The following is a 55,032-nucleotide window of genomic DNA, read 5'->3' on the forward strand; positions in this document are numbered from 1 at the left end:
GAGGTGATCGAGGCCGTCGTACCGGTGGAGCTGTATCTGCGTCTGTACCGGGTCGTCGAGTCGACGCCGGTGCTGCTGGCCGCGCATCTGCGCCGCAACGAGGAGATCGAGGAGACTCTCGCGCGGGTGCTCGCCGAGCGGGAGGGCGTGGACGTGGACGCCGATCCGCGGCCGCGGCTGGCGGTGGCGGTGTTCGGCGGAGTGATGCGGGTGACGGAGCGGCAGTGGGTGGCGCGCGGGGACTTCGGCCTGGAGGAGATGCGCGCGTTGACGGTGTCGTACCTCGAACAGGTGGGCCCGGCACTCACCGAGAACTGGCGGGCACGCTGAGACACGATCAGGTGGTCGCGCGTTTATCGAAACGTGATACCCGTCACTCGGCTCACGCGAGACCCTCTCGTTCTCCTAGTGTGTCCTCCCAGTGACTTCCTTCGACACCTCCCCGCAACTGAACGTCTGGCGCGCACTGCTGGCCCTGTCCGTCGTCTTCGTGATGCTGGCGACCACCGGATGGACCGCTCTGCGCAGCCACGGCGTGACGACCCCCCTGCAGGCCTCGCTCTCCTCGTGGGAGCACGGACGCCTGCACGGCCACCGGCTGCCGGACCCCGACGCGACCCCCGCGCGGCTGTCCCGGTTCTTCGCCTCGCTCACCGCCCAGGAGCGCACCGTCCTCGCCCGCCGCTATCCGCTCGCGGTCGGCAACATGAACGGTGCCCCCGTCGCCCTGCGCTACGAGGCCAACCACCTCGCGCTCGGCCGGCAGCGCAAGGTGGAGCTGAAGCGCATGCACGACCCGCGCCTGACGCCCGCCGGGCAGCAGGAGGCGGGCCGCCGTATGCACCGCTACGAGCAGCTGATGAGCCGCGGCCGGCAGATCCTCGCCTTCGACCCGGAGGCCTCCGGACGCGTCGCCGAGGTGATGGGCGACCTGCAGCGCGCCCAGCGCGTGTCGGTCGTCGTCCCCGGCGTCGACACCGACCTGCTCACCTTCCAGAAGACCTACCGCCCGTATTCGGCGCCGGTCGGCATGGCCAAGTCGCTGTACGCGGCCGAGCAGGCGGCGAGCCCCGGCACGCGTACGGCCGTGATCGCCTGGGCCGACTACACGGCGCCGGCCGGACTCGGCATCGAGTCGGCGACGGGCGTGCGCGCGGCTCAGGGCGCGCTTCGGCTGAACGCCCTGCTGCGGGCCCTGCCCGGCCGGGCGCCGGTGTCGCTGTTCTGCCACAGCTACGGCTCGGTGGTGTGCGGGGTCGCCGCGCACGCGCTGCCGCGCCGGGTGGCCGACATAGCGGTGGCCGGAAGCCCCGGGATGCGGGTGGAGAAGGCCGCGCATCTGCACACCTCCGCCCGGGTGTGGGCGATGCGGGACGCCTCGGACTGGATCCAGGACGTGCCGTACCTGGAGCTCGGCGGTCTGGGACACGGGGCGGACCCGGTGTCGTCCGCGTTCGGGTCGCGGGTGCTGTCGGCACAGCGCGCCAAGGGGCACGCGGGCTATTTCGAGCCCGGCACGGACAGCCTGCTGAACTTCGCGGAGATCGGCGTTGGCGCGTACCGCTCGGTGCAGTGTGCGCACGATGACGGGGCGTGCCGCGCGGGTTTGTCCGGCGCGGCGGCGGCCCAACGCGCGTAGCACCGCAGAAACTGCGGTCTGCGCGGGGTGGCGACGAAGGAACGGTTCGTGCATACGATGAGCCGCATGGGTGACGTACTGGCCGGATTTCATGCCGCCTGGGAGTTCGAGTCCGACTCCGTGCTCATCCGTTACGAGCGGGGCCTGCGAACACCGAAGCTCTTCCAGGCGCTGGGGGAACGGCGGATCCCGCTGGAGGCGGTGTCGGATGTGACGCTGGCCCCGGGCAGACGGGGCGCGGTGGTGCTGCGGGCCGAACTGCGGGCCGGGGCCGACCCGCTGCTGGAGGCGGCGGCCGGGCAGCTGAAGGAAGGGTGCGACCCGTACCGGCTGGTGCTGCCCAGCGAGCGCGAGACCCTCGCCGAGTACTACGCCGACGAGCTGAAGTCCGCGCTGAGCGGCGGTGACGAGCCCGCCGACCGTTTCCTGGTGGCCGCTCCCGAGGCGCCGCGGCAGTTCAAGGCGTACGACGCGAAGGCGTCCTTCGACGGCAGGACCGTGAACTTCCGGTGGTTCTGGACGGGCGCGTCCTCAGCGAAGTGGAAGGCGGGCGACCAGAGCTTTCCGGTCACCGTGCTGAGCGGGGTCGAGTGGCGCTCCCCCGAGGTCTTCGAAGGTCATCTCCGGTTGCTGCGGCGGGACGGGGCCGAGGCGCCCGCGCAGCCCGACCAGGATCCGGCGGCCGTGGTGTTCGGCCTGGGATACGGACCGGTGCACGAGTCGCTGCCGTTCGCTGCGGCCGTCCTGGCGGCGATCCGCAGCTGCGGGCCGCTGCCGTCGGTGCCGGCCCGCCGGGACCCCGCCGACATCGCGGAGCGCATCCGTCACCTGGGCGAGCTGCATCAGGCGGGCCTGGTGACGGACGCGGAGTTCTCCACGAAGAAGGCCGAACTGCTGGCGGAGCTCTGAGCTACTCCCGGCCGGCGGAGGTGAACGTCATGTCCGCGTACCGGTCGCCCGCCACCTTCGCCGCTATCGGCTCCAGCAGGGACAGCTCGTCCTCGGTCAGTGCGATGGTCGCCGCTCGCGCGTTCTCCTCCACGCGGCCCGGCTTGCGGGTGCCCGGGATGGGGATGACGGGGAGGCCGTGCACCGCCGCCTGCTGCTGGACCCAGGCGAGCGCCACCTGCCCGAGCGACACGCCGTGGGCCTCGGCCACCGTGCGGATCGGCTCCAGCAGAGCGGCGTTGGCGGCCGCGTTCTCACCGGTGAACCGGGGCTGCTGACGACGGAAGTCGTCGGCGGTCAACTGCGTGTCGGGGTTGGTGAAGGCCCCGGTGAGGAAGCCGCGGCCGAGCGGGGAGTACGGCACCAGGGCCACGCCCAGGTCACGGGCGGTGGGCACCACCTGTGCCTCGATGTCCCGGCTGAACAGGGACCACTCCGACTGCACGGCGGCGATCGGGTGCACGGCGTGGGCGGTGCGCAGCTCCTGGGCGGTGACCTCGCTGAGTCCCAGGTGCTTCACCTTGCCCTCGCGCACCAGCTCCGCCATGGTGCCGACGCTCTCCTCGATCGGCACGTTCACATCGCGCCGGTGCATGTAGTAGAGGTCGATGACGTCGACGTCCAGACGCTTCAGGCTCGCCTCGACGGCCTGGCGGATGTACGGCGGGTCGTTGCGGATGATCCGCCGGGTGGGGTCGTCCGGCGGGATCGACAGGGCGAACTTGGTCGCGATGACGACCTGCTCACGGTTCGCCTTGAAGAACGGCGAGAGGAACCTCTCGTTCTCGCCCTGGCCGTAGGCGTCCGCCGTGTCGAAGAGCGTGACGCCCAGCTCCAGGGCCCGCTCCAGGGTGGCGCGCGAGTCCTTCGCGTCGGAGGGACCGTAGGCGAAGCTCATGCCCATGCAGCCGAGGCCCTGGACGCCCACCTCGATGCCGCTCCCGCCCAGAGGTGCGGTCGGGATCCTGCCGTCGGTCATCGAACCTTCTCCCCCTCGTAGGCACGGGCGCGCTCCGCGTCCGCGTAGAAGCTGATCTTCCGGTCCAGCACCGCGAGCGTGTCCTGCAGCTCCGCGATCCGGGCCAGTACGTCGCGCCGGGTCGCCTCCAGCAGCTCGAACCGCTCGCCGTAGGTGTGGTCGCCCTCGCGCACGAGTTCCGCGTAGCGGACCATGTCGGCCACCGGCATTCCGGTGAGCCGGAGCTTGCCCACGAGGTCGAGCCAGTCGAGGTCGCGGTTGCTGTACCGGCGCTGGCCGGTGTGGGAACGGTCGACGTGCGGCATCAGGCCGATGCGCTCGTACCAGCGCAGGGTGTGCGCGGTCAGCCCGGTGAAGGCGACGACCTCGCTGATGGTGTAGCTGTCCTGGCCTTGCGGGCGCCGGTGCGGATGGGGCGGGGCGCCGCAACTGTCGGTCCTGGTAGGGGTGGTCTCCATCACCGTCATGGCCTCAACGCTATGGCCTTGGAGTGCACTCCAAGCAAGCGGAATCGGTAAGAAACAGCCCCCCAGCCTGACCCCACGAGAAGTAGGAAGGGGAAGCGGCTTAGGCTCGTCGGCATGTCCTTGCAGAGCCTCGCGCTGATCGAAAACTGGCCGGTTCCCGTCGCCGCGGCGGGTGTGGTGCGGGCCGACGGGACGGTCCTGGGCACCCACGGCCCCGTCGACCGGCGTTTCCCGCTCGCCTCGGTGACCAAGCCGCTCACGGCGTACGCCGCGCTCGTCGCGTACGAGGAGGGCGCGATCGAGTTCGACGAGCCGGCCGGGCCGACCGGCTCGACCGTCCGTCATCTGCTCGCGCACACCTCGGGTCTCGCCTTCGACGAGCACCGGGTGACGGCCCCGCCCGGCGAGCGGCGGCTGTACTCCAACGCCGGTTTCGAGCAGCTGGGCGACCACATCGCCAAGGCCACGGACATCCCGTTCGCCGAGTACCTGCGGCAGGCGGTGCTGGAGCCGCTGGGCATGACGTCCACCTCGCTTGAGGGCTCCCCGGCGAAGGACGGCGTCTCGACGGTGGCCGACCTCCTGCGCTTCGCCGCCGAGATCCAGGCCCCACGCCTCCTCGACCCCCGCACGGTCGCGGAGGCGATGACCGTCCAGTACCCGGGCACCAAGGGCGTCCTGCCGGGCTACGGCCACCAGAACCCCAACGACTGGGGCCTCGGCTTCGAGATCCGCGACTCCAAGTCCCCGCACTGGACGGGCTCCTCGTCCTCCCCGCGCACCTTCGGCCACTTCGGCCAGTCCGGCACGTTCCTGTGGATCGACCCCGACGCGGGGGTCGCGTGCGCCGCTCTGACGGATCGCGCGTTCGGCCCGTGGGCGATCGAGGCGTGGCCCCCCTTCACGGACGCGGTGCTCGCGGAGGTGTGACGCCGGTCCCGGCGGGCCTCCGGGCGAGCACCTCCGAAGTAAGCCGCTCGATCGCGGGTCGCAGCGGGCGGGGCTCGCCGAGGGGACGCCAGTCCTCGACGGACACGGGCACGCCCAGCGAGCGGATCCGGTCCGCGAGCGCCCCGAAGGCCCCGTTGTCGCGCACGGCCGTGACGAAGACGACGGCGTCGCAGCCGGTGGCGGTGAGCCGTTCCAGGAACTCGGTCACGAACGCGGCCGGGTACTCCCTGGGGCAGGTGCGCGCGTACATCGAGAAGACGCCGATGCGCACGTCCCGGTCCGCCGAGACATGGACGACCAGTGGTTCGCCGATCCCCGCCTCGGGATGCGGTTCGACCAGTTCGCCCGGTTGCAGGTCGCCGGCCAGCCCGTCCCTGACGCGCGTGTCGAGCAGCAGCATCTCGATCAGTTCCAGCAGCGGCTCGTCCGAGGCGCCGTAGGCCGACTCGATGATCTCCCGCAGCCGCTGGGCCTCCCCCTCGGGCAGCCGTGCCGCCGTCCGGTTGACCGCCTCGTTGCGGCGCACCGCCAGGTGCAGTTCGAAGTCCCGCAGTTTCGCCCCGACGATCGGCATCCCGCTGACCGCGACCAGCAGGAACAGCGCGCCGGCGGCCAGCATGGCCACGCTCCCGGCCTGGTTGCCGCCCGTGAACACCGCGGCGACCCCGGCGGCGGCCAGCGCTCCGCCCACACCTCCCGCCGCCTGTCGCTGCCCCCTCGTCAGAGGGACCGGCTCGGAGTGGCGGCTCGCATCGGCCTCGACCTGCGGTGCATCCCCCTCGGACATGGCGCCGATGATAGGTCAGGCGCCTTGCGGTGCAAGGGAGTTGGCAGGGATCAGAAGTTCATCTCCCACACCAGCACCTCGGCCGGCGTCAGCCCGACCGCCTCCAGGCCCTCGGCGTCCGTGATACGCGCCGCGTCCCCCGCCGCCAGGTCGTCCCCGCCGAGCCGTACGCCGCCGCGCACCACATGGACGTACACGAACGCGCCGTCCGGTACCGCCGTCCGCTCCCCCGGGCCCAGGCGCCGTACGTGGAGCATCGCGCCCGCCTCCGGGACCGCGTACGGGGTGGAGTCGGCGATGCCGTGGACGATCTCGTACGAGGGGTCGCCGCCGGGGTTCAGGGGGGCCAGCCACATCTGGACGAAGGTCAGGGGGGTGGGGCCGTCGTTGCGCTCCACGTGCCGTACCCCCGCCGCCGCGCTCAGCCGCTGCACGTCCCCGGGGCGGACGGTCGTCTCGTGGCCCTCGGAGTCGCGGTGGGTCAGCTCGCCCTCGACCACCCAGGTGACGATCTCCGTGTGGCTGTGCGGGTGTTCGTCGAACCCGGCGCCGGGGGCCAGCCGCTCCTCGTTGCAGGCGATGACCGCGCCGAAGCGGAGGTTGCCGGGGTCGTAGTGCGGGCCGAAGGAGAAGGCGTGCCAGGACTCGATACCGGCCGCCGCGTCGCCCCCGGGATAGCGCTCCGCAGCGCGCCGTACGTCCATCACGTACCCCAAGGTAGCGGCGCGGAGGGAGCCGTGCGGGGGTCACCCGCAACCCTGCTCGGCACACTCCCGTCCGGATAAGGCAGTCTTGTCCCGTGCCCGAACCCGAAGCCAGCAAGCCCGAAGCCACCCGGTCCGACGTCCATCCGCACGCGGCAACCCTGAAGCGGCTGGAGAAGTCCTCCGGGAGCCTCGCCGCGCAGGCCATCGCGCGGATGGACGAGACGCTGCCGTGGTACCGGGCGATGCCCCCGGAGAACCGTTCCTGGATCGGGCTGGTCGCCCAGGCCGGTATCGCCGCCTTCACCGAGTGGTTCCGGTATCCCGACGCCCCGCAGGCCATCTCCACCGACGTGTTCGGGACGGCGCCGCGCGAGCTGACCCGGGCCATCACGCTGCGGCAGACCGTGGAGATGGTGCGCACGACCATCGAGGTCATGGAGTCCGCCATCGACGAGGTGGCGGCGCCCGGTGACGAGAGCGTGCTGCGCGAGGCCCTGCTCGTCTACGCCCGTGAGATCGCCTTCGCCACCGCCCAGGTCTACGCCCAGGCCGCCGAGGCACGCGGTGCCTGGGACGCCCGGCTGGAGTCGCTCGTCGTCAACGCGGTGCTCAGCGGGGAGGCCGACGAGGGGGCCGTGAGCAGGGCCGCCGCTCTCGGGTGGAACGCGCCCGAACATGTCTGCGTCGTGCTGGGGACCGCCCCCGACGGGGACTCCGAGCTGACCGTGGAGGCCATCCGGCGCGCCGCCCGGCACGCCAAGCTCCAGGTGCTCACCGGGGTGCTCGGCGACCGGCTCGTCGTCATCGCCGGCGGCAGCGACAACCCGCTCGGTGTCGCCAAGTCGCTGATCGGCCCTTATGCGGCCGGACCGGTGGTCGCGGGACCCGTCGTACCGGACCTGCTGGCCGCCACCCGGTCCGCGCAGGCCGCCGCCGCCGGCCTCAAGGCGTGTTCCGCCTGGCAGGACGCGCCGCGCCCGGTACTGGCGGACGATCTGCTTCCGGAGCGCGCGATCGCCGGTGACCCGAGCGCCCGCGAGCAGTTGGTGGAGGAGATCTACAGACCGCTGGAGGAGGCCGGCTCGGCGCTTCTGGAGACGCTCTCCGTCTATCTCGAACAGGCGTCCAGTCTCGAGGGCGCGGCCCGGATGCTCTTCGTTCACCCGAACACCGTGCGCTACCGGCTTCGACGTGTGACTGACGTCACCGGCTGGTCACCCTCTGATGTACGCTCCGCTTTCACCCTCCGCATCGCGCTGATCCTGGGGCGTCTGGCCGATGGGGATCTCCCCGCCTAGTCTTTTGTCGGGGATCCACAAAACCCCCTCGTGTTCTTCGTCCTTGTCCCCACGGGCGGCCCGGGCCGCCCTCAAGAGAGAGTGTGAGAGTGCTCGTACTCGTCGCTCCCGGCCAGGGCGCCCAGACGCCCGGCTTCCTGACTCCCTGGCTCGAACTCCCCGGTGCCGCCGACCGCGTCGCCGCCTGGTCGGACGCCATCGGACTGGACCTCGCCCACTACGGCACACAGGCCGACGCGGACGCGATCCGGGACACGGCTGTGGCCCAGCCGCTCCTCGTCGCCGCCGGAATCCTGTCCGCCGCGGCACTCGGTGACATCTCTCCGAACGCCGTCGCCGGTCACTCCGTCGGTGAGATCACCGCCGCCTCCTTCGCCGGCGTCCTCGACGACACCGCCGCGCTGACCCTCGTCCGCAAGCGGGGTCTGGCCATGGCCGACGCCGCCGCGATCACCGAGACCGGGATGTCGGCGCTGCTCGGCGGCGACCCCGAGGTGACCGTCCCGCACCTGGAGAAGCTGGGTCTGACCCCGGCGAACGTCAACGGCGCCGGCCAGATCGTCGCCGCGGGCACGCTGGAGCAGCTCGCCGCGCTGAACGAGGACAAGCCCGAGGGCGTCCGCAAGGTCGTCCCGCTGAAGGTCGCCGGCGCGTTCCACACGCACCACATGGCCCCGGCGGTCGACGCGCTGGCGAAGGCCGCCGCCGACCTCACCCCGGCCGACCCGAAGGTCACGTACGTCTCCAACAAGGACGGCCGGGCCGTCGCCACCGGTGCCGAGGTGCTCGAGCGGCTGGTCGGCCAGGTCGCCAACCCGGTCCGCTGGGACCTGTGCATGGAGACCTTCCAGGAGCTCGGCGCCACCGCCCTGATCGAGGTCTCCCCGGGCGGCACGCTGGTCGGCCTCGCCAAGCGCGCGCTGCCGGGCGTGAAGACCCTCGCGCTCAAGACCCCCGACGACCTCGACGCGGCCCGCGCGCTCATCGCCGAGCACGCTTCAGCCTGACGCCCTAAGGAGCCGTACGAACATGTCGAAGATCAAGCCCAGCAAGGGCGCCCCGTACGCGCGCATCCTCGGCGTGGGCGGCTACCGTCCCACCCGTGTGGTGCCGAACGAGGTGATCCTCGAGACGATCGACTCCTCCGACGAGTGGATCCGTTCGCGCTCCGGCATCCAGACCCGGCACTGGGCGAACGACGAGGAGACCGTCGCCGCCATGTCGATCGAGGCGTCGGGGAAGGCGATCGCCGACGCCGGCATCTCCGCCGAGCAGATCGGCGGCGTGATCGTCTCGACGGTCTCGCACTTCAAGCAGACCCCGGCCGTGGCGACCGAGATCGCCGACAAGCTCGGCACCGACAAGGCCGCCGCCTTCGACATCTCGGCGGGCTGCGCGGGCTTCGGTTACGGCCTGACCCTCGCCAAGGGCATGATCGTCGAGGGCAGCGCGGAGTACGTCCTCGTCATCGGCGTGGAGCGGCTGTCCGACCTCACCGACCTGGAGGACCGGGCCACGGCCTTCCTGTTCGGCGACGGCGCGGGCGCGGTCGTGGTGGGCCCGGCCACCGAGCCCGGGATCGGCCCGACCGTCTGGGGCTCCGAGGGCGACAAGTCGGAGACCATCAAGCAGACCGTGCCGTGGACCGAGTACGACAGCACGGGCAAGTTCCCTGCGATCACGCAGGAGGGCCAGGCGGTGTTCCGCTGGGCCGTGTTCGAGATGGCGAAGGTCGCCCAGCAGGCGCTGGACGCGGCCGGAATCACCGCGAACGACCTGGACGTCTTCATTCCCCACCAGGCCAACGAGCGGATCATCGACTCGATGGTGAAGACGCTGAAACTGCCGGAGCACGTCACGGTCGCGCGTGACGTACGCACCACCGGCAACACCTCGGCCGCCTCGATTCCGCTCGCGATGGAGCGGCTTCTGGCGACCGGTGAGGCGAAGAGCGGCGACACCGCGCTCGTCATCGGCTTCGGGGCGGGTCTCGTCTACGCCGCGACTGTCGTTACCCTCCCCTAGGCACTGCGTGCCGGATCACGAACGGTCCGGGTACGCAGAGCACCGCCAAACCCTCTGGATCACAAAGAAGGAGCGCCTGACATGGCCGCCACTCAGGAAGAGATCGTCGCCGGTCTCGCCGACATCGTGAACGAGATCGCCGGCATCCCGGTTGAGGACGTCCAGCTGGACAAGTCCTTCACCGACGACCTGGACGTCGACTCGCTGTCCATGGTCGAGGTCGTCGTCGCCGCCGAAGAGCGCTTCGACGTCAAGATCCCGGACGAGGACGTCAAGAACCTCAAGACCGTCGGCGACGCGACCGACTACATCCTCAAGCACCAGGCCTGAGCCCTGCTCGGGCCGGGCGCTGAACCGGCCCCGCCACCCGGCGGTGGCGCCGCTTAATCCTCGTAATTGGAGAAAGAATTCCCGTGAGCTCGACCAATCGCACCGTGGTCGTCACCGGTATCGGCGCAACCACACCGCTGGGTGGCGACGCAGCCTCTACCTGGGAGGGCCTGATCGCCGGCAAGTCCGGCGTGAAGCCCCTGGAGCAGGAGTGGGCCGCCGACCAGGCGGTCCGCATCGCCGCGCCCGTCGCGGTGGAACCGACCGAGGTCATCCCGCGCCCGCAGGCCCGCCGCCTGGACCGCTCGGCGCAGTTCGCGCTGGTCGCGGCCAAGGAGGCGTGGGCGGACGCCGGTTTCGAGGGCAAGGCCGGTGAGGACCCGAAGGTCGACCCGGACCGCCTCGGCGCCGTCATCGCCTCCGGCATCGGCGGTGTGACGACCCTCCTCGACCAGTACGACGTGCTGAAGGAGAAGGGCGTCCGACGTGTCAGCCCGCACACCGTGCCCATGCTGATGCCCAACGGCCCCTCGGCCAACGTGGGTCTGCTGGTGGGCGCCCGGGCGGGCGTGCACACACCGGTCTCCGCGTGCGCCTCCGGCGCCGAGGCCATCGGCTACGCCATCGAGATGATCCGCACGGGCCGCGCCGACGTCGTCGTCGCCGGTGGCACCGAGGCGGCCATCCACCCGCTGCCCATCGCCGCGTTCGGCAACATGATGGCGATGTCCAAGAACAACGAGAACCCCGAGGGCGCCTCGCGTCCCTACGACGTCGCGCGGGACGGTTTCGTCCTCGGCGAGGGCGCAGGCGTGATCGTCCTGGAGTCCGCCGAGCACGCCGCCGCGCGCGGTGCCCGGGTGTACGCCGAGGCGGTCGGACAGGGCATCTCCGCCGACAGCCACGACATCGTGCAGCCCGAGCCGGAGGGGCGGGGCATCTCGCACGCCCTGCAGAACCTGCTGGAGCGCACCGACCTGGACCCGGCGGAGATCGTGCACGTCAACGCGCACGCCACCTCGACGCCGGCCGGTGACATCGCCGAGCTCAAGGCTCTGCGCAAGGTGTTCGGCGACGACGTGGACCACATGGCGGTCTCCGCGACCAAGTCGATGACCGGTCATCTCCTGGGCGGCGCCGGCGGCGTGGAGACGGTCGCCACCGTCCTCGCGCTGTACCACCGGGTCGCCCCGCCGACCATCAACGTCGAGAACCTCGACCCGGAGGCGGAGGCCAACGCCGACGTCGTCCGCGGCGAGGCCCGCAAGCTGCCCGTGGAGGGCCGTGTCGCCGCGCTGAACGACTCGTTCGGCTTCGGCGGGCACAACGTGGTCCTGGCGTTCCGGACGGTCTGAGAACCGCCCGTACGCCGGCCCCCCGCACAACCGAAGGGCCCTCACCGCCTGGTGAGGGCCCTTCGGCTTCGGTACGGGAGCTCAGACCACCTGGTGGAGCCACCGCACGGGCGCGCCCTCGCCCGCGTACCGGAACGGCTCCAGCTCGTCGTCCCACGGCTTGCCGAGCAGCTTGGCGATCTCGGCCTCCAGGTCGGTCTCGTCGCGCTGAGACCGGGTCAGGGCGGCGCGCAGCCGGTCCTCCGGGATCAGGATGTCGCCGTGGATGCCGGTAACGGCGTGGAAGATGCCCAGCTCGGGGGTGCAGCTGTAGCGCTCGCCCTCGGCGGTGGGGCAGGGCTCGGCCGTGACCTCGAAGCGCAGCAGGTGCCAGCCGCGCAGCGCCGACGCCAGCTTGGAGGCGGTGCCGACCTCGCCCTTCCAGGAGAACTCCGAGCGCCAGGTGCCCGGCGCGGCCGGCTGCCGGATCCAGTCGAGGTTGACGCGTGTGCCGAGCACCCCGGCCACGGCCCATTCGACGTGCGGGCACAGCGCGCGCGGCGCGGAGTGCACGTACAGAACTCCACGTGTCGTCACCGGGACCTCCGGGCAGAGCGGGACATCTTGCGAACTGGCGGACGGTTGTGGCCGGGGCCACGTTTGATGGCGAGGCTACCGTGCGGCGGCGCAAGGAGTGTGACGTACCGTCGGTCCCGATGCGCCGAAACGCCCGCCATTCACCCGGCAGGACGCTTGTACGGGTGCGAACCGTTGCAGGCTGCGGTGTTCGGGAACTCCCGCGCGTTGTCATGAGGGGGAGCTCCCTGTACGTCGACCGAGGGGAACAGCAGCGGATGCGGAAGCCGAGCCACCGTTCACGGGCCGCGCTCGCCGTCACGGCGGCGGCCGTTCTGGGCGTCGCCGGCTGCGACGCCGTCGGTGGCGACACGACCGCACCCACGCACCGCCCGAGGCCGACGCCGTCCTGGGACGTCAGCCCCAGCTCCATCGCGGCTGTCGGCGACTCCATCACCCGTGGTTTCGACGCGTGCACGGTCCTGTCGGACTGCCCCGAGGTGTCCTGGGCGACCGGCACGGACACCAAGGTCGACAGTCTCGCCGTCCGGCTGCTGGGCAGGGCGCAGGCGGCCGAGCGGAGCTGGAACTACGCGGTGACCGGGGCCCGGATGGCGGACCTGCCCGGGCAGATCGCGCAGGCGGTGGTGAAGCGGCCGCAGTTGGTGACGGTGATGGTGGGCGCCAACGACGCCTGCCGCAGCTCGACGTCGGCGATGACCCCGGTGGCCGACTTCCGGGCCGGCTTCCAGGACGCGCTGACTTCGCTGCGCAGGCAACTGCCGAAGACCCAGGTGTACGTGGCGAGCGTGCCGAACCTGAAGCGGCTGTGGTCCGAGGGCCGCACCAACGCGCTGGGCAAGCAGATCTGGAAGCTCGGCATCTGCCCCTCGATGCTGGGTGACGCGGACGCGCTGGACTCGGCGGCGACCCTGCGCCGGGACACCGTGCAGAAGCGCGTGGAGGACTACAACAAGGTGCTGAAGGAGGTGTGCGCCAAGGACCGCCGCTGCCGCTTCGACCGGAACGCGGTGTACGACTACCGGTTCGGCACCGACCAGCTGAGCCACTGGGACTGGTTCCACCCCAGTGTGAACGGACAGGCCCGACTGGCGGAGATCGCCTACCGCACGGTCACCGCGAAAGGACGCCTGACAGGCACGTGACTTAGGGTTCCGATCATGAGCGAACACTTCGGCACACTTCCCGACGGCACCCCGGTCCACCGCTGGACCCTGGAGCGGGCCGGAGTGCGGGTGCGGATCCTGTCGTACGGCGGGATCGTGCAGTCGGTCGAGATCCCGGACCGCACCGGCCACCGGGCGAACGTGGTGCTGGGGTTCGCCGACCTGGACGGCTATCTCGGCTGCCCCGGCCCGTACTTCGGCGCCCTGATCGGCCGGTACGCCAACCGGATCGCGGGCGCCCGCTTCCCGCTGGACGGGGTGACCTACGCCCTGGAGCCGAACAACGCGCCCAACTCCCTGCACGGCGGCGAGCACGGCTTCGACAAACGCGTGTGGGACGCCCTGCCGGTGGAGCACGGGGTGCGGCTCACCCGGGTCAGCCCGCACGGCGAGGAGGGCTTCCCGGGCCGGCTGGAGGTCTCGGCGACGTACACGCTGGAGGCGGACGGCTCGCTGCGGATCGGGTACGAGGCGGTGACGGACGCGCCGACCATCGTGAACCTGACGAACCACTCGTACTGGAACCTGGCCGGCTCCGGTAGCGCGTCCGGCCACGAACTGCGCATCGACGCCTCCCACTACACCCCGGTCGACGCCGACCTGATCCCCACCGGTGAACTCGCGGACGTCACCGGCACACAGTTCGACTTCCGCCGGTCACGCAAGACGGGCTCCGGCTACGACCACAACTTCGTGCTCGTCGGCGGGGTGACGCAGACCCCGCGCGAGGTCGCCGAGCTGCGCGACCCGGCGTCCGGCCGCGTGCTGACCGTGACGACCACCGAACCCGGCCTCCAGCTCTACACCGCCGACCATCTGCCCGAGCCCTTCACCCCGGGTGACGGCGTCGCCCTGGAGACCCAGCACTTCCCCGACTCGCCGAACCGCCCGGACTTCCCGAGCACGGTGCTGCGCCCGGGCGGGGTGTTCCGCTCGGAGACGGCGTACGGCTTCGGGACGCGCTGACCCCACGTGTGAGCCCCGGCCCAGGTGTCAGGTCCCGGGCCGGGGCTGTCTGTGGGGAGACTTGTCCCGGATCAGACGTTAATCGTCGCGGTGAGGCGGCGGTCCGTGATCGAGCGGCTGACCTGGATCTCGTACGAACCCTTCACAAACGACCACGAGCCGCTCGCCTCGTCCCACACCTCGAAGGCGCGGCGGGGCAGCGTGACGACCGCCTCGGCGCTCTCGCCGGGTCCGGCCTCGACGCCCGCGAAGCCTGCCAGATACCGGGCCGGACGCTCGGGGCCGGGCTCGGCCGGGGCCAGGTAGACCTGCACGACCTCCCGTCCCGCGCGCCCGCCGGTGTTCCTGACCCGGACCCGCACCACGCTGTCGCCCTCGACCTGCACCGACTCATAGCTCCACTCGGTGTAGCCGAGGCCGTGGCCGAAGGGGTACGAGGGGGTGCGGCCCTCCTTCTCCCAGGCGCGGTAGCCGATGAACACGTCCTCGGTGTACGGCAGTTCGCCGTTCTCGGGGACCACCCGGGTGACCGGGGCGTCGGCCAGGGAGCCCCAGGTCGTGGGCAGCCGGCCGCCGGGCTCGTGGACACCGGTGAGGACGTCCGCGAGGGCTGCGCCACCCTCCTGACCCGGGAACCAGCTCAGCAGCACGGCGGCGACGTCCTCGCGCCAGGGCAGTTCGACCGGGGAGCCGGAGTTGACGACGACGACGGTGTTGGGGTTGGCGGCGGCGACGGCGCGGACCAGGTCGTCCTGGCGGCCGGGCAGCGCGAGGTCCTTGCGGTCGAAGCCCTCCGACTCGACGCGGTCGGTGGTGGCGACCACCACGACGGCCGTGTCGGCGGCGCGCGCGGCCTCGACGGCCTCGGCGATCAGCTCGTCCGGGTCGCGCTGCGGCTCCTGGTGGGCGAGCGCGAAGGCGACGACCTTGAAGGGGGTCCCCTCGGGGAGCGCGATCACGTGGTGGAGGGAGACCTCGACCGGTTCGCCCGCGGTCAGTTCGACCTCGGCGCGGGGCACGGGCGCGCCGAAGAACGCCTCGAAGGGGTCGCTGTCGTCGGCGGGGCGCTGGACGTCGTCGTAGTACGTGGTGCCGGCGACGGTGAGGGTGAAGGGGCCGGTGCCCTTGATCCCGAAGGTGTGCGTCCCGGAGTCACGGGGGGTGAAGGTGCCGGTCAGCTCCACGGTGTGGAGGTTGTCGTGGGTGACGCCCTCGGGGAGGTCGGTGCCCATCCACTGGATCTGGCCGCTGGGTGTGCCGCGGGTGCCGATGACCTCGCCCGCCGCGTCCCGGCACACCGCGCGCAGTTCGAAGCCCCGGTCGGCGACGGCCAGTTCGGTGTTCGGGTCGGCGCCGACGGCGTCGCTGAGGGCGCCCTCGGGGAGGGCGGCGGTGAGGCCGTCGAGCGGGGAGACGATCCGGTCCGGGAAGACGGTGGCCGAACCGCCGCCCAGGACCCGGGCGTCGCGGGCGGCGGCGCCGATCAGGGCGACGGTGCCGGGCCGGAGCGGGAGGGCGTCGTTCTCGTTGCGGACCAGGACGAAGGAGCGGCGGGCGATCTCGCGGGCCAGCGCCTCGCCGTCCACGGTCGCGGGCGGTTCGGTCACGGCGGGCTCGGCGGACTCCAGGGCGCCGACGCGGGCGGCGAGCCGCAGGACGTTGCGGACGGCCGCGTCGACCGTGGCCTCCTCGACCTCGCCGTCCCGCACCGCCTGGGCGAGCGCGGGGCTGTAGACGGTCTGCGGGCCGGGCATGGCCACGTCCAGGCCGCCCTCGATGGCGGCGGCCGTCGAGCGGGCGGCCATCCAGTCGGAGACGTTGTAGCCGTCGAAGCCCCACTCGCCGCGCAGCACGCCGTTCACCAGACGGGCGTGCTCGGTCATCGTCGTGCCGTTGACCGTGTTGTAGGCGGTCATGACGCCCCAGGGGCGGGCCTCGGCGACGATGATCTCGAAGGGCGCCAGGTACAGCTCGCGCAGCGCCCGCTCGCTCACCAGGTTGTTCACGGTGAAGCGGTCGGTCTCGGCGTCGTTGGCGACGAAGTGCTTGACGGTGGTGCCGACGCCGCCGGACTGGACGCCATTGACATAGCCGGCACCGATGCGTCCCGTCAGGTACGGGTCCTCGCTGTAGGCCTCGAAGTGCCGTCCGCCGAGCGGGGACCGGTGGAGGTTGACGGTCGGCGCGAGCAGCACGTGCACGCCCTTGCGCCGGGCCTCCTGGGCGAGCAGCGTGCCGGCGCGGCGGGCGAGAGCCGGGTCCCAGGTGGCGGCGAGGGCGGTCGGGGAGGGCAGGGCGATGGAGGGGTCGTCGGCGGTCCAGCGCACGCCCCGCACGCCGATGGGGCCGTCGGACATGACGAGGGACTTCAGCCCGATCTCCGGCAGGGCGGGCAGCGACCACACGTCCTGCCCGGACAGCAGCCGGGTCTTCGCGTCCAGGTCCAGCTTGCCCAGCGCCGCCTCGACGGCGGCCTCGCGCGCCTGGTCGGCCGGAGAGGTGTCTGCGGTTCCCGCCATCGGGATCTCCTCATCGAGTCATGTCGTCGTCCTGTGGGCCATCGTGCACCCGGTACCTGTAACGCGGTAGGTTTCGTTATGGTGCCGTAATATTAGCCATATGTCGATGCCGTACGGTGACGCCATGAACGCCAGGGTCAGGAGCGAGGAACGGCGCGCGGAGATCGTGCGGGCGGCGCTGGAGGTGATCGCCGAGCGCGGATACCGGGGCGCGAGCCTGGCCGCGGTGGCGGAGCGGGTGGGGCTCACCCAGCAGGGCCTGTTGCACTACTTCCCGACGAAGGAGGCGCTGCTGGTCGCCGTGCTGAAGGAGCGCGACCAGTGGGACGCCGTACCGGCGACGCAGTGGCGGGTGGACCTGCTGGCCTCGCTGGTCGAGTACAACGCGATGCGGCCCGCCATCATCCAGACCTTCTCGGCGCTGCTGGGCGAGAGCGTGACGGAGGGGCATCCGGCGCGGGCGTACTTCACCGAGCGCTACCGGCAGGTGCGCGAGAGCATGGCGGCGGTCCTGCGCACCGCGTACGGCGACCGCCTCCCGAACGGGCTGACGCCGGAGCGCACGGCCCCGCTCCTGGTCGCGGTGATGGACGGCCTCCAGTACCAGTGGCTCCTGGACCCGGACTCGGTGGACATGCCGGCCGCGTTCCGCGACTTCCTGGCGCTGCTCGGCGAGGAGGCCTGAACTCCTGTGCTACTGCCGCCAGATGACGGCGAGTGCCTTGCTCACCGCGACGACCGCGGCGAAGGCGACCGCCCAGGCCGCCGCCCCGGCGGCGAACAGCGCGGCCACACCCGCCCCGAACCAGACCGCCTCGAAGCCGACACGGACCGCGCCACGCGTCTTGTACGACGCCTTCTGCGAGCCGAACAGGGCCCACAGGACGACGAGCACGGCCGGGCCGCCGAGACCCAGCGCCCAGGTGAGCGGGGCCGCCACATCACGGGTGAAGCCCCAGTACCCGACGGCCGCGAGGGCGCCGAGTTCGATCAGGAACAGCACACCCAGATTCACGGCCTTCACGGTCCTCATGCGCGGCAGTATCACCTGCGGGCGGGCACGGCGGCCACGATTTAGATCTCGGGTGGGCGGCGCAGGTGACAGCTGAGTACGCGTACTCAGGCGCCCCCGCTTCCCCGGGTCGACGATGAGCGCATGAGGTGGAGGAACACAACCGCCGTCCTCGCGCTGCTGCCCCTCGACGCCCTGGCCGTGGGCTACGGCTGGCTGGTGGCGACCTGGACGGACGAGCCGCACGAGCCGCCCCTGGCTCAACTGGGTGTGATCTGCGGGCTGGTGGCGGCCAGCGGCGTCGCGCTATGGGCGGCCCGGTTACGGAGCGCCGCGGTCTTCCAGGTCGTCCCCGTCCTCGTGCTCGCGACGCTGACGCTGTCGCTGTCGTCCTCCTGAGTCCCACCCCATGGCGTAGACCACTTCCGTCACGGGATACTGCGGACGTCCGCACCACGCTCCCCCACGACGGCGACGGAAGGACTGAACTCCCTTGGGTTCCCTACGTGTTCGGATCGGCATTCTCGGACTGGCCGTGATGGCCTCGGTGGCCTCCCCGGTGACGGCGAGTGCCGCCGCGACCGCTCCCTCCCCTACCGTCGAGGAACAGCGCCTCGACAAAGCGGTGCCGCAGGAGATACTCCGGCGTCCGGGTTCGACGACGTGGCACCGGAGTTGGCCCGCGAGCTGGGCTCGGCGCACTCCTACGCCCAGGCGCGGCGGATCGTCGTGCGCGAGGGATCGGCGCTGTGGCGGCGGGCCGTGGACCGGGTGCAGGGGCGCGGACCGGCCGGCGGCGACCTGAGCCGGGACGACGACCGGCCGCTGTACTGGGCCAGGTTGGGGCTGACCCGGGAACTGCGGACCTGGGAGCCGGGATTCGCGCTGAGCGACGCCCAACGGAACACGCTGATCGAGCAGTTGGAGCGGACCTCTCGGGGACAGACCGACGTGCGCTATCCGCACGGCAAGGGGCTCAGGCGGATCCTCGTCACCGGCTTCGACCCGTTCACCCTCGACCGGGACATCCGGATCTCCAACCCCTCCGGCGCCACCGCGCTCGCCCTCGACGGCACGGTGATCCGGACCGCGAAGGGTCCGGCGCGTATCGAGACGGTCGTCTTCCCCGTGCGCTGGCAGGACTTCGCGCAGGGGACGGTGGAGCGGACGCTGCGGCGGTATCTGCCGAAGGTCGACCTGTTCACCACGGTGAGCCAGGGGCGGGTCGGGCGGTTCGACGTGGAGCGGACCAACGGGGCCTGGCGGGGCGGCTTCCCGGACAACGACAACGTCTCGCGGACCGAGACCGTCCCGGTGACCGACCCCGCCTCGCAGCCGCAGTGGACGACGACCACGCTGCCGTACCGTCAGATCGTGGCCGCGGACACGGGACGCTTCCCGGTCTACGACCACACCGAGGTGACCGAGATACCGGCGGGCGGGACGACGGAGGTCGTGCGGCCGGACGGGCCCACCCCGGGCTCCACGGCGCGAGCAGGTGGCGGCGGGAACTACCTCTCCAACGAGATCGCCTACCGGGCCACCCTGCTGCGGGACCGGCTGGGGCTGCACGACACCCTGCCGGGCGGGCATGTGCACACGTCAGTTCTGCAGTTCGGGGCGGGCAACACGGATCCGGCGACCGGGACGGTGACCGACCCGGAGTTCGTGCGCAACCGGCTGGACATCGTGGCGCAGGTGCGGGCGATCCTCACCGTGGCGGCCGACGCGGCCTTCGGGAAGTGAGCGGCTTCAGAGAGTGAGCGGCTTCAGGGCATGACCGACTTCAGGAAATAGCCGGCTCGCCCTCGGAGTCATCCTCCCCGGACTCGCCCTCCCCGCTCTCCTCGCCCAGCAGCTCCCGCGCCATCAGCGTCGCGCCCGCGACCGCGCCCGGCATCAGGAACACCGCCACGAACGGCACCACGAAGGCGACGGCCAGCGGGGTGCCGAAGCCCCAGACGAGGGTTCTGCGGGAGCGCAGGAGGGCGAGGCGGGCGCGGAGTTCGACGCCGCGGCGCTGGAGGGCGACGGCGGTGAGCTCTTCGGTGAGGAAGAAACCGGTGACGAAGAAGCCGATCACCGGGACGACCGTCTGTCCGACGAAGGGGATGAAACCGAGGGCGAACAGCAGGACGCCCCAGAGCGCGGCACGGACGACGATCCGCAGACTGTCGCGCGCCGAGATCCACAACTCGCGCCAGAGCGGCAGACCGGACTCGGGGGCCGTGCCGTCGGGGGACACGTCCCGGTCGACCTTCTCGGAGAGGTTCTCGTAGAAGGGCTGGCCGATCAGGAGGGTGACGGCGGTGAAGGTGACGACGGCCAGCAGCAGGGCGAGGGCGAACAGCACGGCGGTGAGCAGGCCGCGGAAGGCGCCCCGCCAGGGGCTGGACCAGTCGTCGGCGAAGGGCGTCGACCAGCCGACGAAGTCCTGGCCCCACAGGGCGAGGGAGGTGAGGGCGGCCACGTACAGGACGAGGGTTATCAGACCCGGGAGCAGGCCGAAGCCGTACTGTCTCCCGTGCCCGGCCACCCAGCGCTGGCCCTTCAGGAGATAGGTGAAGCCCGCCCCAAGATCGCGCATGGGGAAGACTTTACGGTGTCGGCACCGCCACGACGATCCCCCTCTCGGCCGCGGGCGACACGGCCGCGGACACCCGTGTCGCCACCGCCCGGGCCAGCCGCCCCGCCCGCGTGGCCGCCGCGAGCAGCAGGGGCTGGACCTGTTCCAGGGCCGATACGAACAGGTCCTCGCCGGCGACCAGGACCGGCCCCGCGGCCTTCGTCGTAGCCGCGGCCGCCTCCGTGAGGTCGGCCAGCGGCGGGAGGGTGGCGCGGACGACGCCCGCTCCGGTGGCCGCCGCGCGTTCGGCGAGGGCGACCTGGAGGGGCATCAGGGGGGCCAGGGCGGTGGTCAGGGCGTCGGCGATGCGGCGCAGTTCCGGCGAGGAGTCACGCAGGACGTCGGCCGCGGTGCGGAGGACCGGCGTGACGGCGAGCAGGACGCCCGCGGCCACGCCGGCCGTCGCGGGGATCAGGGGTGACGTCGCCTCGAGAAGGTCGCCGAGGGCGTTCGCGAACTCCTCGACGGCCGGCTCCAGCGCGTCCAGCACGGGCAGCAGGCTGTCGCCGAGAGCCGCCAGCAGGGCCTGCGCCGGTTCGCTGACCGGGTGGACGGCGAGCGGTGCCCCGCTGGTGCCGAGGCGGGTGAGGGTGTCGACGATGCGGTAGAAGGCCTCCTGGGCCTGCGGCGAGGCGCTGGCCTCCGCCAGCTCCGCGGTGGTCTCGCGCAGCACCCGCAGCGCTTCGGCGCCCGAGCCGTCGCGCGGGTCGAAGGTGTTGAGGGCGATCCTGGTGATGTTCCCGGCCGTCTCCAGGAGTTGGCCGGTGATGTCGGTGGTGTTGCGTGCCATGCGCAGCACGTCCTGCCTGCTGGGGAGCGGAGGGATGGTTGCCATGGGCTCTCCTCGCCTCACGGACGTCACCGGTCGGTCGCCCCCTCAGCATGCCCCCTTCGCGTGCCGCGTGCTGGGCCATCCGGGGCATCGGTGACGCGAACTCTCGCCGTGTGCGGTTGAGTCGTACAGGTACATCGCGCCGTATCGATCTCGGGGAGCTCCCACAGAGGCGTGCAGCGGTTCAGGTGAGGAGAGCGGATGACGAAGGAGATCCACGGCACCGTCGCCGATGGCTTCGAGGCGGTGCGTGAGGAGTTCGCAGCGTTCGTCGCGGGGGAACGGGACGACTACGAGGGGCAGTTGTTCGCCTATGTGCACGGCCGCAGGGTGGTCGACCTGTGGGCGGGGGACGGTGTCGAGGCCGACTCCCTCTACGCCGCGTACTCGTCGACCAAGGGAGCCGCGCATCTCGTGGTGGCCCTGCTGGTGCAGGACGGCACGCTGGAACTGGACCGCAAAGTCACCTACTACTGGCCGGAGTTCGCGGCGGAGGGCAAGGGGGCGCTGACGCTGCGCGAGCTGATCTCGCACCGGGCGGGCGTGGTCGGCACGGACACCGGCTTCACGGCCGAGGAGATGGCCGACGACCGGGCGATCGCGGAGCGGCTCGCCGACCAGAAGCCGTTCTGGCGTCCGGGTTCGGCGTTCGGCTACCACGCGCTGGTGATCGGCGCGCTGACCGGCGAGGTGGTGCGGCGGGCCACCGGCCGCACGCTCCAGCAGGTCTACGAGGAGCGGATTCGGGCGCCGTACGGCCTCGACTTCCATCTGGGGCTGCCGGCCGCGCTGGAGTCCCGGTACCGGCCCGTGCAGCCGATGATGCCGACTCCGCTGCAGCAAGCGGCGCTGGACGCGGCCCAGACCGGCCCGCACACGCTGGCCTCGATCGCCTTCAACACGCATGTGCCGAACCCGGGGACGATGGTCGACTACGCCAACTCCCGTACCGTGCGCGCCAAGGGTCCGGCGTCGGCGGGCGGGGTGGCCGCCGCGCGGGGGCTGGCCGGGATGTACGCGGCGACGATCAGCGAACTCGCCGACCGTCCGCCGCTGCTGAAGCCGGACACGATCGCCGAGGTGGGGCAGATCCACTCCATCGGCTACGACCTGGTCTCCCGCACCCACAGGTCCTACGGCCTCGGCTTCCAGGCCACTGCCGACACCTGGCACCCCTTCCTGGGCGCGGGCGCCTTCGGCCACAGCGGCGCCGGCGGCTCCCAGGCCTTCGCCGACCCCCGCACAGGCCTGGCCTACGGCTACACCCGCCGCCGCCTCGCCTTCCCGGGCGGAGCGGCCCCGGAAAACCAACGCCTGGTCAGAGCCGTACACACGGCGGCACTGGCGGTGGCCTAACCCCGCGAAGACCGAAAGGCCGCACCCCACGTCCAAGGGTGCGGCCTTCGTCGGAGGCAACGAGTGGGGACAGAGCGGCGTCACGGTGTTGGCGCCGTCGGCCTGCTCAGAGCTTGACGATCATCTTGCCCGTGTTGTCGCCGCGCAGGACACCGAGGAACGCCTCCAGGTTGTTCTCGATGCCCTCGACCACGGTCTCCCGGTACTTCAGCTCGCCCGAGGCGACCCACGGAGCCACCTCGCGGACGAACTCCGGCTGCAGGTCGTAGTGGTCGCCGACCAGGAAGCCCTCGATGCGGCCGCGGGTCTGGATCAGCCGGGCGAGGTTGCGCGGGCCCGGCGCGGGCTCGGTGTTGTTGTAGACGGAGATCATCCCGCACACGGCGATCCGGCCGCCCTGGTTGAGCTGCCCGATCGCGGCCTCCAGGTGGTCGCCGCCGACGTTGTCGAAGTAGACGTCGATCCCGTCGGGCGCGGCCTCGCGCAGCTGCTCGCTCACCGGGCCGTTCTTGTAGTTGAACGCGGCGTCGAAGCCGTACTCCTCCACGAGCAGCTTGACCTTCTCGTCGGAGCCGGCCGAGCCGATGACCCGCGAGGCGCCCTTCAGCTTGGCGATCTGCCCCACCTGGCTGCCGACCGCGCCGGCCGCTCCGGAGACAAAGACGGAGTCGCCCTCCTTGAAGGACGCGGTGCGCAGCAGACCGGCGTAGGCGGTGAGGCCGGTCATGCCGAGGACGCCGAGGTACGTCGACAGGGGCGCGGCGTCCGCGTCCACCTTGACGGCGTTCTTCGCGTCCACCACCGCGTACTCGCGCCAGCCGAAGAAGTGCAGCACGTGGTCGCCGACGGCGATGCCCTCGGCGTTGGAGGCGACGACCTCGCCGACCGCGCCGCCCTGCATGACCTTGCCCAGCTCGAAGGGGGCGACGTAGGACTTCGCTGCGCTCATCCGGCCACGCATGTACGGGTCGACGGAGAGGTACTCGTTGCGGACGAGGACCTGGCCCACGCCCGGCGTCGGGGCCTCCGTCTCGACCAGGGCGAAGTCCTCGGGCTTCGGCCAGCCGACGGGACGGCTGAGCAGGTGCCATTCGCGGTTGATCATGACAGGGCCTTTCCTCGTGTTGCTGCAGAGGCAAATACTTCAGCATCTGAAACAACCATGCCGCTGAATATTTCAGGTTGTCAAGTAACCGGGTACCCTGGAGCCATGCCCACCACACCGAAGACCCGTCGGCCCGACGCGCTGACCCTGGAGGTCGTCGAGCTCATCGGCGACGTCGTGGCCCGTTTCTACGCGGACTACGAGGACGCGGCGGGCGAGCACGCGCTCACCGGCGCCCAGGCACGACTGCTGAGCCTGCTGTCGCTGGAGCCACTGCCGATGCGGAAGCTCGCGCAGAAGCTGAAGTGCGAGCCGTCCAACGTCACCGGGATCGTGGACCGGCTGGAGTCGCGGGGACTGGTGGAGCGCCGCCCGGACCCGGCGGACCGCCGGGTGAAGCTGGCGGCGGCGACGGACGAGGGGCGCCGGGTCGCCCGGGAACTGCGCGAGGGACTGCGCTTCGCGCGCGAGCCGCTCGCGGGCCTCTCCGACGAGGAGCGGCTGTCTTTGCGGGATTTGCTACAGCGGATGCTGGCGGCCTGAGCCGAGGACGCGCTCCGGGCCGAGCGCCGGCCCGAGCCTCAGCTGCACCACCACAGGAACCGTGTGCAGGTCTGCGACGGGGACGGGTCCGGGCTGGGGGCCGAGGTCGTCGGGGCCGACGAGGTGGGGGTCGCGGCCGGACCGGTCGAGGCGGGGGTGCTCGGACGGGTGGTGACCGTCGCGGACTGGGCACTCTGCGAGGGCTTGTCGGCCTTGGACTTGTCCTTGGGGGACTTCGAGGACGACGGGGAGGCCGAGGGGCCGGCCGTGGATTCGGGAGCGCCCGCGCCCGTCCTGTCGGCCGCCGGCTTCGCGGTGGTGCCCGCCTCCTTCGAGGCGCCGCCGTCCGCCGAGTCGCCCCCGGCCGCGGCCGGCTTCGGGGTGGAGAAGGGCGCGTCCATGCCCAGCTCCGCGAGGCTGAGCCCACCGGCCGCCAGCACGACCGCCGTGACGATCAGCAGCGTCCGCCGGCGCCGGCGCCGATGCGCCGCGGCCTTGCGGTCACGCCGGCTCGCGGCACCCCCGGGACCCGTGGAACCGACGACCGCGTCGCCCTCCTCCGCGTCCCCGCCCCGGCCGCGTCCACGCCCCCGGCTCTGCGCGCGCCGCGCCGCCCGGCCCCCGCTCGGGGTGGCCGCCTCCCGGTGGTCGTCCTCGGTGCCGCCTTCCTCCGTGCCGCCATCCTCGGTGCCGTCGTCCTCGTCACCGTACGGGCCCTCGTCGCCGTAGCCGTCGTACGCGGGTACGCGCGTGTGTTCCGTCTGGGCGCGGAGCTCTTCGAGGGACGCGCCGCAGCCCGGGCAGGCGAGGGCGCCGTTGAGGTGCCGTCGGCACGGGTGGCAGTAGTCCATGACGCGGGAAGACTAAGTTCCTGATGGGTCACGTTCCTAGGCACGGCTGTGAAGGTTGTGTGGTGAACGACCCGTTGCGGCGTGGCGAGTTGAGGCATCCTTCCCGATCGCCCCGAAACCGCCGTCGAAAGCCGCACCGAAAGCAGTGTCGAAACCGTTATGCGTTCGACCCATTGACACTCCCCACACCCCGTCCTTACTGTCACGCCAGCATTTCGAACGTGTGACGAAATATCGAACAGCTGAGGGGCAATCTCCGTGCGCATCACCGGAATCAGCACACACGTGGTCGGGACGCCCTGGCGCAACCTGACCTACGTCCAGGTGCACACCGACGAAGGGATCACGGGAGTCGGCGAGACCCGGATGCTCGGTCACACCGACGCGCTGATCGGCTATCTGCGTGAGGCCGAGGCCAACCACATTCTGGGCTCCGACCCGTTCGCGGTGGAAGACCTCGTGCGCCGGATGAAGTACGGCGACTACGGCCGCGCGGGTGAGATCGTGATGTCCGGCATCGCGGTGATCGAGATGGCCTGCTGGGACATCAAGGGCAAGGCCCTGGGCGTGCCCGTCTGGCAGCTGCTGGGCGGCAAGGTCACCGACAAGGTGAAGGCGTACGCCAACGGCTGGTACACCACGGAGCGGACGCCGGAGGCCTATCACAAGGCCGCCCAGGGGGTCATGGAGCGCGGCTACAAGGCGCTGAAGATCGACCCCTTCGGCACCGGGCACTTCGAGCTCGACCACGAGCAGACCCTGTACGCCGTCTCCCTGATCGAGGCCGTGCGCGACGCGATCGGCCCCGACGCCGAGCTGATGCTGGAGATGCACGGCCGCTTCTCCCCCGCCACCGCCGTGCGCCTCGCGAACGAGCTGGCGCCCTTCAAGCCCGCCTGGCTGGAGGAGCCCTGCCCGCCGGAGAACCTGAAGGCGCTGGAGAAGGTCGCCGCCAAGGTCGACATCCCGGTCGCCACCGGTGAGCGCATCCACGACCGGATCGAGTTCCGCGAGCTGTTCGAGAGCCAGGCCGTCGACATCATCCAGCCGGACGTCGGCCACATCGGCGGCATCTGGGAGACGCGCAAGCTCGCCGCGACCGCCGAGACCCACTACGTGCTCGTCGCCCCGCACAACGTGGGCGGCTCGGTGCTCACCGCCGCCTCCCTGCAGGTTGGCTTCACCTCCCCCAACTTCAAGATCCTTGAGCACTTCAACGACTTCGCGGACGCGGAGATCAAGAAGGTGGTCAAGGGGGCGCCGGAGGTCGTGGACGGCTACTTCCACCTCTCCGACAAGCCCGGCCTCGGGGTCGAGCTGGACGTGGACGCGGCCGCCGAGTTCCCACAGCAGCAGGCGCGGTTCGACCTGTGGGCCGAGGGCTGGGAGCAGCGCAAGCCGAAGGGCACCAAGTGAGCGGCGCCGTCGTCATCGAGGCGCCCGGCGAGCACCGGCTCACCGAGCACACGCCTCGGCCGCCGGAGGCCGGCGAGGCCCTGGTCCGCGTCCACGCGGTCGGCATCTGCGGCAGCGACCGCGAGGTGTACCAGGGCAACCGGCCCGAGGGGTACGTCCGCTACCCGGTCACCCCGGGCCACGAGTGGTCCGGGACGGTCGAGGCGGTCGGGGCCGGGGTGCCTTCGAGTCTTGTCGGCCGCAAGGTCGTCGGCGAGGGCTTCCGCAACTGCCAGGTCTGCGATCGTTGTCATGCGGGCGAGACCACGCTGTGCACGGCCGGGTACGAGGAGACCGGGTTCACCGAGCCGGGCGCCATGGCCGCCACGCTCACCCTGCCGGCCCGGTTGCTGCATGTCCTGGCGGACGACGCCGATCTGACGGCCGCCGCGCTCCTGGAGCCGGCCGCCTGCATCGCGGCGGCCGCGCTCAAGGCGAACGCGCTGCCGGGTGAGCGGGTCGCGGTCGTGGGCACGGGCACGCTCGGGATGTTCGCCGTTCAGTTCCTGAAGGCGGGCTCCCCGGCGGAGCTGCTGGTGGTGGGGACGCGACCCGACCGGGCGGAGCTGTCGAAAGCTTTCGGTGCCACCGACTTCCGTACGAAGGACCAGGAGCTCCCCGACGACGTCGACGTGGTGATCGAGACCGCCGGGTCCGCGTCCGCCGCGCGCACCGCCGCCTCCCTGCTCAGGCGGGGCGGACGCCTGGTCCTGACGGGGATCCCGGCGCCGGGCGCCGAGGGTCTCGACCCGACCGATCTCGTCGTACGGCAGCTGGAGGTGCACACCGTCTTCGGTGCACCGCCGGACGCCTGGGCGCACACGGTACGGGTGTTCGGGGCCGGGCTGCTCGATCCCCTGCCCCTGGTCACGCACGAGCTGCCGCTGGAGGAGTTCCCGCAGGCCATCGAGCTGGTCGGGTCCGGCGATCCGAAGGTGGGCAAGGTGCTGCTCCGCCCCTAGACGTACGCCGGTACGGGGGCGACCTGACGGCCTCCGTACCGGCGTACACCAGCCCCCCATGACTTGAGCCGCGAACCTCGTCCGAAATATCGAACACGAAGGACAGCTTGTGACGACCGACGCTTCCGCCTCGGCGGCCCGCCGACCCGGTGAGCAGGCGCTCACCGCCCTCGGTCTGGGCGCGCCCGCCCTCGACCCCGCCGACGCCTCTCCGCACACCTTCCCCGGCGGCGGCAAGTGGCGCACCGAGATCCCCTCGTGCGAGGGTCCCGAAGCGCTGGCCGTCGTGCTCAAGGAGTCCTCGCGCCTGGACGTGCCGATCCACCGGATCAGCCAGGGCAGCGGGGTGTGGATGCTGACCGACGCCGAGATCACCGAGATGGTCGAGGCGACGGCCGAACGCGACATCGAGCTCTGCCTGTTCACCGGTCCGCGCGGCACCTGGGACATCGGCGGCTCGGTGCGCTCCGACTCGCGGGGCGCCGGACTGCGCGCCCGGGGCCACGACGCCGTCGCCGGATGCGTCGAAGACGCCGTGCGGGCGACGGAGTTGGGCGTCAAGTGCCTGCTCGTGGCCGACGAGGGCGTGCTGTGGACGCTGCACCGGGCGCGCGAGGCGGGGATCATCCCGGCGGACACGACGCTGAAGGTCTCGGCGCTGATCGGCCCCGTCAACCCCGCCTCGTACGCGGTCTACGAGCGGCTCGGCGCCGACTCCCTCAATGTGCCGAGCGACCTGACGCTGGATCACCTCACCGAGATCCGGCGGGTGTCGGCCGCCCCCATGGACATGTACATCGAGGCCCCCGACGACCTCGGCGGCTACATCCGGATGTACGAGGTCGCCGAGCTGATCCGCCGCGGCGCACCGCTGTACCTGAAGTTCGGTCTGTCCAAGAGCCCCGGCATCTACCCGTACGGGCACCACCTGCGGGACCTGACGCTGACCACCGCGCGGGAGCGGGTGCGGCGGGGGCGGCTCGCCCTGGATCTGCTCGCCCGGCACGGAGCCGAGGGCGACATGGCACCCCTCGGCTCCCGGCTGCCCGGAACGCTCAACCGGTTCGAAACCGCCGCATAACGTTCCGGAAACACCTCTTCACAAAAGAGGACGTAGTCCAACAGAATCCCACAAACCCTCGGTCTCCCGCACCGCCTCGGAGCGTCTACGCATCGCCAGGCCGAGCCCCGTCCCCACACACATCAAGGATGATGATCATGCGTACTCGCAGAGCCGCATTCGCCGCCATAGCCGGCGCCGCCTCGCTCGCCCTCACGCTGTCCGCCTGCGGGCAGAGCAGCTCGGGCGGCAGCAAGGAGAAGGCGGCCGACACCAAGGGCGGGACCATCGGCATCGCGATGCCGACCAAGTCCTCCGAGCGCTGGATCGCCGACGGCAACAACGTCGTCAAGGACCTGAAGGCCAAGGGCTACAAGACCAAGCTGGTCTACGGCGAGGACGACCCCGACACCCAGGTCTCGCAGATCGAGAACCTGATCACGCAGGGCGTCAAGGGCCTGATCATCGCGGCCATCGACAACAAGTCCCTGAACAACGTGCTTCAGGAGGCCGCGTCGGCCAACATCCCGGTCATCGCCTACGACCGCCTCATCCTCGGCACCAAGAACGTCGACTACTACGCCTCGTTCGACAACGAGAAGGTCGGCAAGCTCCAGGGCACGTACATCGTGCACAAGCTCGGCCTGGACAGCGGCAAGAAGGGCCCGTTCAACATCGAGCTGTTCGCCGGGTCCAACGACGACAACAACACCAAGTACTTCTTCGGCGGCGCGATGAGCGTGCTGCAGCCGTACATCGACAAGAAGCAGCTGGTGGTCAAGTCCAAGCAGACCGCCCTCAACCAGGTGACCACCCTGCGCTGGGACGGCGCCACCGCCCAGAAGCGCATGGAGGACATCCTGACCTCCACGTACTCCAGCGCCAAGGTCGACGCGGTCCTCTCGCCGTACGACGGCATCTCCATCGGCATCCTCGCCGCCCTGAAGTCGGACGGCTACGGCTCCGCCAGCAAGCCGCTGCCGGTCATCACCGGCCAGGACGCCGAGCTCGCCTCGGTGAAGTCGATCATCGCGGGCCAGCAGACACAGACCGTCTACAAGGACACCCGCAAGCTCGCCGACGTGGCCGCGGCCATGGTGGACGACGTCCTCAACAAGAAGACGCCCCAGACCAACGACACCAAGACCTACGACAACGGCACCAAGGTCGTCCCCGCCATGCTGCTGCAGCCGGTGAGCGTGGACAAGACCAACTACGAGGACGTCCTCGTCAAGGGCGGCTACTACACCGACGCCGAACTCAAGTAACCCCGCCCACCTACTGATTGGAAGGCACGACCATGGCGGGACCCGTCCTGGAAATGCGCTCTATCGTCAAGACCTTTCCCGGCGTCAAGGCGCTGTCGGACGTCACACTGACCGTCCGTCAGGGCGAGGTCCACGCCATCTGCGGGGAGAACGGCGCCGGCAAGTCCACCCTTATGAAGGTGCTCTCCGGCGTCCATCCGCACGGCTCCTACGAGGGCGAGATCCTCTTCGAGGGAGAGGTCTGCGAGTTCAAGGACATCCGGGCCAGTGAGCACCGGGGCATCGTGATCATCCACCAGGAGCTGGCGCTGTCGCCGTACCTATCCCTGGCGGAGAACATCTTCCTCGGCAACGAGCACGCCAAGGGCGGGTTCATCGACTGGCGGGAGACCCTGCGGCACGCCACCGAACTGCTGCGCCGGGTCGGTCTCCAGGACCACCCGGAGACCCGCGTCGCCGACATCGGCGTGGGCAAGCAGCAGCTGGTGGAGATCGCGAAGGCGCTGTCGAAGAAGGTCAAGCTGCTCATCCTGGATGAGCCGACCGCGGCCCTGAACGACGAGGACAGCGACAAACTCCTCAATCTCATCCTGGAGTTGAAGAACCAGGGCATCACCTCGATCATCATCTCCCACAAGCTCAACGAGATCCGCAAGGTGGCCGACTCGGTGACCATCCTGCGCGACGGGCGGTCCATCGAGACGCTCGACGTGAAGGCGAAGGAGACCACCGAGGACCGGATCATCTCCGGCATGGTCGGCCGTGACCTCGACCACCGCTTCCCCGAGCGCACCCCGCACGAGGCGGCGGACCCGAATGCGGCGCCCGCCCTGGAGATCCGCAACTGGACCGTGCACCACCCCATCGACCAGCAGCGCAAGGTGGTCGACGACGTCTCGATCAACGTGCGCCGCGGCGAGATCGTGGGCATCGCGGGCCTGATGGGCGCCGGCCGCACCGAACTGGCGATGAGCGTGTTCGGGCGCACCTACGGCCGGTACGCGGGCGGCACGGTCCTCAAGGACGGCACGGAGATCCGTACCAAGACCGTCTCGGAGGCGGTCGACAACGGCATCGCGTACGTCACCGAGGACCGCAAGCACTACGGCCTCAACCTCATCGACACCATCAACCGCAACATCTCGCTGACCGCGCTCACCAAGGTCGCCAAGCGGGGCGTGGTCGACGAGCACGAGGAGCGGCAGGTCGCCGAGGGCTTCCGCAAGTCCATGAACATCAAGGCGCCGACCGTCTTCGAGCCGGTGGGCAAGCTGTCCGGCGGCAACCAGCAGAAGGTCGTCCTCAGCAAGTGGATCTTCGCGGGTCCGGACGTGCTGATCCTGGACGAGCCCACGCGCGGTATCGACGTGGGCGCCAAGTACGAGATCTACACGGTCATCGACCAGCTGGCCGCCCAGGGCAAGGCGGTCGTCTTCATCTCCTCCGAACTGCCCGAGCTGCTCGGCATGTGCGACCGCATCTACACGATGGCCGCCGGGCGGCTGACGGGTGAGGTTCCGCGGGCCGAGGCCACGCAGGAAGTGCTGATGCGCCACATGACAAAGGACAAAGAGGTATCGCGATGAGCACGGACGTCACCGACAAGGTCTCGTCGGCCCCGCCGCCGGGCAAGGGCGGCTCGGGCGACGGCACGGGCCTGGTACAGCTGGTGCTGGGCGGGCTGCGCCGCAACATGCGCCAGTACGGCATGCTGATCGCGCTGGGCCTGATCGTCGTCCTCTTCCAGGTCTGGACGGGCGGGGACCTGCTGCTGCCGCGCAACGTCTCCAACCTGGTGCTGCAGAACAGCTACATCCTGATCCTGGCGATCGGCATGATGCTGGTCATCATCGCCGGGCACATCGACCTCTCGGTCGGCTCACTGACCGCGTTCGTGGGCGCGTTCGCGGCCGTGCTGACGGTCAGTCACGGGGTGGCGTGGCCGGTCGCGCTGGTGCTGTGCCTGCTGATGGGCGCGGTGGCCGGTGCCGTACAGGGCGTGCTGATCGCCTACTTCGGCATACCGTCCTTCATCGTCACACTCGCCGGCATGCTGCTCTTCCGCGGTCTGACGGAGATCCTGCTCAAGGGCCAGACCCTCGGCCCGTTCCCGAACGGTCTGCAGAAGCTCGGCAACGGCTTCCTGCCGGCGGTCGGCCCGAACACCAACTACCACAACATCACGCTGCTGCTCGGCCTGGTGCTGATCGTGGCCGTGGTGTGGCAGGAGGTCCGTGACCGGCGCCGGCAGGCGGAGTTCTCCCTCGAGGTGGTGCCGAGGAACCTCTTCCTGCTCAAACTGGTCGCCATCGTCGCCGCGATCCTCGCCCTGACCATGCTGCTCGCCAGCTACAACGGCGCCCCGATCATCCTGATCGTGCTCGGTGTGCTGGTGGTCGGCTACGGCTACGTCATGCGCAACGCGGTCTTCGGCCGGCACATCTACGCGATCGGCGGCAACCTGCCGGCCGCGAAGCTGTCCGGCGTCAAGGACAAGAAGGTCACCTTCTACGTCTTCCTGAACATGGGCGTGCTCGCGGCCCTGGCGGGTCTGGTGGTCGCCTCCCGTCTGAACGCGGCCTCGCCGAAGGCGGGCCTGAACTTCGAACTCGAGGCGATCGCCTCGTCGTTCATCGGTGGCGCGTCCATGAGCGGCGGTGTGGGAACCGTCCTCGGCGCGATCATCGGTGGTCTCGTCCTCGGTGTGCTGAACAACGGCATGAACCTCCTCGGCGTCGGCACCGACTGGCAACAGGTCATCAAGGGCCTCGCCCTGCTGGCCGCGGTCGGCTTCGACGTCTGGAACAAGCGCAAGTCCGGTTCATAAGTCAGCTCGGGCCCCGCCCGAAGCGGCGGGGCCCCACCCCTTCAAGGGAGCCGCACAATGGAACTGAACAGACGCACGGTCATCGCAGGAGCCGCGGCGGCGGGACTCGCCGCCACCACCCTCGGAGCGGGTACGGCCGAGGCAGCCCCGGGAGGCAGGAAGAAGCCGGTGAAGGAGCTCTTCGGCAAGCTCGCCGACGGCACGAAGGTCTACCGCTGGTCGCTGGAGAACGGCGGGACGCGGCTGCGGGTCCTCAACTGGGGCGGTGTGGTCCAGGGGCTGGAGATCCCGGACCGGCACGGCCACCACGCCAACGTCTCCCTCGGCTTCGACAACATCGAGGACTACGTCGCGAAGACGCCGTACTTCGGTGCTCTGATCGGCCGGTACGGCAACCGCATCGACAAGGGCAAGTTCACCCTGGACGGCAAGAGCTACCAGCTGTCCGTGAACGACGGCGTCAACCACCTGCACGGCGGCACCCAGGGCTTCGACAAGCACATCTGGGACGTCGAGCCGTTCACCAAGGGCTCCGACGTCGGCCTCCACCTGCACTACACCAGCATCGACGGCGAGATGGGCTACCCGGGCACGCTCCGGGCGAAGGTGACGTACACGCTCACCAAGCACGGCGACTGGCGGATCGACTACGAGGCCACCACCGACAAGGCCACCGTCGTCAACCTGACCAGCCACGTCTACTGGAACCTGGCCGGCGAGGGCAGCGGCACGATCGAGAACCACGAGCTCACGATCGCGGCTTCCCGCTACACGCCCACCGACTCGGGCCTGATCCCGACCGGCGAGCTGGCGAAGGTGGCCGGCACCCCGTTCGACTTCCGCAAGACCAAGACGATCGGCCGCGACATCCGCGCCGGCCACGTCCAGCAGGTGCAGGCCAAGGGCTTCGACCACAACTGGGTCCTGGACAAGGGGATCACGTCCAGGCCCGAGCACGTGGCGACGCTGAGCGACCCGCGCTCCGGCCGCACCCTGAGGATCGCCACCGACCAGCCGGGCCTGCAGTTCTACTCCGGCAACTTCCTCGACGGCACCCTCACCGGCACCGGCGGCCGCACCTACCGCCAGGGCGACGCCCTGTGCCTGGAGACGCAGCACTTCCCGGACTCGCCGAACCACCCGAACTTCCCGTCGACGGTGCTGCGCCCGGGACAGACATACCGGACGTCGACGGTCCACACGTTCGGCGTGTGACGGCGGGCACCGGACCGGGGACGTAGAACAGGAGCGTCCGGTTCCCGAAGTCACACTAGTTTCACATCCGTTGAACGGCGCCACTGGCGACTCCGTATCCATGGGTGGCCCGCGCTCCCCCGCGCGGGCCACCCAAACACGACGGGCCCGGTCGTCCCCACCGGGCCCGCCTCATACGGAGGTTCCATGGCCGACAACGTCACCTCGCTGTTCCGCAGCAACGCGGCACACAGCCCGTCGATGGCGGCGCTGACGCGTGAGGGCGGCGACGGGACCGGCCCGGTGGACTTCTGCATTCCGTGCAATCCGTACTTCCCCACCCCGGCGATGTTCGAGGAGATGGCGGCACGGCTGCGCGAGATCATCACCTATTACCCGAGCAGCGCCGACACGATCACGTCCGAACTGTGCGAGCTGCTGCAACTTCCGCCGCAGTGCGTGGCGATGGGCAACGGATCGACCGAGCTGATCACCTGGCTCGACCATCTGCTGGTCCGTGAGTCCCTCGCCATCCCCGTCCCCACCTTCGGCCGCTGGACCGACCAGCCCATGGAGACCGGTAAGCGGGTCGACATGTTCCCGCTGCAGGAGTCCAACGGCTTCGCCCTGGACCTCGCCCAGTACGCCGAGTTCATCCGCAAGCGCGGCACCCGGGTCGCGGTGATCTGCAACCCGAACAACCCCGACGGCGGCTTTCTGCAGAAGCAGCGGCTAGTGCAGTTCATGGACGCCATGACCGACCTCGACCTGATCGTCGTCGACGAGTCGTTCCTGGAGTTCGCGGACGCGGAGGCCGAGCCGTCGGTCGTCCAGGAGGCCATGCTCAGGCCCAATGTGATCGTCCTGCGCAGCCTCGGCAAGAACTTCGGTCTGCACGGCATACGCTTCGGCTACCTCGTCGCCAACCCCGCGCTTGCCGGGCGGGTCCGCTCCATGCTGCCGAAGTGGAACCTCAACGCCTTCGCCGAGCACCTGGTGTCCATGCTCAAGGAGCACGGCGCGGAGTACGCGCAGAGCCTCCAGCAGATCCGCCGGGACCGTCTGGACATGGCCGGCCAGCTGTCCTCGCTCCCCGGCCTGACCGTCTACCCCTCCCAGGGCAACTTCCTCTTCGTGCGCCTGCCCGTCGGCGCCGAGGGGACCGTGGTCCGGGACCGGATGCTCACCGAGCACCGGATCCTGGTCCGTGAATGCGGCAACAAGATCGGTTCGTCCAGCCGCTTCCTGAGACTCGTGGTGCGCCCCCAGGTGGACGTGCGTCGCCTGGTGTCCGGCCTGGAACAGGTGCTCTACGGGACCAGGAGGGGAGCTGCCGTACCCGAGCTGAGCGCAGGGACCAGCTACAGCTCGGGTACGGCGGCCGTGGACCGCCTGGTCAGCGCGACCAACGGGGCAGGCATGCAGGGACTCGCGGCGATGGCCTCCGGCGGTTCCGGGGGCGGGGGTTCGCTCGGCGGGGGTTCGGTCGGCGGGGCCGGTATGCCGATGCCGGCGGTCGCAGCGGCGGCGCCCGTGCAGGGCGGGAGTGTCGGGGGCGGGATGCCAATGCCGGCGGCGGCGCAGATGCCGGCCGCCGCTCAGATGCCGGCGGTCGCCCAGATGCCTTCCCCCGCTCAGATGCCGGCGGTTGCCCAGATGCCGGCTCCGCAGCCCGCGCCGGTGGCGCCGATGCCGACACCGGTTCCCGCGCAGGCGCCGGCTCCCATGCCCGCTCCGGCGCCCGTGCCCGCTCCCCTGCCGACGCCGGCTCCGGTAGCGGCACCCGCGCCGATGGCCCCGGCCGCCGCGATGCCCACCGGTCCGACGCCGCCGGGGGTTCCCGCCCGCGGAGGCCTCACGGCGGCGCAGGTACGGGGCATGACCGCGCCGCCCGGACTCACGCCGGCACCGGCCACCGGGTGGCCGAACGCGCAAAGCTGGCCCAACGCGGCGGGTGCCTAGCCGTGGCCTAGCGGATGGGGCTCGTCCTCACCGCATGGAGCAGCGACGCGCCCAAGGGCAACTCGTGACATCCCGTGAGGTCGAAGCCCGTCTCCTGAAGCAACCGGCGGTAGTGGGACTCGGTGCGCTCCCTGCCGCCCACGGTGCACAGCATGTGGACGTCCCAGGCCACCGCCGGTGACGGGACGCACTCACGGGGCGGCAACAGGCGCTCCACGACGAGCAGTCGGCTGCCGGGGCGCATCGCCTCCGCGCACCGCCGCAGGATCGTGGCGCACCTGTCGTCGTCCCAGTCGTGCAGAACCCGGGACAGGAGGTAGACGTCACCGCCGTCCGGGACGGCCTCGGTGAAGTCCCCGGCGACGAAGACGCACCGGCCGTCCAGGCCCGCCCCGGACAGCGCCGACCCGGCCCGCCTCCAGGGCCTCCGGCCGTTCCAGCAGGACGCCCTCCAGGTGGTCGTGGGCCCGCAGCACCCGGGCGAGCAGCGCGCCGTTCCCGCCGCCGACGTCGACCACGCGCCGCACCCCGGGGAGGTCCACGAGCGAGGGCACCGGCGTGAACATCTCGGCGCTCGCGGCCATCGCCCGGTGGAAGAGCGCGCTCAGTTCGGGGCGAGGCAGGTCCCATGCGCCCGGCCCCGGGCCTGCACCCCGGCCCCAGGCCGTTCTCCGCCAGCACGCGCACGGAGTGGGCGGCCAGGAACCCGGCCCTGGCCCGCCCCTCCACCGCCTCGCGCCCCCGGCGCTCCAGGATCACGCAGTCGATGCCCCGGTCCAGCAACAGATTCCCCAGGACCAGCCCCGCCGGGCCGGCGCCGACGATCACCACATCGCCCCCCATACGGATGGATCATGATCGGTGACGGCAGTACGCGACGGACCAACCGCTGCTCCAGCCCTGCAAGTTGATGCCCTAAAACGCATAGGCTTCGCGCCATGACCGAATCCGACAGACCCGTTGGCCCTGCTGGCCCCAAAGCACCTCGCACACTGGCCCGTTCGGCGCAGGGAGCGATAGTCGTGGCGGCCGGCGTCGAGGTGGTCCGGGCCCTGACGCTCAGAGCGCACCGCCTGCACCCGGCCGACACCACGTCGGGCAGGGCGGCCCTAGTCTCGATGGTGTCCGCCTACGCCATGACGGTGGCCGCGGTCCTGTTCCTCGTGTGGCTCCACCGCTGCCGCCACAACGCCCGTGTCATCACCCCCGGCGCGGATCTCGGCTCCGACGTGTGGGCCGTGGTCGCGTGGCTCATCCCCTTGGTCAACGCCTGGTTCCCGCGAGGACTGCTTCTCGCGACGCTGCGGGCCAGCGGAGGGGAGACCGCCGGACAGGAGCGTGCCGGCGTCCTCGTGAACGCCTGGTGGGTGGCGTGGGCGGGGCATCTCGTGATCGCCGCGATCGGTCTCTCCGGAACATCACTTGCCGTCCTCGTGACCTCGCAGGCGCTCAACCTCACCGCCGCCGCACTGGTCATCGTCGTCATCCACCGCGTCACGGCCATGCAGACGCACGCCCTCACCACCCCGCGCGTCGACGTCACGCCGGCGGTCTGATCCGCCCAGAGGGCAGGTCGACCTCGGCCCGCACGGTCTTCCCCAAGGGCTCGCGGTCCAGTACCTCCCAGCGGTCAGCGAGCGCGTCGACGAGGACGAGGCCACGGCCGTGCTCGTCGAGGGGGTCGGACGGCCGCACATCACCGGGCTTCGGGGGCCGGGGCTCGCTGCGGGTGTCGCTGACCTCGATACGGACGCTGCCCGTGGGAAGGGACAGCCGCAACTCGAAGTCCCGCCCCGGGACGCGGCCGTGGGTCACCGCGTTGGCGGCCAACTCGGCGACGATCACCGCGACGGCCTCGGAGACGTCACTGCCGTGCGGGACGCCCCAGGCGTGCAGCTGATTCAGGGCGAGGTGCCGGGCGAGTCGGGCGCCGCGCGGGGTGGAGCTGAGGCGCTGCCTGAACATACGTACGGTAATCGGCGATTGGGGAGTGATCGGTGGGGTCATGGGCCCAATCTGGCGCCCCCACAAGGCCCTTCACCAGGGCATGCGCGCGTACGCTGCCGTAGCGTACGCGGCTACGGACTGGACAGTACATGTGACGGGCCGTGACCATGGGCACGGGAGGTGACCGACCGTGGTCGATGGTGGCGGTGAGCCGGAGTCGTCGGACAGCATGCGGACCTTCGGGGCCGTGCATCAGGCATTGCGGGAGCACGCGGGGATCAGCAGGGAGGAGTACGCCGACCTGGTCCGCTTCTCCAAGCACACGGTGGCGTCGGTGGAGTTGGGCCGCCGCATGCCGGACCAGGCGTTCGTGGAACGGGCGGAGCAACTGCTGGGCAACACGGGCGCGTTGCGAAAGGCGCTGCCGACGCTGGCTCGGCAGCCGGGGTTGGCGGCTTGGTTTCGGCGGTGGGCAAGGTTGGAGCAGGTCGCCATCAGCCTGTACACCTACGAATGCCGGATGATCCCGGGGTTGTTGCAGACCGAGGCGTACGGACGGGCCTTGTTCGACGGGCAGTTGCCGCCACTGGACGACGCGCAGATCGAGGAGCGGTGGTCGGCTCGGGCCGAGCGGCAGAGGTTGCTGCGGGAACGACCCAACACCGCGTTCAGCTTCATCCTGGAAGAGCACCTCTTCCTGCGGTGCACGGGCGGGACCGATGTCACGCGCGAACTCATCGATCATGTGCTGGAGATCGGGGAGTTGCGCAACGTCGAGATCCAGATCATGCCGCTGGCGCACTGGACGCACGCGGGGCTGGCCGGTCCCATGCAACTGCTGGAGACTCCTGAGAACCGGTGGTTCGCCTACAACGAAGGCCAGCGCGGGGGGCTGTTCATCAGTGACCCGAAAGAGATCAGCGTGCTCCATAGGCGGTATGCCAGGATGCGTTCGCAGGCTCTTACCCTCGAAGACTCCGTGAGCCTGTTGGAGCGGATGCGAGGAGACCTATGAGCACCGGCGAACTGGCCTGGTTCAAGTCGACGTACAGCAGCAGCGGGGACGGCGACTGCGTAGAGGTCGCCATAACCCCCGCCACCATCCACATCCGCGACTCCAAGAACCGCCGGGCCCCGCACCTCACCCTGTCCCCCCGGACGTGGGTGGACTTCGTGGCGCACGCGCGTGGGGAGTCCCGCGAGTCGTCTCGGGGGCGTTGAGTACCGTTCTGCCGTGTCCATGCCTCCGCCGCCGCAATCGCCGTACCAGACGCCTGTCTCCCCCTGGGGCAGTACGCCCCCTGCCCCGCCGGCGAAGAGCCGGGCCCCCCACGTGGCCGCGATCATCGGCGGGGTTGTCGTCCTGGTCGTTGTGCTTTTGGTGACGCTGGCGCTGATAGGGAAGGAGCTCGAGAGCAGTTATCCCCGAGCACAGTTCTCCCTGACCGTGCCGCGAACCCTGCTCGACGGCCGCTTCGTGCTGGAAAAGGACGACTCCCTGACCGAGGGCCCGGCGCTGCAAAGGATCTGGAGGCACAGCTGGGATGCCGAGGACGTCCACGGTGTCGCCGCCGTCTACCGGCCCGCAAGCGTCGAACGGGGTGATCTCGCGGTGACCGGCATGTACGGCCGGTTCAAGAACGCCGATGAGGTGCGCTCCCGCGTGCTGGCAGACAACGCCTCCAAGAACAGCCGGGTCAAGGTGCTCACGCCTCCGGAAGATGACACCCCCTCTGGCTCCCGCATCACTATCAGCTGCGAGGTGCTGACCCGGACCTGGACCGACGGATCGACACTCACCTACCCCGTCTGCGTCTGGGCGGACGGCAACACCTGGGCCCGGGTGGCAGACATGACTCTCATTGCCTCAAGGAACCTCGACCTGAAGGCCACCGCGCGGAGTACCCTCCAGATCCGCTCGGAGATGATGAAGCCGATCACCTGACCCTCCGGCCGCGCAGGTCCAGCCGCCGTTCATTGAGCGAGGCCACCGCCTGTCCCACCTCTCCATGTCCAGGCTCACCATCAGGGATCCCACACCGCCGGTCGCGCCACAGCCGGCCTCGGACGGCGACGGCGTGTCCGACGGCGGCACCGATCCGGCCTCGCTGGGCGCCCTCTCCAACAGGACGGCGTACGCGACCGGTTGGACGACCACGGCCCGTCCCCTGGTCACCGCGTCGGGCGACTCCGACGGCGACGGTGTGCCGGACCTGTGGGCGACGACCGCCAACTCCTCGGCGGGACTGGAGTTCGTGCCCGGCCGCAGAAGCGGGTTCGTCGGTCCGGTCGCGGTGGTGGGCACGACCGGGTGGCAGGCGATCAGAGCGCTGTCGTGACCGGACGGGGGCGGCCCGCCGTCGTACGGGCCGCCCCCTCACGGGTCAGGACGTCGGGCACGTCTTCCACGCCATGTGGTAGATCGTGCTGATGTCCCCGTCGGTCGAGTCCATCGTCATGAAGCTGACCTTGCCCGGGTTCGCCGTCCCCGCGTTCACTCTCAGCTCGGTGTTGATGTTGAAGTTGCGCTGAACTCCGCAGGGTGCCCAGACCAGTTGGGCCCAGTCGGTGGAGTCGGTGGCCTGCCAGTCGTCGTTGTACGAGCCGCTGAAGGGATGGGTCTTGGGCACCGTGTTGGAGGAGCCCTGGAAGTAGTACGAGGCCTTCTGCGTCGCGGACGCGCCCGGCTGGAGCGAGAGGAAGCCCCGGTAGTCGGCGCTGGCGATCGCGTAGGTGAAGCCCTGCGGTACGTGGACGATCAGGTTGAGCTGGCAGTTCTTGCGGAAGGCCGTGGGGTCGGAGTTGCCGCCGGCCTGGGCGAGGTACTGGCTGTAGGTCACCGTGAAGGCGGTGTTGTCCGGGGAGACGGCGACAGCGGCCGTGCCCTGGGGGCAGCCGGAGCCGTTCACGGTCGCCACGTCGATGACGATCTCGTCCGGGGGCGGGTTGTCGAACACGGGGGACGAGTTGTGCGCGGGCAGTGCGGTGGTGAGGAGAGCGGCTACGGCGCCGCTCAGCAGGAGTCCGCCAGGCATGGTCTCTCCGGTTCTGTGAGTGGGGGGTGGCACGCCCCCGCACCTTTGAAGGAACCATGAGCTTTCTGTGAAGGCCGGAGGCGATCCGCATCGTAGGGACGCGAACATGACATGGACAGGACGAACTCCGGCCATTCACAGCAGGGGATTTCACAGCCTCCGGACAGCCGCCGGGTCGGCAGGACCCTACGGGTTCTCCCAGGCCGCCGGCTCCGCCGCCAGCGCGCGCACCGGTTCCGGCAGGGCGTCCGCCGCGATGTCGGCGATGGTGACGCCCTCCAGGATGCGGCGGACATTGGCGCGCAGGGCGATCCACAGCGGGAGCAGGGGCTGGGCCGAACCGGTGTACTCCAGGCCCGTGGGCCGCTCCCCGCGCACGGAGACGATCGGCCCGTCCACCGCTCGGATCACGTCCGCGACCGTGATCTTCCCGGCCTCCCGCGCCAGCCGGTAACCGCCGCCGCCCCCGCGCCGGCTGTCGACGATGCCGGCGCGCCGCAGATCGCCGAGGATCCCCTCCAGGAACTTGTGCGGGATGTCCTGCGTGGCGGCGATGGCCTCCGCCTTCACCGAACCGCCGTCCTGCCGCACGGCCAGCTCAAGAACCGCCCGTACCGCGTAATCCGCCCGCGCCGAGATCCTCATAGGACCATTCTGCCGGTCCGCCCGTACACAATGATCCCGCACGCGCCCGCCGACGTACGGCACGACGGGAGGCTCCGATGGGGCTCAGCAGACGTACCTTCACCGCGCTCGCCGGCACCACGGCGCTCGGCCTGACCCTCGGCGGCAGCGCCGCCGCGACCTGCGCCTACGCCGCACCGACCACACCCACGGGGCCCGCGCCCGCGCCGCCTGCGGCGGACGGCGAGGAACACACCGTCGGCTTCGACCACTACTCATTGATCGTCGACGGCCGCCGCCTGGTCGTCTGGTCCGGCGAGATGCACCCCTTCCGGCTGCCCAGCCCGTCCCTGTGGCGGGACGTCCTGCAGAAGATGCGCGCCCACGGCTACAACGCGGTCAGCGTCTACGTGTCGTGGAACTACCACTCCCCCGCCCCCGGCCGGTACGACTTCACCGGCGTCCGCGACCTCGACCTGTTCCTGCGCACGGCCGCCGAGACCGGCCTGTACGTCATCCTCCGCCCCGGCCCCTACATCAACGCCGAGATCGACGCCGGCGGCTTCCCCGGCTGGCTGACCGCCACGAAGGGCACGGCGCGCACGGCCGACCCCACCTATCTCTCCCACGTCGACGAATGGCTGACGCACGTCGACGCCATCGCCGCCCGGCACCTCTACACCGACGGCGGCGGCACGATCCTGCTCTACCAGATCGAGAACGAGTACGACGCCCACCCGCAGGACGCGACGGGCCGTGCCTACATGGCCCACCTCTACGAGAAGGTGCGCGCGGACGGCATCGACGTCCCGCTCTTCCACAACGACAAGGGCCGCAACGGATACTGGATCCCCGGCTCCTTCGACACCGGCGGCGAGCGGGGGCGTTGGCTGTACGGCTTCGACGGGTACCCGCCCGCCGACCAAGTACCGCCGGACTGGGGGCACTTCGGGACCGGCGGAGTGAAGGGCGGGGCGACGGCGAGTCCGCGGACGCCCGGGTTCATGCCGGAGTTCGGCGGCGGCTGGTTCGATCCGTGGGGCGGGGTCTGGTTCGACCGGAAGGGGTACGCGGAGTCGCGGCGGCAGCGGGACGCGGCGTACGAGCGGCGCTTCTACCTCACCAACCTCGCCAACGGCATCACCCTGCACAACGTCTACATGACCTTCGGCGGCACCTCCTGGGGCTGGCTGCCCGCGCCGGTCGTCTACACCTCCTACGACTACGGGGCCGCCTTCGACGAGGGCCGGCAACCCACCGCCAAGCTCGTCCCCATGCACCAGCTCGGCCATCTGCTGCACCACGTCCCCGACTTCGCCAAGCTGGACCGCGCGGCGAACGTCACGGCGGCCGGGCTGAAGGCGTACCACCTGGCCAACCCGGACACCGGCGCCGACGTGTACGTCCTGCGCAACGACGGTACGGAGCCGGTCACGTCGACCGTCCCCGGCACGGACGTCCCCGTCACCGTCCCCGCGCGGGACGCGCGGCTGCTCGCCGCCGGGATCCAGCTCGGTCAGCGGAAGATGCGGTACTCCAACGCCCAGCCCATGCTCACCCTCACCGCCGGCCGCCAGGAGATCGCCGTGCTCACCGGGCGGCCGGGCGAGACCACGGTTACCGCGCTGGACTGCCCGCTGCGGCCCACGGTGCGCGTGACGGCCGGGGACGCGACCCACACGTACGCCGACGGTCTGCTCCGGATCGAGGCCCGACTCGACGGGCTGACCCGGGTGTCGGTCTCCGGCGGCGGCACCTCCACCCCGCTCCTGCTGCTCCTCGCCGACGACGACACCTCGCTGCGGCTGTTCCCGTACGACACCCCGTCCGGCCCGGTGCTGGTGTACGGCCCCGCGCTGCTGCGGACGGCAGAGGTGAGCGGGAAGGCGGTACGGCTGACCGGGGACACCGTCCGGGCGGCCGAGCTGGAGGTGTGGGGGCCGCGCGGGATCGGTGAAGTGAGCTGGAACGGGGCGCAGTTGGAGGTGCGGTCGACGTCCTCCGGCAGCCTCCGGGGAACGCGGTCGCTGCCCGGTGCGGGGACGGTATCCCTGCCCGAGCTGACCGGATGGCGGCGCAGGACGGAGAATCCCGAGTCCGCCGCCGGCTTCGACGACTCCGCCTGGCAGGTCGCCCGGAAGACGTCCTCGTACAGCACGACACCCGTCCCGGAGGGACAGCCCGTCCTCTTCGCCGACGACTACGGCTTCCACTACGGCGACGTCTGGTACCGCGGGCACTTCACGGACGCCCGGGGCGCGCGGTCCGTGTCGCTCGCCTACGGCGCCGGCACCCAGGGGCTGCTGATGGCCTGGCTGGACGGGCGGGCGCTGGGCACGCACCGGATGCCGGTGCCGGACAACACCAGTGTCCGGCAAGGGAGTTGGACGGCCACTGCGGAGTTCGCCGTACCGGAGGGGCTGCGCACGGGCGGCTCGCATGTGCTGTCCGTCCTCGTCCGGCGGATGCAGCACGACCAGGACGGCAAGGCGCAGGACACGCACAAGGCGGCCCGCGGACTGACCTCGGTGACCTTCGAGGGGGCCGCCCCCGCGGTGAGTTGGCGGCTGCAGGGTGAGGGGCCGGTCGATCCGGTGCGCGGGCCGCAGAACAACGGCGGGCTGCACGGGGAGCGGCACGGGTGGCATCTGCCGGGGTTCGGCGACGGCGGCTGGGAGGCGGTGACCTTGCCGCGGGCCGATCGCCGGCAGGGGGTGACCTGGTACCGGACGGGTTTCAGGCTCGCGGTCGCCCCCGGGACGGACGCCTCGATCGGGCTGGTCCTGGACGACGACCCGGCCCGCGCCTACCGCGTCCAGATCTTCCTCAACGGCTGGAACATGGGCCAGTACATCAACGACGTGGGTCCGCAGCACACCTTCGTCCTGCCGAACGGGATTCTGCGCACACGTGGTTCCAACACCCTCGCGCTGGCCGTACTGTCCGACGGGACCACGCTGTCCGGCCCGTCCGAGGTACGGCTGACGCTGCTGGGAGCGGCGGCGGGCGGGGTGCCGGTGGCGCAGGTGTGACAGGAATGCCCGGCAGGGCATGACCCGAGAAGGGGGAACATCGTGCGAAGACGGCGTTTCATCAGCGGTTTAGTGGGAGCCGGGGCCGGACTCGGGCTGGCCCCGGCGAGTGCGCGCGCGGCGACCCGGGACAGCGGGGGCTCGACCGGCGCGGGCATGACGGGCGGTACGCGTTCGGCGACCGCCGGGGCGCCCCATGACTGGCAGGCCGTGCCGGCCCCGGACTGCACGCCCGCCGCCCAGCTCCTCGGCGTTGCGGCCGCCGGCCCCGACCTCGCCTGGGCGGTCGGCGAGGAGGGCCGCAACGGCAGCATCCTGGGCAGGCCCCTCGCCCTCGTCTGGGACGGCACGAGCTGGACCAGGCTCGACCTCGCCCACCTGGGCTTCGGTGGCGCGCTGCGCTCCGTGGCCGGCACGACGTGCCAGGCCTGGGCCGTGGGCTCCGGCGCGCATCTCCTGCGCTGGGACGGCAACACCTGGCGGGAGGCCGACTTCCCGGGCCGCTCGTCGTCCGGCACCACGCTCACCGGTGTCGCGGTCGACGCCGACGGCGGCGTGTGGGTCTGCGGCCGCGGCAGCGGCGGCTCGGTACTGCTGCACGGCGTCGACGGCACGTGGTCCTGGATCGCGCCCCCGCCGAGCGCGACCACCGCCACCCCGTCGGGTGTCCGCGTCACCGCCTCCGGCGAGGTCTGGGTCTACGACAGCGCCCTCGTCGCCCGCTGGGACGGCACGGCCTGGACCGAGCTGACCGCGCCCGGCGGCCTGCGCCCCGCCGTCACCGGCCTGCTCCCGGTCGCCGCCGACGACATCTGGCTCACCGGCTACGACTACGGGGTCGGCGGCCCGCCCGGCAAGCCCCCGGGCGTCACCCTCAAGCACTGGGACGGCGCCGCCTGGACGGCCGTCACCGCCCCGTTCACCGTCGGCATGCTCACCGGGATCGTCGACGACGGACAGGGCGGCCCGGACCGTATCGCCGGCTGGGACTTCTGGGACCAGACACGGGCGCACTACCTCCGCTGGGACGGCGGGAGTTGGGTGAGCGAGCGCGGCCCGACCGCCACGACGCCCGTACTGCCCGAGGCCCTCACGTCCGTGCCCGGCACGGGCGGCTACTGGTCCGTCGGGACGACGTCCTCGTCCCCGTACCCGCCCGCGCAGGTGCACATCGAGCGGTAGGGCCGGTCAGGCCAGCCGGATCACGTTCCACGACAGCGGTTCCAGTACGGCGTCGAGGGTGCCGCCCTCCAGCGTGGTGCCCTCGACGCCGTGCGGGAGGACCCGCTCGGGCTCGGCGAGCGTGTTGCGCGCGTCCGGGTCGGCGTCGGACAGGACGCTGTGCTCGACCACGGACGTCAGGTCCAGGCCGTTGAGGGCGACTTCGAGCGGCAGTGCCTCGGTCCGGCTGCGGTTGACGGCGAAGACGGTGACGGTGCCGTCCTCGGCGCGCACGGCGGTGGCGTGCAGCAGGTCGGCCTCGCCGTACTTCTTCGTCTCGTACGTCGGTGAGTCCACCCGTACGTCGAGGACCTGGCCCCGGCCGTACCGGGAGGCCTGGGCGAAGGGGAAGAAGGTCGTCTGCCGCCAGGCGGGGCCGCCGGGCTCGGTCATGATCGGGGCGATGACGTTGACGAGCTGGGCGAGGCAGGCGACGGTGACGCGGTCCGCGTGCCGCAGCAGCGCGATGAGGAGCGAGCCGAAGACGACGGCGTCCAGGACGCTGTAGTTGTCCTCCAGCAGACGGGGGGCCTCGGGCCAGTCGTGCTGCTCGAACGTCTTGGCGTGCTCCTCCCACTCGGGCAGGTACCAGACGTTCCACTCGTCGAAGGAGAGGTTGATCTTCTTCTTCGACTTCAGCCGGGCGCCCACGTGGTCGGCGGTGACGACCACGTTGTCGATGAAGGACTCCATGTCCACGGCGGAGGCGAGGAAGGAGTCGACGTCACCGTCCTCGGGCCAGTAGTAGGCGTGCAGGGAGACGTAGTCGACGAGGTCGTACGTCTCCTTCAGGACCGTCGCCTCCCACTCGGCGAAGGTCGGCATGGACTGGCTGGAGGAGCCGCAGGCGACGAGTTCGACCTTCGGGTCGATCTGGCGCATCGCGCGGGCCGTCTCGGCGGCGATCCGGCCGTACTCCTCGGCGGTCTTGTGGCCGGTCTGCCAGGGGCCGTCCATCTCGTTGCCCAGACACCACAGCCGGATGCCGAAGGGGTCCTTGTCGCCGTGGGAGACACGGAGGTCCGACAGGGCCGTGCCCTCGGGGTGGTTGGCGTACTCCTGGAGTTCGAGCGCCTCGGCGACTCCCCGCGTGCCGAGGTTGACCGCCATCATGGGTTCGGCCTGGGGGCCGACCTTGCGCAGGAAGTCGATGTACTCGGAGAGGCCAAAACGGTTGGTCTCGGTGGAGTGCCAGGCGAGGTCGAGGCGGCGGGGGCGGTCCGCCGCGGGGCCGACGGAGTCCTCCCACTTGTAGCCCGAGACGAAGTTGCCGCCGGGATAGCGGATGGCGGTGACCCCGAGCTCACGGACCAGCGCGAGGACGTCCTGGCGCAGCCCCTTGTCGTCGGCGGTGGGGTGGTCCGGTTCGAAGACGCCGGTGTAGACGCAGCGGCCGAGGTGTTCGACGAACGAGCCGAAGAGCCGGGGATCGACCTCGCCGACGGTGAAGGCCGGGTCGAGGGTGAAGCGGGCGATGCTCTTGCTCATGGGAGCCTTTCCAAGCGAGGGCGATGCGTTCGACATACCGGCTTTCGGTCGTAACCCCGAACGAGACGGTAGATAGGAAGCGCTTCCTGGTCAATGCTTCGCACAGGGCTTTCCAGCCACGGGAGTCGTTCCGGGTTGAACGACGGCGTGGTGTCGGGCAGCCTGCTGTGCGGCGGCGAGAGGGGGAGCCATGGACATCGCGGGCGCGCGGAGGAAGGCGGCCCGGCTCGCCACCGGGCTGCGACGCTCGCGGCGGGTCTCCGGGATGCGGGAGCTGACCGCGGAGCTCCGTGCGGCGGTGCGGGCCCGGCCGCGTCCGCCCGCCGACGCGGCGGAGCTGTGCCGGGCGCTGTGCGAGGCGATGAGCCTGCGGCGCGGAGGGCGGCCGCTGGAGCTGCGCTTCGAGCGGTTCCCCGACGAGCTCGAAGTCACCGGGCTGTGGGTGGAGTTCCAGGACTTCGACCTGGTGATCGTCGAGGAGCGGGCCGAGGCGGTGCAGCAACTGGTCGTACTGGGCCACGAGCTCTGGCATCTGCACGCCGGGCACAGCCATCACCACGTCGCCGGTACGGCCCTGGCGGGGCGGCGCGACTGGTCCGACACGGCGCTGTCGGTGGCGGCGCGCGACGGCTCCCGGGCGGCCGACGAGGCGGAGGCCGACGACTTCGGGCACCGGCTCGCGGCGGCGTTCCGGCCCTTCCTGTCCGGGCCGGTCGCCGACGCCCCGCTGGACCCCGTGCACCGGTCGCTGGGCTACCGGGGGCGCGGTAGGACGACGCGGTGAGCGCCGCCCTCCCCCAACTGGCCTTCTCCCCGGCGGGTTTCGTCAACGAGTTCTACCCGTCCTTCTGGTGGATCCCGGCGGGCGTCCTGACGGCCGCGCTGGCGATCAAGCTGCCGACGATCGTCCGGCTGTGGGGCGACCCGCTGCTCCGCGCGGTCGGCGGTGTACTGCTGCTGGCCTGCGCGGTGTTCGTGTTCGTGGCGCCGTCGACGATCGCCCGGGTCAACCGGGTCACGGGCGTGCCGAACATCTCGGCGCCATGGGTGTACTCGCTGCTGACCGCGTTCTGCGGTTCCTGTCTGCTGTTGATCATCGCCTGGCGCAACGGGCTGGCGGACCGCTCCGCGGCGACGGTACGGGCGGTGCGCTGGGTGATCGCGGGCACGTTCACGGTGATCGCCGCGCTGTGGGTGCTGTTCGCGCTCGCGGACGCGCCGGTGGAGCGGCTGCGGGACCTCGACACGTACTACGCCAACACGCCGTACATGCGCGAGATGATCCTGCTCTACCTCTCCGCGCAGGCGCTGGCCACCGTGATCACCTCGGCGCTGATCTGGAACTGGGTGCGCACGGACGGGCTGGACGCGTGGCTGCGCTGGGGGCTGCAGTTCCTCGGCGCCGGGTACGCGACCCAACTCTCCTTCTACGCCGTCAAGTTGCCCGCGGTGATCGCCCGCTTGAGCGGACATCGCCTGGACTGGCTGAGTACGGCCGTGGCACCGCCGCTCGCCTGTCTCTCCGCGCTCCTCATAGCGGTCGGCTTCATCCTCCCGCATGCGGGCCAGTACCTCCACGACCGCTGGCGCGTCCGCCTCGCCCACCACCGTCTGCGCCCGCTGTACCTGCTGATGCGCACGGTCAACGGCACCGGAGTCACCTTCCTCCTCCGTGCGACACCGGAGCTGCGGCTGATCCGCCGCGAGACGTTCATCCGCGACGTCCTGCTCCCGCTGGCCCGCCACATCGACGGGGACCGCCGGCAACGGATGTACGAGGCGGCACGCGCCCTGGGCCACGATCCGGACCGGGCGAGGGCGCTGGCCGCTGCCCTGGCCATCCAGGACGCGATCGCCGGCCGCGACCACCCGGCGCCCCCTTCCCACACCCCCGCCCCCGACCCGACGGACCTCCTCCGCGAGATCGGCCCCATCTCCCACGCCCTCCGACACCCGCAGGAACTGCTGGCGGTACGGGCGGGGGTGGGGGAGCGGGAGGCGGCGCGGAGGTGAGGGCGACTGTCGGTCAGCCCGCGAAGGCCGGTTGAGGGAGGCCCTTGCCTGCGCCCGGTACCACCAGCAGGGAGCCGGAGAGCGGGAGCGGGGCGGTCAGGCCGGTGCGGGCCGTGGTGATGTAGAGGTCGGTCAGGTCGGGGCCGCCGAAGGCGCAGGCCGTGGGGCGCGGGGTCGGCAGCTCGATGACGCGGTCCAGATCACCGGCGGGCGTGTAGCGCCGTACCGCTGCTCCGTCCCACAGCGCGACCCACACGCAGCCGTCCGCGTCCACCGTCAGCCCGTCCGGGAAGCCGGCGCCGTCCTCGATCCCGGCGAGCGGGCGCCGGTTGCCGACCCGCCCCTCACCGTCGTGGTCGAAGACGTCGATACGACGGGTCGGCGAGTCGATGTAATACATGAGCCGCCCGTCGGGGCTCCACCCGGTGCCGTTGCTGACGGCGACGTCGTCGAGGACGGTCCCCACGGCCCCCTCGCCGGTGAAACGGGCCAGCGTGCCGCCCCCCGGTGCCTCGTCGTAGCGCATGGTGCCGGCCCACAGCGAGCCGTCGGGCGCGACGGCGGCGTCGTTGCCGCGGCGGCCCGGGACGGGTTCGTGGTGCAGCCAGCGGAAGGCCCCGTCCGGGTCGACCAGCCCCACCCCGTCCCGAAGGTTCAGCACGAGCCCACCGCCGGCGCGCGGCTTGGCGGCGCCGACGTGCTGCTCGGTGACACGGACCGTGCGCCGCCCGGACCCGGGTTCATAGGTGTGCACGCGACTGCCGAGAATGTCGACCCAGATCAGCCGCCCGCCCTGCGCGTCCCAGGTGGGCCCCTCCCCCAGCTCGGCCTCGGCCCGGACCGCGACCTCGTACCCGTACGTCATACGACACTCCGGTGCCCGAGCCGCTCCGACAGTTCGGCGGCGCCCTTGGCGGCCAGTTGCTCCAGCTCGGCGCGGCGCTCGTCGCTCCAGCGGATCATGGGGACGGAGATGGACAGCGCGGCGACGACCTGCCCCGCACGGTCCTTCACAGGTGCCGCCACGCAGCTGACGTCCGGGTTGGACTCCCGGTTCTCCACCGCGAGGCCGCGCTGCCGGATCTGGGCGAGGGTCTCGCGCAGGGCGGCCGGGTCGGTGATGCTGTTGGGAGTCATCGCGACAAGCCTGGCGTCGTCCGGGATGCGCGCGGAGAGTTCCTGCTCCGGAAGGGAGGCCAGCAGCATCTTCCCGACGGACGTGCAGTGGGCGGGCAGCCGGCGGCCGGCGGCGGACACCATGCGCACCGCGTGCGTGGAGTCCACCTTGGCGATGTAGATGACGTCGGTGCCCTCGAGGATCGCCACGTGCACGGTCTCGTCACAGGTCTCGGCGACGGACCGGGCGACCTGCTGCCCCTCGGCGGCGAGGTCCAGCTGCTCGGCGTAACGGCTGCCGAGCTGGTACGGCCGTACGCCGAGCCGGTAGCGTCCGGGCTGCCCCGGGACCTGGACGATGTACGACCGGGCGGCGAGCGTGGTGACCAGCTCGTGCACGGTGGTGCGCGGCAGCTGCAGCTTGCGCACGATGTCGGGGGCGGAGAGCGTCCCGTCCCCGTCGAGGAAGAGCTCGAGAATGTCGAGAGCTCGGGTCACGGCAGGCACCAGGCGTCCCACAACCGGCCCCCTCCCTTGATTATCTGGGCGTCTGCGTTCGAAATTTCAACAGACGATCGGCATGACGAACACAGGCTAACGATGCGCGTTTGCCCGGGCAATGGTTCTGCGCTTCCGTTTGGCCGGTCCATGCCCGAACCTGTACCGGTGAGCGAGCTGAGTGAGGGGTCGGGAGACGGGCCCGTGCTGGTGACTGGTGGCAGTGGGTTTGTCGGGAGTCATCTGGTGCGGCGGCTGTTGGAGCGTGGGTATCGCGTCCGGGCCACCGTTCGCAGCGTCGGCAACGCCGCCAAGGTCGCGCCGCTGCGGGCCATGCAGGACGATCATCCCGGGCGGCTCGAGCTGTTCGAGGCCGATCTGCTGGTCGAGGGGGACTTCGACGAGCCCATGAAGGGGTGCGAGGTCGTGTTCCATGTGGCCTCGCCCTTCTTCATGCCGGAGAAGATCAAGGACGGGCAGCGGGACATGGTCGAGCCCGCGCTGAGCGGCACGCGGAACGTCGTCGGGAGCGTGGAGCGGACGCCGAGTGTGCGGCGGCTGGTGTTCACCTCCACCGTCGGTGCGATCTTCGGGGACTACGCGGACGTGCTGGAGATGGAGGGGCGGGTGTTGAGGGAGGGGTACATCAACACCACCAGCACCGTGGAGAACAACCCGTATCACTACGCCAAGACCGTTGCGGAGCAGGCCGCTTGGGAGGCCGAGAAGCGGCAGGACCGGTGGCGCATGGTCGCCGTCAACCCGGGGCTGGTGCTCGGGCCCTCGCTCACCCCCGCCTCCGAGTCCGGCAGCCTCTTCCTCCTGGAGGAGCTGTTCAAGGGGTACTTCTTCTACGGCGCCCCCGACTTCAGCTTCACCACGGCCGATGTACGGGACGTGGCGGACGCGCACATCGCCGCGGCCGAGGTGGCACAGGCGCACGGCCGGTACATCGTCGCCGCCGAGGAGATGACCTCCTTCCACGACATGGCCCGGATCATCCGGGGGCGGTATCCGAAGGACCTGCGGCTGCCCCGAACCCGCTTGCCGCACTGGCCCGTTCGCGTCCTCGGTCCCGCCTTCGGGCTGACCCAGGACTACATCCGCAAGCACCTCGGCATCAGGTTCCGGGTCGACAACAGCCGCAGCGTCGAGGAGTTGGGGATCAGCTACCGGCCGATCGAGGAGACCGTGCTGGACCACTACGAGGCGTGGCGCCGGCAGCGGTAGGGGGCGGCGGCTACCGCCGTCCCGTCTCCCCCAGCACCCCCCTCAACCTCTGCGCCCTCAACACCAGTTCCAGTTCGAAGCGGCGGTCCGGGTCGTCGATCTCGTCGCCCCACAACTCGCGGATCTGCCGCAGGCGGTAGCGCACCGTCTGTGGATGGACGCCGAGGCGGGCCGCCACCTCCGGCGCCCCGCCCCGCGTCTCCAGCCACGCCAGTAACGTCTCCGCCAGCCGGCGGCCGTGGGTGGGACCGCAGTGGGCCAGGGGGGCCAGGCAGCGCAGCGCCAGATCGTCGATCAGTTCCTCGGGCTGCAGAAGCACCAGGGCCTCGGTGTGTTCCGTGCAGTACAGAACGTCCCCGGCCGGCAGCAGCCGCCGTTCCATCAGCCGTACGGCCGCCTCGGCCCACCGCAGTGACTTCGCCGCGTCGGCCAGCGGGACGGGCGGGCCGATCGCCCCGGACCAGCCGGTCAGCGCGCGGTGCAGAAGCTCGGAGCGGCCGGCCGCGTCCGGTTCGGGCACGACCATACGGGGCTGCTCGTACTCCATGTCGAGCAGCACCCCCTGCCCGACGGCGGGCGCGACCGCCTCCCGGGCCGGGCGGAGCAGGACGCCGACGGCGACCTTGCGGGGCAGGGGCCAGCCGACGCGAGCGGCGCGCTCGGTCAGCGCGTCGGCCGTGTCTCCCCGATGGTGCTCGGCCAACAGCAGTTCCATCAGGCGGCGTTGGAGACGCAGCCGTTCCCCGGCCTGTCTGGCCGCCGCCTCCGCGTAACCGCGCACCGACTGGTCGACCAGGCCGTCGAGATACTCGTAGCCCGCGTCGACCAGTTCGTACATCGCGGGCGGCGGGATCTCGACGCGCTGGCCGATCTCGGCGAAACGGCGCCAGGCCAGGCGTACGCCCATGCGGTAGATCGCCTGCAGCGAGTCGAGGCTGCGCCCGTGCAGGCCCTCGCCCCTGCCGAACTCCTGGAAGACGCCCGGTGGGACCGTCGGGCGGCCCTCCGAGGTCTCCAGGTGCTGGACGAAGACCTCGATGGCGCGGCGGATGCCGACCAGGGCCATCGGCTCGCCCGACTCGTCCAGGACGACAGGCAGATGCGGGTACTCGCGGCGGATCTCGCGCAGGATCTCCTCGGCGAGTGCGGGTGCCTCCGCCATGGCGATGGCGGCGAACCGGCGGACCTGGAGGCGGGGGACATCGTGCCAGGCCGAGCGGGTGGTGGTGGCGGGTGAGCGGGCCGGCCCCACCGGTCAACTCCCTTGCCCGGCTTGCTCGTAGGTGATCAAAGGGGTGTTGGGCTGGTCGGGCGTGGCGTCGAGCAGGGCGACGATGCCGAGGGCGGCGCCCACGGCGAGGGCCGCGGCGGCCACGACGGTCAGCGCGGCGGCGAGCAGTCTGGACATCGCAGGGTCAGCCTCTCTGTCCGAAAGGTCGTCCCCACCCGGTGGTCCCACCCCTGCCTGTCGGCCCAGTCTCGACAAGCATTGACACCCCGTCAAGAGGCGCCTACGGTCTGCGGCCCATAGAGCGGCCCGAACTCCGTCAACCTTTCGCCCCTGGAGTATCCGGATGCGCCGTACAGCCTCACCCCTCTCTCTGATTCTGCTGGGAATCGGCACGTTTCTGCTGGTCCTGGCGCCGATGCTGGTCTGGTACGTCGAGCCGCGGGCCGCCGTGAACCCGATCGACATCGACACGACCGCCGTGTACCGCGGCACCGGCAGCTACTTCGACACGGACGAGATCAAGACCGTGCACGACCAGCGGATCACCGTCACCCAGCAGGTGCGCGGCAACGTCGCGGACAGCGAGAAGAGCGGCGACGCGGTGTGGGACGTGACGACGACCGTCGACACGGACAAGTCGCTGCCGGCCGCCGATCCGCACGACGCGCTGGAGTTCTTCCTGAACCGGTGGGTGACGAACCGGCGGACGAACCAGCCCGTGCACTGCTGCAAGGAGAATCCCTACTTCGAGGGCGACGCCTATCTCAAATTCCCCTTCGACGTGCACAAACGCTCCTACACCTGGTGGGACAACTCGCTCGGCGACACCGTGGTGCTGCACTACCGGGGTACGAAGAAGGTCCAGGGGTACACGGGTTACCGGTTCACCGGGACCGTCGCGCCCACGAAGATCGGGACGCGGCTGGTGCCGGGCACGATCGTCGGCCAGAAGAACAAGCCGCAGGTCCTGGCCGAGGAGTGGTACTCCAACCACGACATCGAGCTGGTCGCCGACCAGCGCACCGGCCGGGTGCTCTACGCCCAGGTCGGCCCGCGCCGGACCCTGCGCGCGCCGGGCTCGAAGAAGGACGCCGTCGTACTGCTCGACAGCCGGAAACTGGGGTTCACCACGGAGACGCAGAAGTCCCAGGTGAAACTCGCGAAGAAGGAGAGCGGTCAACTGCGCATGGTGGGTGAGACGTTGCCGATCGGTGCGGCTGTGGCCGGATTCGTACTGGCGGCGATTGGTGGTGCTCTGGTGGTACGAGGACGCAAGCGCCCCGAGTCGCCCGATTCATCCGCGCCTCAGCTCACGATGTGACATGACGTCAGTTCTAATAAAGCCGGAAATTGTCACGTCGGTGAGTAGCCCTGGCGAACGGCACGGCGAAAACTGTCCAACCCCACCCGAGCACAACCCGTCCACATCCCCCGCCCAGGAAGAGCTCAGTCCCCCCACAGCGAGTCCGGAAAGCCACCACTGAGTTCCGCACCCTGAGACGAGTTGGAGCACCCATGCCCCAGCACGTGCCCTCCCCGCTGCGCGCCGCACATCCCTGGGCGCCGCAGCACCTCTCGGCGCTCCCCCCACAGCCGCGCCGAATCGTTTTCCTCGCCCACCGGGACCTGGACAACCCGGCGGCCGGCGGCTCCGAGCTGCTGGTCGACCGGCTCGCCGAGGGGCTCACCGCCCACGGCCACCAGGTGACCCTGATCTGCGGCGGACCCGCGTCCTACCGCGACTACCGGGTCGTCTCCGCCGGCGGCGAGTTCGCCCACTATCTGCGCGCCCGCAGTGCCTTCGCCCGGCAGGTCGGTGAGACCGATCTGC

The 55,032-nt window shown here is 70.8% G+C and carries 56 protein-coding genes and 2 pseudogenes (2 of these 58 cut by a window edge); 36 read left to right on the plus strand and 22 right to left on the minus strand.

The features are described 5' to 3' along the window. The 3 genes from ABZZ74_RS11370 to ABZZ74_RS11380 form a co-directional block, all read left to right on the plus strand. A protein-coding gene (locus tag ABZZ74_RS11370; protein WP_356763504.1) for a TetR family transcriptional regulator crosses the window boundary here: on the plus strand, positions 1–330 show its 3' portion. Its footprint begins 297 nt before the window's first position; 330 of the gene's 627 nt are visible here — the last part of the coding sequence; its start codon lies beyond the left edge, outside the window; the stop codon is at positions 328–330. Positions 331–421: 91 nt separating this feature from the next. Next, positions 422–1,639 (plus strand): alpha/beta hydrolase, encoded by a 1,218-nt coding sequence (locus ABZZ74_RS11375; RefSeq protein WP_356763506.1) that lies wholly within the window; start codon positions 422–424, stop codon positions 1,637–1,639. 57 nt (positions 1,640–1,696) lie between these two features. Further along, on the plus strand, positions 1,697–2,548 hold the full coding sequence (locus ABZZ74_RS11380) for a DUF4429 domain-containing protein (protein ID WP_356763734.1): 852 nt from the start codon (positions 1,697–1,699) through the stop codon (positions 2,546–2,548). Position 2,549: 1 nt separating this feature from the next. Here the strand turns inward: ABZZ74_RS11380 and ABZZ74_RS11385 are convergent, their stop codons facing one another. After that, entirely contained in the window at positions 2,550–3,566 is a 1,017-nt protein-coding gene (locus ABZZ74_RS11385) for an aldo/keto reductase (RefSeq protein WP_356763508.1), read from the minus strand. Continuing rightward, positions 3,563–4,033, minus strand: a complete 471-nt coding sequence (locus tag ABZZ74_RS11390; RefSeq protein ID WP_356763510.1) for a MerR family transcriptional regulator — start codon at positions 4,031–4,033, stop codon at positions 3,563–3,565. The genes ABZZ74_RS11385 and ABZZ74_RS11390 overlap by 4 nt, the downstream gene beginning before the upstream one ends. 114 nt (positions 4,034–4,147) lie before the next feature. Between ABZZ74_RS11390 and ABZZ74_RS11395 the strand changes: the two genes are divergently transcribed. Next, positions 4,148–4,963: a serine hydrolase domain-containing protein gene (locus tag ABZZ74_RS11395; RefSeq protein WP_356763512.1), complete on the plus strand. Its 816-nt coding sequence runs from the start codon at positions 4,148–4,150 to the stop codon at positions 4,961–4,963. On the opposite strand, the gene ABZZ74_RS11400 is transcribed toward ABZZ74_RS11395, so the two are convergent. Together ABZZ74_RS11400 and ABZZ74_RS11405 are read right to left on the minus strand one after the other, a co-directional pair. Continuing rightward, entirely contained in the window at positions 4,935–5,771 is an 837-nt protein-coding gene (locus tag ABZZ74_RS11400) for a hypothetical protein (RefSeq protein ID WP_356763514.1), read from the minus strand. The two genes, ABZZ74_RS11395 and ABZZ74_RS11400, sit on opposite strands and share 29 nt — an antisense overlap. A 50-nt stretch (positions 5,772–5,821) precedes the next feature. Further along, on the minus strand, positions 5,822–6,475 hold the full coding sequence (locus ABZZ74_RS11405; protein ID WP_356763736.1) for a pirin family protein: 654 nt from the start codon (positions 6,473–6,475) through the stop codon (positions 5,822–5,824). 95 nt (positions 6,476–6,570) lie between these two features. Between ABZZ74_RS11405 and fasR the strand changes: the two genes are divergently transcribed. The 5 genes from fasR to ABZZ74_RS11430 all read left to right on the plus strand — a co-directional run bounded on the left by fasR (position 6,571) and on the right by ABZZ74_RS11430 (position 11,486). Then, on the plus strand, positions 6,571–7,776 hold the full coding sequence (gene fasR / locus ABZZ74_RS11410) for a fatty acid biosynthesis transcriptional regulator FasR (RefSeq protein WP_133041245.1): 1,206 nt from the start codon (positions 6,571–6,573) through the stop codon (positions 7,774–7,776). An 89-nt stretch (positions 7,777–7,865) separates the two neighbouring features. Next, positions 7,866–8,783: an ACP S-malonyltransferase gene (locus tag ABZZ74_RS11415; RefSeq protein WP_356763738.1), complete on the plus strand. Its 918-nt coding sequence runs from the start codon at positions 7,866–7,868 to the stop codon at positions 8,781–8,783. A gap of 22 nt (positions 8,784–8,805) precedes the next feature. Continuing rightward, positions 8,806–9,801, plus strand: coding sequence for a ketoacyl-ACP synthase III (locus ABZZ74_RS11420; RefSeq protein WP_133041243.1), 996 nt, complete (start codon positions 8,806–8,808; stop codon positions 9,799–9,801). Positions 9,802–9,882: 81 nt separating this feature from the next. After that, complete coding sequence (locus ABZZ74_RS11425) at positions 9,883–10,131, plus strand: acyl carrier protein (RefSeq protein WP_015660680.1); 249 nt, start codon at positions 9,883–9,885, stop codon at positions 10,129–10,131. A gap of 83 nt (positions 10,132–10,214) precedes the next feature. Further along, entirely contained in the window at positions 10,215–11,486 is a 1,272-nt protein-coding gene (locus tag ABZZ74_RS11430) for a beta-ketoacyl-[acyl-carrier-protein] synthase family protein (RefSeq protein ID WP_356763517.1), read from the plus strand. Between the two features lie 81 nt (positions 11,487–11,567). Here the strand turns inward: ABZZ74_RS11430 and ABZZ74_RS11435 are convergent, their stop codons facing one another. Then, positions 11,568–12,062, minus strand: a complete 495-nt coding sequence (locus ABZZ74_RS11435; RefSeq protein WP_208779624.1) for a DUF3145 domain-containing protein — start codon at positions 12,060–12,062, stop codon at positions 11,568–11,570. A gap of 257 nt (positions 12,063–12,319) precedes the next feature. Here ABZZ74_RS11435 and ABZZ74_RS11440 point away from each other — a divergent pair, with 257 nt between their 5' ends. Continuing rightward, positions 12,320–13,207, plus strand: coding sequence for an SGNH/GDSL hydrolase family protein (locus tag ABZZ74_RS11440; protein WP_356763519.1), 888 nt, complete (start codon positions 12,320–12,322; stop codon positions 13,205–13,207). 15 nt (positions 13,208–13,222) lie between these two features. Further along, positions 13,223–14,194, plus strand: coding sequence for an aldose epimerase family protein (locus ABZZ74_RS11445; protein ID WP_356763521.1), 972 nt, complete (start codon positions 13,223–13,225; stop codon positions 14,192–14,194). A 71-nt stretch (positions 14,195–14,265) separates the two neighbouring features. Here ABZZ74_RS11445 and ABZZ74_RS11450 read toward each other — a convergent pair whose 3' ends face one another. Further along, on the minus strand, positions 14,266–16,713 hold the full coding sequence (locus ABZZ74_RS11450) for a glycoside hydrolase family 3 C-terminal domain-containing protein (RefSeq protein ID WP_356763523.1): 2,448 nt from the start codon (positions 16,711–16,713) through the stop codon (positions 14,266–14,268). Between the two features lie 106 nt (positions 16,714–16,819). Between ABZZ74_RS11450 and ABZZ74_RS11455 the strand changes: the two genes are divergently transcribed. Continuing rightward, entirely contained in the window at positions 16,820–17,398 is a 579-nt protein-coding gene (locus ABZZ74_RS11455; protein ID WP_356763740.1) for a TetR/AcrR family transcriptional regulator, read from the plus strand. A gap of 9 nt (positions 17,399–17,407) precedes the next feature. Here the strand turns inward: ABZZ74_RS11455 and ABZZ74_RS11460 are convergent, their stop codons facing one another. Further along, entirely contained in the window at positions 17,408–17,746 is a 339-nt protein-coding gene (locus ABZZ74_RS11460) for a YrdB family protein (protein ID WP_356763525.1), read from the minus strand. Positions 17,747–17,869: 123 nt separating this feature from the next. Between ABZZ74_RS11460 and ABZZ74_RS11465 the strand changes: the two genes are divergently transcribed. After that, on the plus strand, positions 17,870–18,124 hold the full coding sequence (locus tag ABZZ74_RS11465; RefSeq protein ID WP_356763527.1) for a hypothetical protein: 255 nt from the start codon (positions 17,870–17,872) through the stop codon (positions 18,122–18,124). Between the two features lie 94 nt (positions 18,125–18,218). Continuing rightward, positions 18,219–19,471, plus strand: a pseudogene (locus ABZZ74_RS11470) (pyroglutamyl peptidase). Positions 19,472–19,511: 40 nt separating this feature from the next. Here the strand turns inward: ABZZ74_RS11470 and ABZZ74_RS11475 are convergent. Both ABZZ74_RS11475 and ABZZ74_RS11480 read right to left on the minus strand, forming a co-directional pair. Beyond that, positions 19,512–20,312, minus strand: a complete 801-nt coding sequence (locus tag ABZZ74_RS11475; RefSeq protein ID WP_356763529.1) for an EI24 domain-containing protein — start codon at positions 20,310–20,312, stop codon at positions 19,512–19,514. A gap of 10 nt (positions 20,313–20,322) precedes the next feature. Beyond that, the gene (locus ABZZ74_RS11480) at positions 20,323–21,186 is read right to left on the minus strand and encodes a hypothetical protein (protein ID WP_356763531.1); all 864 of its coding nucleotides are present in this window, start codon (positions 21,184–21,186) and stop codon (positions 20,323–20,325) included. A gap of 198 nt (positions 21,187–21,384) precedes the next feature. Here ABZZ74_RS11480 and ABZZ74_RS11485 point away from each other — a divergent pair, with 198 nt between their 5' ends. After that, positions 21,385–22,539, plus strand: a complete 1,155-nt coding sequence (locus tag ABZZ74_RS11485; protein ID WP_356763533.1) for a serine hydrolase domain-containing protein — start codon at positions 21,385–21,387, stop codon at positions 22,537–22,539. 106 nt (positions 22,540–22,645) lie between these two features. On the opposite strand, the gene ABZZ74_RS11490 is transcribed toward ABZZ74_RS11485, so the two are convergent. Next, positions 22,646–23,644 (minus strand): NADP-dependent oxidoreductase, encoded by a 999-nt coding sequence (locus tag ABZZ74_RS11490; RefSeq protein ID WP_356763535.1) that lies wholly within the window; start codon positions 23,642–23,644, stop codon positions 22,646–22,648. Between the two features lie 105 nt (positions 23,645–23,749). Between ABZZ74_RS11490 and ABZZ74_RS11495 the strand changes: the two genes are divergently transcribed. Next, complete coding sequence (locus ABZZ74_RS11495) at positions 23,750–24,187, plus strand: MarR family transcriptional regulator (RefSeq protein ID WP_356763537.1); 438 nt, start codon at positions 23,750–23,752, stop codon at positions 24,185–24,187. A 38-nt stretch (positions 24,188–24,225) separates the two neighbouring features. Here the strand turns inward: ABZZ74_RS11495 and ABZZ74_RS11500 are convergent, their stop codons facing one another. Beyond that, a complete protein-coding gene (locus ABZZ74_RS11500) occupies positions 24,226–25,038 on the minus strand; it encodes a hypothetical protein (RefSeq protein ID WP_356763539.1) in 813 nt (270 codons plus the stop codon). 258 nt (positions 25,039–25,296) lie between these two features. Here ABZZ74_RS11500 and ABZZ74_RS11505 point away from each other — a divergent pair, with 258 nt between their 5' ends. The 8 genes from ABZZ74_RS11505 to ABZZ74_RS11540 all read left to right on the plus strand — a co-directional run bounded on the left by ABZZ74_RS11505 (position 25,297) and on the right by ABZZ74_RS11540 (position 35,766). Then, positions 25,297–26,454 (plus strand): mandelate racemase/muconate lactonizing enzyme family protein, encoded by a 1,158-nt coding sequence (locus tag ABZZ74_RS11505; protein ID WP_356763541.1) that lies wholly within the window; start codon positions 25,297–25,299, stop codon positions 26,452–26,454. Next, positions 26,451–27,455, plus strand: a complete 1,005-nt coding sequence (locus tag ABZZ74_RS11510; RefSeq protein WP_356763543.1) for an alcohol dehydrogenase catalytic domain-containing protein — start codon at positions 26,451–26,453, stop codon at positions 27,453–27,455. The genes ABZZ74_RS11505 and ABZZ74_RS11510 overlap by 4 nt, the downstream gene beginning before the upstream one ends. Before the next feature lie 109 nt (positions 27,456–27,564). Next, a complete protein-coding gene (locus ABZZ74_RS11515; protein WP_356763545.1) occupies positions 27,565–28,536 on the plus strand; it encodes a hypothetical protein in 972 nt (323 codons plus the stop codon). Between the two features lie 137 nt (positions 28,537–28,673). Next, entirely contained in the window at positions 28,674–29,783 is a 1,110-nt protein-coding gene (gene chvE, locus ABZZ74_RS11520; RefSeq protein ID WP_356763547.1) for a multiple monosaccharide ABC transporter substrate-binding protein, read from the plus strand. 32 nt (positions 29,784–29,815) lie between these two features. Then, positions 29,816–31,369, plus strand: a complete 1,554-nt coding sequence (mmsA, locus tag ABZZ74_RS11525) for a multiple monosaccharide ABC transporter ATP-binding protein (protein WP_356763549.1) — start codon at positions 29,816–29,818, stop codon at positions 31,367–31,369. Beyond that, positions 31,366–32,610, plus strand: coding sequence for a multiple monosaccharide ABC transporter permease (mmsB, locus tag ABZZ74_RS11530; RefSeq protein WP_356763551.1), 1,245 nt, complete (start codon positions 31,366–31,368; stop codon positions 32,608–32,610). Before mmsA ends, mmsB begins: the two co-directional genes overlap by 4 nt. Positions 32,611–32,667: 57 nt before the next feature. Continuing rightward, positions 32,668–33,825 carry an aldose epimerase family protein gene (locus ABZZ74_RS11535; RefSeq protein WP_356763553.1) on the plus strand — a complete coding sequence of 386 codons (1,158 nt, stop codon included), beginning with the start codon at positions 32,668–32,670 and terminating at the stop codon, positions 33,823–33,825. Positions 33,826–34,011: 186 nt separating this feature from the next. After that, positions 34,012–35,766 (plus strand): histidinol-phosphate transaminase, encoded by a 1,755-nt coding sequence (locus tag ABZZ74_RS11540; RefSeq protein WP_356763555.1) that lies wholly within the window; start codon positions 34,012–34,014, stop codon positions 35,764–35,766. A gap of 7 nt (positions 35,767–35,773) precedes the next feature. Here ABZZ74_RS11540 and ABZZ74_RS11545 read toward each other — a convergent pair whose 3' ends face one another. The 3 genes and pseudogenes from ABZZ74_RS11545 to ABZZ74_RS11555 form a co-directional block, all read right to left on the minus strand. After that, a complete protein-coding gene (locus ABZZ74_RS11545; protein ID WP_356763742.1) occupies positions 35,774–36,166 on the minus strand; it encodes a methyltransferase in 393 nt (130 codons plus the stop codon). Next, positions 36,090–36,350, minus strand: a complete 261-nt coding sequence (locus tag ABZZ74_RS11550; protein ID WP_356763557.1) for a methyltransferase — start codon at positions 36,348–36,350, stop codon at positions 36,090–36,092. Before ABZZ74_RS11550 ends, ABZZ74_RS11545 begins: the two co-directional genes overlap by 77 nt. Positions 36,351–36,426: 76 nt before the next feature. Further along, positions 36,427–36,609 (minus strand): annotated as a pseudogene (locus ABZZ74_RS11555) (FAD-dependent monooxygenase); the annotation flags it as partial. 179 nt (positions 36,610–36,788) lie between these two features. Between ABZZ74_RS11555 and ABZZ74_RS11560 the strand changes: the two are divergent. Beyond that, positions 36,789–37,322: a DUF4328 domain-containing protein gene (locus tag ABZZ74_RS11560; RefSeq protein ID WP_356763559.1), complete on the plus strand. Its 534-nt coding sequence runs from the start codon at positions 36,789–36,791 to the stop codon at positions 37,320–37,322. Here ABZZ74_RS11560 and ABZZ74_RS11565 read toward each other — a convergent pair. Then, positions 37,306–37,731, minus strand: coding sequence for an ATP-binding protein (locus ABZZ74_RS11565; RefSeq protein ID WP_356763561.1), 426 nt, complete (start codon positions 37,729–37,731; stop codon positions 37,306–37,308). The genes ABZZ74_RS11560 and ABZZ74_RS11565 overlap by 17 nt on opposite strands. 211 nt (positions 37,732–37,942) lie before the next feature. Here ABZZ74_RS11565 and ABZZ74_RS11570 point away from each other — a divergent pair, with 211 nt between their 5' ends. From ABZZ74_RS11570 to ABZZ74_RS11585, 4 genes are all read left to right on the plus strand, one after another. Beyond that, entirely contained in the window at positions 37,943–38,728 is a 786-nt protein-coding gene (locus tag ABZZ74_RS11570; protein ID WP_356763744.1) for a helix-turn-helix transcriptional regulator, read from the plus strand. Continuing rightward, positions 38,725–38,934 carry a DUF397 domain-containing protein gene (locus tag ABZZ74_RS11575; protein WP_356763563.1) on the plus strand — a complete coding sequence of 70 codons (210 nt, stop codon included), beginning with the start codon at positions 38,725–38,727 and terminating at the stop codon, positions 38,932–38,934. The genes ABZZ74_RS11570 and ABZZ74_RS11575 overlap by 4 nt, the downstream gene beginning before the upstream one ends. 112 nt (positions 38,935–39,046) lie before the next feature. Further along, complete coding sequence (locus ABZZ74_RS11580) at positions 39,047–39,658, plus strand: hypothetical protein (protein WP_356763565.1); 612 nt, start codon at positions 39,047–39,049, stop codon at positions 39,656–39,658. A gap of 64 nt (positions 39,659–39,722) precedes the next feature. Then, the gene (locus ABZZ74_RS11585) at positions 39,723–40,052 is read left to right on the plus strand and encodes a hypothetical protein (RefSeq protein WP_356763567.1); all 330 of its coding nucleotides are present in this window, start codon (positions 39,723–39,725) and stop codon (positions 40,050–40,052) included. Between the two features lie 45 nt (positions 40,053–40,097). On the opposite strand, the gene ABZZ74_RS11590 is transcribed toward ABZZ74_RS11585, so the two are convergent. Together ABZZ74_RS11590 and ABZZ74_RS11595 are read right to left on the minus strand one after the other, a co-directional pair. Continuing rightward, positions 40,098–40,748, minus strand: a complete 651-nt coding sequence (locus ABZZ74_RS11590) for a DUF4360 domain-containing protein (RefSeq protein WP_356763569.1) — start codon at positions 40,746–40,748, stop codon at positions 40,098–40,100. Positions 40,749–40,934: 186 nt separating this feature from the next. Next, the gene (locus tag ABZZ74_RS11595) at positions 40,935–41,393 is read right to left on the minus strand and encodes an Rrf2 family transcriptional regulator (protein ID WP_356763571.1); all 459 of its coding nucleotides are present in this window, start codon (positions 41,391–41,393) and stop codon (positions 40,935–40,937) included. Positions 41,394–41,470: 77 nt separating this feature from the next. Here ABZZ74_RS11595 and ABZZ74_RS11600 point away from each other — a divergent pair, with 77 nt between their 5' ends. Together ABZZ74_RS11600 and ABZZ74_RS11605 are read left to right on the plus strand one after the other, a co-directional pair. Next, a complete protein-coding gene (locus ABZZ74_RS11600) occupies positions 41,471–44,404 on the plus strand; it encodes a beta-galactosidase (protein ID WP_356763573.1) in 2,934 nt (977 codons plus the stop codon). 42 nt (positions 44,405–44,446) lie between these two features. Next, positions 44,447–45,586 (plus strand): hypothetical protein, encoded by a 1,140-nt coding sequence (locus ABZZ74_RS11605; RefSeq protein WP_356763575.1) that lies wholly within the window; start codon positions 44,447–44,449, stop codon positions 45,584–45,586. 6 nt (positions 45,587–45,592) lie between these two features. Here ABZZ74_RS11605 and ABZZ74_RS11610 read toward each other — a convergent pair whose 3' ends face one another. Next, positions 45,593–47,113, minus strand: coding sequence for an alpha-N-arabinofuranosidase (locus tag ABZZ74_RS11610; RefSeq protein WP_356763577.1), 1,521 nt, complete (start codon positions 47,111–47,113; stop codon positions 45,593–45,595). A gap of 190 nt (positions 47,114–47,303) precedes the next feature. Between ABZZ74_RS11610 and ABZZ74_RS11615 the strand changes: the two genes are divergently transcribed. After that, positions 47,304–47,897, plus strand: a complete 594-nt coding sequence (locus ABZZ74_RS11615) for a toxin-antitoxin system, toxin component family protein (RefSeq protein ID WP_356763579.1) — start codon at positions 47,304–47,306, stop codon at positions 47,895–47,897. Then, positions 47,894–49,126, plus strand: a complete 1,233-nt coding sequence (locus tag ABZZ74_RS11620) for a DUF6545 domain-containing protein (RefSeq protein WP_356763581.1) — start codon at positions 47,894–47,896, stop codon at positions 49,124–49,126. The genes ABZZ74_RS11615 and ABZZ74_RS11620 overlap by 4 nt, the downstream gene beginning before the upstream one ends. Before the next feature lie 13 nt (positions 49,127–49,139). Here the strand turns inward: ABZZ74_RS11620 and ABZZ74_RS11625 are convergent, their stop codons facing one another. Next, the gene (locus ABZZ74_RS11625) at positions 49,140–49,991 is read right to left on the minus strand and encodes an SMP-30/gluconolactonase/LRE family protein (protein WP_356763583.1); all 852 of its coding nucleotides are present in this window, start codon (positions 49,989–49,991) and stop codon (positions 49,140–49,142) included. Next, entirely contained in the window at positions 49,988–50,761 is a 774-nt protein-coding gene (locus tag ABZZ74_RS11630; RefSeq protein WP_208782252.1) for an IclR family transcriptional regulator, read from the minus strand. Before ABZZ74_RS11630 ends, ABZZ74_RS11625 begins: the two co-directional genes overlap by 4 nt. Positions 50,762–50,908: 147 nt before the next feature. Between ABZZ74_RS11630 and ABZZ74_RS11635 the strand changes: the two genes are divergently transcribed. After that, complete coding sequence (locus tag ABZZ74_RS11635; protein ID WP_356763585.1) at positions 50,909–51,970, plus strand: NAD-dependent epimerase/dehydratase family protein; 1,062 nt, start codon at positions 50,909–50,911, stop codon at positions 51,968–51,970. Positions 51,971–51,980: 10 nt separating this feature from the next. Here ABZZ74_RS11635 and ABZZ74_RS11640 read toward each other — a convergent pair whose 3' ends face one another. Together ABZZ74_RS11640 and ABZZ74_RS11645 are read right to left on the minus strand one after the other, a co-directional pair. Next, the gene (locus tag ABZZ74_RS11640; protein ID WP_356763587.1) at positions 51,981–53,222 is read right to left on the minus strand and encodes a helix-turn-helix domain-containing protein; all 1,242 of its coding nucleotides are present in this window, start codon (positions 53,220–53,222) and stop codon (positions 51,981–51,983) included. Positions 53,223–53,225: 3 nt separating this feature from the next. Further along, positions 53,226–53,378, minus strand: a complete 153-nt coding sequence (locus ABZZ74_RS11645) for a hypothetical protein (protein ID WP_174267325.1) — start codon at positions 53,376–53,378, stop codon at positions 53,226–53,228. A gap of 166 nt (positions 53,379–53,544) precedes the next feature. Here ABZZ74_RS11645 and ABZZ74_RS11650 point away from each other — a divergent pair, with 166 nt between their 5' ends. Continuing rightward, positions 53,545–54,522, plus strand: a complete 978-nt coding sequence (locus ABZZ74_RS11650; protein ID WP_356763590.1) for a DUF3068 domain-containing protein — start codon at positions 53,545–53,547, stop codon at positions 54,520–54,522. A 194-nt stretch (positions 54,523–54,716) separates the two neighbouring features. Beyond that, positions 54,717–55,032 carry the 5' portion of a glycosyltransferase family 4 protein gene (locus tag ABZZ74_RS11655; protein ID WP_356763592.1) on the plus strand. The gene runs 836 nt beyond the window's last position, so 316 of the gene's 1,152 nt are visible here — the first part of the coding sequence; it begins with the start codon at positions 54,717–54,719; its stop codon lies off the right edge, out of view.

Origin of the sequence: Streptomyces sp. NPDC006476 (genome assembly GCF_040612015.1) — a bacterium.
GTDB classification, from domain to species: Bacteria; Actinomycetota; Actinomycetes; order Streptomycetales; family Streptomycetaceae; genus Streptomyces; species Streptomyces griseorubiginosus_B.

What these genes read in the sequence shown, in the direction of transcription:
- ABZZ74_RS11380 (WP_356763734.1), top strand. Translation starts at nt 1,697, where the DNA reads ATGAGCCGCATGGGTGACGTACTGGCCGGATTTCATGCCGCCTGGGAG.
- ABZZ74_RS11385 (WP_356763508.1), bottom strand. Translation starts at nt 3,566, where the DNA reads ATGACCGACGGCAGGATCCCGACCGCACCTCTGGGCGGGAGCGGCATC.
- ABZZ74_RS11390 (WP_356763510.1), bottom strand. Translation starts at nt 4,033, where the DNA reads ATGACGGTGATGGAGACCACCCCTACCAGGACCGACAGTTGCGGCGCC.
- ABZZ74_RS11395 (WP_356763512.1), top strand. Translation starts at nt 4,148, where the DNA reads ATGTCCTTGCAGAGCCTCGCGCTGATCGAAAACTGGCCGGTTCCCGTC.
- ABZZ74_RS11400 (WP_356763514.1), bottom strand. Translation starts at nt 5,771, where the DNA reads ATGTCCGAGGGGGATGCACCGCAGGTCGAGGCCGATGCGAGCCGCCAC.
- ABZZ74_RS11405 (WP_356763736.1), bottom strand. Translation starts at nt 6,475, where the DNA reads ATGGACGTACGGCGCGCTGCGGAGCGCTATCCCGGGGGCGACGCGGCG.
- ABZZ74_RS11420 (WP_133041243.1), top strand. Translation starts at nt 8,806, where the DNA reads ATGTCGAAGATCAAGCCCAGCAAGGGCGCCCCGTACGCGCGCATCCTC.
- ABZZ74_RS11425 (WP_015660680.1), top strand. Translation starts at nt 9,883, where the DNA reads ATGGCCGCCACTCAGGAAGAGATCGTCGCCGGTCTCGCCGACATCGTG.
- ABZZ74_RS11440 (WP_356763519.1), top strand. Translation starts at nt 12,320, where the DNA reads ATGCGGAAGCCGAGCCACCGTTCACGGGCCGCGCTCGCCGTCACGGCG.
- ABZZ74_RS11445 (WP_356763521.1), top strand. Translation starts at nt 13,223, where the DNA reads ATGAGCGAACACTTCGGCACACTTCCCGACGGCACCCCGGTCCACCGC.
- ABZZ74_RS11450 (WP_356763523.1), bottom strand. Translation starts at nt 16,713, where the DNA reads ATGGCGGGAACCGCAGACACCTCTCCGGCCGACCAGGCGCGCGAGGCC.
- ABZZ74_RS11455 (WP_356763740.1), top strand. Translation starts at nt 16,820, where the DNA reads ATGCCGTACGGTGACGCCATGAACGCCAGGGTCAGGAGCGAGGAACGG.
- ABZZ74_RS11460 (WP_356763525.1), bottom strand. Translation starts at nt 17,746, where the DNA reads ATGAGGACCGTGAAGGCCGTGAATCTGGGTGTGCTGTTCCTGATCGAA.
- ABZZ74_RS11465 (WP_356763527.1), top strand. Translation starts at nt 17,870, where the DNA reads ATGAGGTGGAGGAACACAACCGCCGTCCTCGCGCTGCTGCCCCTCGAC.
- ABZZ74_RS11475 (WP_356763529.1), bottom strand. Translation starts at nt 20,312, where the DNA reads ATGCGCGATCTTGGGGCGGGCTTCACCTATCTCCTGAAGGGCCAGCGC.
- ABZZ74_RS11480 (WP_356763531.1), bottom strand. Translation starts at nt 21,186, where the DNA reads ATGGCAACCATCCCTCCGCTCCCCAGCAGGCAGGACGTGCTGCGCATG.
- ABZZ74_RS11485 (WP_356763533.1), top strand. Translation starts at nt 21,385, where the DNA reads ATGACGAAGGAGATCCACGGCACCGTCGCCGATGGCTTCGAGGCGGTG.
- ABZZ74_RS11490 (WP_356763535.1), bottom strand. Translation starts at nt 23,644, where the DNA reads ATGATCAACCGCGAATGGCACCTGCTCAGCCGTCCCGTCGGCTGGCCG.
- ABZZ74_RS11495 (WP_356763537.1), top strand. Translation starts at nt 23,750, where the DNA reads ATGCCCACCACACCGAAGACCCGTCGGCCCGACGCGCTGACCCTGGAG.
- ABZZ74_RS11500 (WP_356763539.1), bottom strand. Translation starts at nt 25,038, where the DNA reads ATGGACTACTGCCACCCGTGCCGACGGCACCTCAACGGCGCCCTCGCC.
- chvE (WP_356763547.1), top strand. Translation starts at nt 28,674, where the DNA reads ATGCGTACTCGCAGAGCCGCATTCGCCGCCATAGCCGGCGCCGCCTCG.
- mmsA (WP_356763549.1), top strand. Translation starts at nt 29,816, where the DNA reads ATGGCGGGACCCGTCCTGGAAATGCGCTCTATCGTCAAGACCTTTCCC.
- mmsB (WP_356763551.1), top strand. Translation starts at nt 31,366, where the DNA reads ATGAGCACGGACGTCACCGACAAGGTCTCGTCGGCCCCGCCGCCGGGC.
- ABZZ74_RS11535 (WP_356763553.1), top strand. Translation starts at nt 32,668, where the DNA reads ATGGAACTGAACAGACGCACGGTCATCGCAGGAGCCGCGGCGGCGGGA.
- ABZZ74_RS11540 (WP_356763555.1), top strand. Translation starts at nt 34,012, where the DNA reads ATGGCCGACAACGTCACCTCGCTGTTCCGCAGCAACGCGGCACACAGC.
- ABZZ74_RS11550 (WP_356763557.1), bottom strand. Translation starts at nt 36,350, where the DNA reads ATGGCCGCGAGCGCCGAGATGTTCACGCCGGTGCCCTCGCTCGTGGAC.
- ABZZ74_RS11565 (WP_356763561.1), bottom strand. Translation starts at nt 37,731, where the DNA reads ATGTTCAGGCAGCGCCTCAGCTCCACCCCGCGCGGCGCCCGACTCGCC.
- ABZZ74_RS11570 (WP_356763744.1), top strand. Translation starts at nt 37,943, where the DNA reads ATGCGGACCTTCGGGGCCGTGCATCAGGCATTGCGGGAGCACGCGGGG.
- ABZZ74_RS11575 (WP_356763563.1), top strand. Translation starts at nt 38,725, where the DNA reads ATGAGCACCGGCGAACTGGCCTGGTTCAAGTCGACGTACAGCAGCAGC.
- ABZZ74_RS11585 (WP_356763567.1), top strand. Translation starts at nt 39,723, where the DNA reads ATGTCCAGGCTCACCATCAGGGATCCCACACCGCCGGTCGCGCCACAG.
- ABZZ74_RS11590 (WP_356763569.1), bottom strand. Translation starts at nt 40,748, where the DNA reads ATGCCTGGCGGACTCCTGCTGAGCGGCGCCGTAGCCGCTCTCCTCACC.
- ABZZ74_RS11595 (WP_356763571.1), bottom strand. Translation starts at nt 41,393, where the DNA reads ATGAGGATCTCGGCGCGGGCGGATTACGCGGTACGGGCGGTTCTTGAG.
- ABZZ74_RS11600 (WP_356763573.1), top strand. Translation starts at nt 41,471, where the DNA reads ATGGGGCTCAGCAGACGTACCTTCACCGCGCTCGCCGGCACCACGGCG.
- ABZZ74_RS11610 (WP_356763577.1), bottom strand. Translation starts at nt 47,113, where the DNA reads ATGAGCAAGAGCATCGCCCGCTTCACCCTCGACCCGGCCTTCACCGTC.
- ABZZ74_RS11615 (WP_356763579.1), top strand. Translation starts at nt 47,304, where the DNA reads ATGGACATCGCGGGCGCGCGGAGGAAGGCGGCCCGGCTCGCCACCGGG.
- ABZZ74_RS11625 (WP_356763583.1), bottom strand. Translation starts at nt 49,991, where the DNA reads ATGACGTACGGGTACGAGGTCGCGGTCCGGGCCGAGGCCGAGCTGGGG.
- ABZZ74_RS11645 (WP_174267325.1), bottom strand. Translation starts at nt 53,378, where the DNA reads ATGTCCAGACTGCTCGCCGCCGCGCTGACCGTCGTGGCCGCCGCGGCC.
- ABZZ74_RS11650 (WP_356763590.1), top strand. Translation starts at nt 53,545, where the DNA reads ATGCGCCGTACAGCCTCACCCCTCTCTCTGATTCTGCTGGGAATCGGC.